Annotated in this window: 51 protein-coding genes (1 of these 51 running past the window's edge); 41 read left to right on the top strand and 10 right to left on the bottom strand. The window is 69.4% G+C overall.

Translation table 11 applies throughout. The features are described from left to right. A protein-coding gene (locus VF522_RS11240) for an MFS transporter (protein ID WP_330908365.1) crosses the window boundary here: on the bottom strand, positions 1–546 show its 5' end (the start). Its footprint begins 678 nt before the window's first position; 546 of the gene's 1,224 nt are visible here — the first part of the coding sequence; it begins with the start codon at positions 544–546; the stop codon falls past the left edge of the window. Positions 547–666: 120 nt separating this feature from the next. Then, positions 667–1,227 (bottom strand): hypothetical protein, encoded by a 561-nt coding sequence (locus tag VF522_RS11235; RefSeq protein WP_330908351.1) that lies wholly within the window; start codon positions 1,225–1,227, stop codon positions 667–669. Positions 1,228–1,424: 197 nt separating this feature from the next. Here VF522_RS11235 and uvrA point away from each other — a divergent pair, with 197 nt between their 5' ends. The 3 genes from uvrA (at position 1,425) to VF522_RS11220 (ending at position 4,983) form a co-directional block, all read left to right on the top strand. Beyond that, entirely contained in the window at positions 1,425–4,340 is a 2,916-nt protein-coding gene (uvrA, locus tag VF522_RS11230; RefSeq protein WP_330908350.1) for an excinuclease ABC subunit UvrA, read from the top strand. A gap of 91 nt (positions 4,341–4,431) precedes the next feature. Further along, positions 4,432–4,692, top strand: a complete 261-nt coding sequence (locus VF522_RS11225; RefSeq protein WP_330908349.1) for a GlsB/YeaQ/YmgE family stress response membrane protein — start codon at positions 4,432–4,434, stop codon at positions 4,690–4,692. Positions 4,693–4,779: 87 nt separating this feature from the next. Further along, the gene (locus VF522_RS11220; RefSeq protein ID WP_330908348.1) at positions 4,780–4,983 is read left to right on the top strand and encodes a hypothetical protein; all 204 of its coding nucleotides are present in this window, start codon (positions 4,780–4,782) and stop codon (positions 4,981–4,983) included. A 6-nt stretch (positions 4,984–4,989) separates the two neighbouring features. Here VF522_RS11220 and pyrF read toward each other — a convergent pair whose 3' ends face one another. After that, positions 4,990–5,814, bottom strand: a complete 825-nt coding sequence (pyrF, locus tag VF522_RS11215) for an orotidine-5'-phosphate decarboxylase (protein ID WP_330908347.1) — start codon at positions 5,812–5,814, stop codon at positions 4,990–4,992. Positions 5,815–5,877: 63 nt separating this feature from the next. Between pyrF and VF522_RS11210 the strand changes: the two genes are divergently transcribed. Next, the gene (locus VF522_RS11210) at positions 5,878–8,685 is read left to right on the top strand and encodes an ATP-binding protein (protein ID WP_330908346.1); all 2,808 of its coding nucleotides are present in this window, start codon (positions 5,878–5,880) and stop codon (positions 8,683–8,685) included. A 103-nt stretch (positions 8,686–8,788) separates the two neighbouring features. Continuing rightward, positions 8,789–10,699: a PAS domain S-box protein gene (locus tag VF522_RS11205; RefSeq protein WP_330908345.1), complete on the top strand. Its 1,911-nt coding sequence runs from the start codon at positions 8,789–8,791 to the stop codon at positions 10,697–10,699. A gap of 18 nt (positions 10,700–10,717) precedes the next feature. Here the strand turns inward: VF522_RS11205 and VF522_RS11200 are convergent, their stop codons facing one another. Together VF522_RS11200 and VF522_RS11195 are read right to left on the bottom strand one after the other, a co-directional pair. Beyond that, a complete protein-coding gene (locus tag VF522_RS11200) occupies positions 10,718–12,229 on the bottom strand; it encodes an ethanolamine ammonia-lyase reactivating factor EutA (RefSeq protein WP_330908344.1) in 1,512 nt (503 codons plus the stop codon). A gap of 17 nt (positions 12,230–12,246) precedes the next feature. Beyond that, entirely contained in the window at positions 12,247–13,461 is a 1,215-nt protein-coding gene (locus VF522_RS11195; protein WP_330908343.1) for a hypothetical protein, read from the bottom strand. Positions 13,462–13,748: 287 nt separating this feature from the next. Here VF522_RS11195 and VF522_RS11190 point away from each other — a divergent pair, with 287 nt between their 5' ends. Next, positions 13,749–14,762 (top strand): tripartite tricarboxylate transporter substrate binding protein, encoded by a 1,014-nt coding sequence (locus tag VF522_RS11190; protein ID WP_330908342.1) that lies wholly within the window; start codon positions 13,749–13,751, stop codon positions 14,760–14,762. 22 nt (positions 14,763–14,784) lie between these two features. Here VF522_RS11190 and VF522_RS11185 read toward each other — a convergent pair whose 3' ends face one another. After that, a complete protein-coding gene (locus VF522_RS11185) occupies positions 14,785–15,108 on the bottom strand; it encodes a non-heme iron oxygenase ferredoxin subunit (RefSeq protein WP_330908341.1) in 324 nt (107 codons plus the stop codon). Positions 15,109–15,237: 129 nt separating this feature from the next. Between VF522_RS11185 and VF522_RS11180 the strand changes: the two genes are divergently transcribed. The 30 genes from VF522_RS11180 (at position 15,238) to VF522_RS11035 (ending at position 45,210) form a co-directional block, all read left to right on the top strand. Continuing rightward, a complete protein-coding gene (locus tag VF522_RS11180; protein WP_330908340.1) occupies positions 15,238–16,524 on the top strand; it encodes an aromatic ring-hydroxylating dioxygenase subunit alpha in 1,287 nt (428 codons plus the stop codon). Between the two features lie 27 nt (positions 16,525–16,551). Continuing rightward, a complete protein-coding gene (locus VF522_RS11175; protein WP_330908339.1) occupies positions 16,552–16,851 on the top strand; it encodes a hypothetical protein in 300 nt (99 codons plus the stop codon). A 25-nt stretch (positions 16,852–16,876) separates the two neighbouring features. After that, positions 16,877–17,824, top strand: coding sequence for an ABC transporter substrate-binding protein (locus VF522_RS11170; protein WP_330908338.1), 948 nt, complete (start codon positions 16,877–16,879; stop codon positions 17,822–17,824). A gap of 23 nt (positions 17,825–17,847) precedes the next feature. Next, positions 17,848–18,684, top strand: a complete 837-nt coding sequence (locus VF522_RS11165; RefSeq protein ID WP_330908337.1) for a 3-methyl-2-oxobutanoate hydroxymethyltransferase — start codon at positions 17,848–17,850, stop codon at positions 18,682–18,684. A gap of 1 nt (position 18,685) precedes the next feature. Beyond that, complete coding sequence (locus VF522_RS11160) at positions 18,686–19,537, top strand: alpha/beta hydrolase (protein WP_330908336.1); 852 nt, start codon at positions 18,686–18,688, stop codon at positions 19,535–19,537. Beyond that, positions 19,534–20,565, top strand: coding sequence for an amidohydrolase family protein (locus VF522_RS11155; RefSeq protein ID WP_330908335.1), 1,032 nt, complete (start codon positions 19,534–19,536; stop codon positions 20,563–20,565). The genes VF522_RS11160 and VF522_RS11155 overlap by 4 nt, the downstream gene beginning before the upstream one ends. 12 nt (positions 20,566–20,577) lie before the next feature. Beyond that, positions 20,578–21,270, top strand: a complete 693-nt coding sequence (locus VF522_RS11150) for an RraA family protein (RefSeq protein ID WP_330908334.1) — start codon at positions 20,578–20,580, stop codon at positions 21,268–21,270. Between the two features lie 28 nt (positions 21,271–21,298). After that, entirely contained in the window at positions 21,299–22,405 is a 1,107-nt protein-coding gene (locus VF522_RS11145) for a zinc-dependent alcohol dehydrogenase (protein ID WP_330908333.1), read from the top strand. Position 22,406: 1 nt separating this feature from the next. Then, positions 22,407–23,441, top strand: coding sequence for a GTP-binding protein (locus VF522_RS11140; protein WP_330908332.1), 1,035 nt, complete (start codon positions 22,407–22,409; stop codon positions 23,439–23,441). A 124-nt stretch (positions 23,442–23,565) separates the two neighbouring features. Beyond that, complete coding sequence (locus VF522_RS11135) at positions 23,566–25,326, top strand: iron ABC transporter permease (RefSeq protein ID WP_330908331.1); 1,761 nt, start codon at positions 23,566–23,568, stop codon at positions 25,324–25,326. A 29-nt stretch (positions 25,327–25,355) separates the two neighbouring features. Beyond that, the gene (locus tag VF522_RS11130; RefSeq protein ID WP_330908330.1) at positions 25,356–26,483 is read left to right on the top strand and encodes an ABC transporter ATP-binding protein; all 1,128 of its coding nucleotides are present in this window, start codon (positions 25,356–25,358) and stop codon (positions 26,481–26,483) included. Position 26,484: 1 nt separating this feature from the next. After that, entirely contained in the window at positions 26,485–28,281 is a 1,797-nt protein-coding gene (locus VF522_RS11125) for a thiamine pyrophosphate-binding protein (RefSeq protein WP_330908329.1), read from the top strand. Then, a complete protein-coding gene (locus VF522_RS11120; RefSeq protein ID WP_330908328.1) occupies positions 28,278–29,105 on the top strand; it encodes an NAD(P)-dependent oxidoreductase in 828 nt (275 codons plus the stop codon). The genes VF522_RS11125 and VF522_RS11120 overlap by 4 nt, the downstream gene beginning before the upstream one ends. 10 nt (positions 29,106–29,115) lie before the next feature. Then, complete coding sequence (locus VF522_RS11115; RefSeq protein ID WP_330908327.1) at positions 29,116–29,703, top strand: cupin domain-containing protein; 588 nt, start codon at positions 29,116–29,118, stop codon at positions 29,701–29,703. Positions 29,704–29,715: 12 nt separating this feature from the next. Further along, positions 29,716–30,324, top strand: a complete 609-nt coding sequence (locus VF522_RS11110) for a cupin domain-containing protein (RefSeq protein ID WP_330908326.1) — start codon at positions 29,716–29,718, stop codon at positions 30,322–30,324. A 16-nt stretch (positions 30,325–30,340) separates the two neighbouring features. Further along, positions 30,341–31,468: a cupin domain-containing protein gene (locus tag VF522_RS11105; RefSeq protein WP_330908325.1), complete on the top strand. Its 1,128-nt coding sequence runs from the start codon at positions 30,341–30,343 to the stop codon at positions 31,466–31,468. A 198-nt stretch (positions 31,469–31,666) separates the two neighbouring features. Next, complete coding sequence (locus VF522_RS11100; RefSeq protein WP_330908324.1) at positions 31,667–32,884, top strand: porin; 1,218 nt, start codon at positions 31,667–31,669, stop codon at positions 32,882–32,884. A gap of 62 nt (positions 32,885–32,946) precedes the next feature. After that, on the top strand, positions 32,947–34,035 hold the full coding sequence (locus tag VF522_RS11095; protein WP_330908323.1) for an ABC transporter substrate-binding protein: 1,089 nt from the start codon (positions 32,947–32,949) through the stop codon (positions 34,033–34,035). 34 nt (positions 34,036–34,069) lie between these two features. Then, positions 34,070–35,164 carry an ABC transporter substrate-binding protein gene (locus tag VF522_RS11090; protein WP_330908322.1) on the top strand — a complete coding sequence of 365 codons (1,095 nt, stop codon included), beginning with the start codon at positions 34,070–34,072 and terminating at the stop codon, positions 35,162–35,164. Between the two features lie 17 nt (positions 35,165–35,181). Then, positions 35,182–36,216 carry an ABC transporter substrate-binding protein gene (locus VF522_RS11085; RefSeq protein WP_330908321.1) on the top strand — a complete coding sequence of 345 codons (1,035 nt, stop codon included), beginning with the start codon at positions 35,182–35,184 and terminating at the stop codon, positions 36,214–36,216. Further along, entirely contained in the window at positions 36,213–37,460 is a 1,248-nt protein-coding gene (locus VF522_RS11080) for an MFS transporter (RefSeq protein ID WP_330908320.1), read from the top strand. Before VF522_RS11085 ends, VF522_RS11080 begins: the two co-directional genes overlap by 4 nt. After that, a complete protein-coding gene (locus VF522_RS11075; RefSeq protein WP_330908319.1) occupies positions 37,457–37,930 on the top strand; it encodes an isoprenylcysteine carboxylmethyltransferase family protein in 474 nt (157 codons plus the stop codon). Before VF522_RS11080 ends, VF522_RS11075 begins: the two co-directional genes overlap by 4 nt. Positions 37,931–37,994: 64 nt before the next feature. After that, positions 37,995–38,816: an IclR family transcriptional regulator gene (locus tag VF522_RS11070; RefSeq protein ID WP_330908318.1), complete on the top strand. Its 822-nt coding sequence runs from the start codon at positions 37,995–37,997 to the stop codon at positions 38,814–38,816. Further along, positions 38,816–39,874: a 2Fe-2S iron-sulfur cluster-binding protein gene (locus VF522_RS11065; protein WP_330908317.1), complete on the top strand. Its 1,059-nt coding sequence runs from the start codon at positions 38,816–38,818 to the stop codon at positions 39,872–39,874. The genes VF522_RS11070 and VF522_RS11065 overlap by 1 nt, the downstream gene beginning before the upstream one ends. Next, complete coding sequence (locus VF522_RS11060) at positions 39,874–40,866, top strand: ABC transporter substrate-binding protein (RefSeq protein WP_330908316.1); 993 nt, start codon at positions 39,874–39,876, stop codon at positions 40,864–40,866. Before VF522_RS11065 ends, VF522_RS11060 begins: the two co-directional genes overlap by 1 nt. A gap of 7 nt (positions 40,867–40,873) precedes the next feature. Then, complete coding sequence (locus VF522_RS11055; protein WP_330908315.1) at positions 40,874–42,625, top strand: ethanolamine ammonia-lyase reactivating factor EutA; 1,752 nt, start codon at positions 40,874–40,876, stop codon at positions 42,623–42,625. Between the two features lies 1 nt (position 42,626). Then, the gene (locus tag VF522_RS11050; protein WP_330908314.1) at positions 42,627–43,331 is read left to right on the top strand and encodes a class II aldolase/adducin family protein; all 705 of its coding nucleotides are present in this window, start codon (positions 42,627–42,629) and stop codon (positions 43,329–43,331) included. Further along, positions 43,324–44,136: a hypothetical protein gene (locus tag VF522_RS11045; protein ID WP_330908313.1), complete on the top strand. Its 813-nt coding sequence runs from the start codon at positions 43,324–43,326 to the stop codon at positions 44,134–44,136. Before VF522_RS11050 ends, VF522_RS11045 begins: the two co-directional genes overlap by 8 nt. Next, complete coding sequence (locus VF522_RS11040; protein ID WP_330908312.1) at positions 44,114–44,686, top strand: chromate transporter; 573 nt, start codon at positions 44,114–44,116, stop codon at positions 44,684–44,686. The genes VF522_RS11045 and VF522_RS11040 overlap by 23 nt, the downstream gene beginning before the upstream one ends. Continuing rightward, positions 44,683–45,210: a chromate transporter gene (locus VF522_RS11035; RefSeq protein WP_330908311.1), complete on the top strand. Its 528-nt coding sequence runs from the start codon at positions 44,683–44,685 to the stop codon at positions 45,208–45,210. Before VF522_RS11040 ends, VF522_RS11035 begins: the two co-directional genes overlap by 4 nt. 4 nt (positions 45,211–45,214) lie before the next feature. On the opposite strand, the gene VF522_RS11030 is transcribed toward VF522_RS11035, so the two are convergent. Continuing rightward, positions 45,215–46,051: a M48 family metallopeptidase gene (locus VF522_RS11030; protein WP_330908310.1), complete on the bottom strand. Its 837-nt coding sequence runs from the start codon at positions 46,049–46,051 to the stop codon at positions 45,215–45,217. A gap of 31 nt (positions 46,052–46,082) precedes the next feature. Here VF522_RS11030 and VF522_RS11025 point away from each other — a divergent pair, with 31 nt between their 5' ends. Then, entirely contained in the window at positions 46,083–47,696 is a 1,614-nt protein-coding gene (locus tag VF522_RS11025; RefSeq protein ID WP_330908309.1) for an AmpG family muropeptide MFS transporter, read from the top strand. 101 nt (positions 47,697–47,797) lie between these two features. Further along, the gene (locus VF522_RS11020; RefSeq protein ID WP_330908308.1) at positions 47,798–50,179 is read left to right on the top strand and encodes an ATP-binding protein; all 2,382 of its coding nucleotides are present in this window, start codon (positions 47,798–47,800) and stop codon (positions 50,177–50,179) included. Positions 50,180–50,184: 5 nt separating this feature from the next. Here VF522_RS11020 and VF522_RS11015 read toward each other — a convergent pair whose 3' ends face one another. Beyond that, complete coding sequence (locus VF522_RS11015) at positions 50,185–51,639, bottom strand: class I adenylate-forming enzyme family protein (protein WP_330908307.1); 1,455 nt, start codon at positions 51,637–51,639, stop codon at positions 50,185–50,187. 101 nt (positions 51,640–51,740) lie between these two features. On the opposite strand from VF522_RS11015, the gene VF522_RS11010 reads away from it, so the two are divergent. Together VF522_RS11010 and VF522_RS11005 are read left to right on the top strand one after the other, a co-directional pair. Beyond that, positions 51,741–52,454: a response regulator transcription factor gene (locus VF522_RS11010; RefSeq protein ID WP_330908306.1), complete on the top strand. Its 714-nt coding sequence runs from the start codon at positions 51,741–51,743 to the stop codon at positions 52,452–52,454. Positions 52,455–52,466: 12 nt separating this feature from the next. Continuing rightward, positions 52,467–53,654 carry a sensor histidine kinase gene (locus VF522_RS11005; protein WP_330908305.1) on the top strand — a complete coding sequence of 396 codons (1,188 nt, stop codon included), beginning with the start codon at positions 52,467–52,469 and terminating at the stop codon, positions 53,652–53,654. A gap of 242 nt (positions 53,655–53,896) precedes the next feature. Here VF522_RS11005 and VF522_RS11000 read toward each other — a convergent pair whose 3' ends face one another. Beyond that, a complete protein-coding gene (locus tag VF522_RS11000; RefSeq protein ID WP_330908304.1) occupies positions 53,897–54,502 on the bottom strand; it encodes a carboxymuconolactone decarboxylase family protein in 606 nt (201 codons plus the stop codon). Continuing rightward, complete coding sequence (locus VF522_RS10995; RefSeq protein ID WP_330908303.1) at positions 54,495–55,685, bottom strand: YbfB/YjiJ family MFS transporter; 1,191 nt, start codon at positions 55,683–55,685, stop codon at positions 54,495–54,497. Before VF522_RS10995 ends, VF522_RS11000 begins: the two co-directional genes overlap by 8 nt. A gap of 66 nt (positions 55,686–55,751) precedes the next feature. Between VF522_RS10995 and VF522_RS10990 the strand changes: the two genes are divergently transcribed. Next, entirely contained in the window at positions 55,752–56,609 is an 858-nt protein-coding gene (locus tag VF522_RS10990) for a LysR family transcriptional regulator (protein WP_330908302.1), read from the top strand. The last annotated feature ends 63 nt before the right edge of the window (positions 56,610–56,672 follow it).

The raw sequence follows: 56,672 nt of genomic DNA, 5'->3' as shown, positions 1-56,672 counted from the left end.
CGTCCACCACAGGACGACGGCGATGCAGGCCAGCGCCAGCGACCCGGTCACGACGAACAGGCCGTGGAGGCCGATCTTCGCCACCAGCAGCGGCGCGGCGACCAGCGACAGCGCGAACATCAGGCCGATGCTGGCGCCCACCAGGGCCATGGCCTTGGTACGGACCGTGTCGCGGGTGAGGTCGGCCAGCAGCGCCGTCACGGCCGCCGAAACCGCGCCCGCGCCCTGCAGCGCGCGGCCGGCGATCAGCCAGGGGAGCGAGGTCGCGGCGGCCGCCACGAAGCTGCCGGCGGCGAACACGATGAGCCCCAGCACGATCACCCGCTTGCGGCCGAAACGGTCGGACGCCAGCCCGAAGGGGATCTGCAGGATGCCCTGCGTCAGCCCGTAGATCCCCATGGCCAGGCCGACCAGGGCGGGGTCGCTACCGCCCGGATAGCGGGCCGCCTCCAGCGCGAACACCGGCAGCACCAGGAACAGGCCCAGCATGCGGGCGGCGAAGATGGCGGCCAGCGAACCGCTGGCGCGGCGCTCGGCCGGGGTCATGCGGCCGGACGGGTCGGATGGGGAGGCGGTCACGGAGAAAAAGGCTGCGGTCGGCGCGCCGGGCGGACCCGGCAAACCCCGCATTCTCCGGCATCCGGCCCGCCAGGCCGGCGCGGGGGCTCAAGGAGCCTTCGGGGCCTTCGGCTTGAGGATGCCGGCGGCGAACCAGCGGTCCGCGGCCGGTGTCGCGCCAGCGTCGTTGAGGATCAGCAGGACCGGGTTCTCGCACACGGTCGGCGGGGGTGCCAGGGCCGGCGTCAGTGTTCCCTTGATGGTGAAGTCGCCGTCGGCTTCCAGCGGGAAGGGAGCCGAGGTGTGGGCGATGCCACCGCAGAACAGGCGCGCACGCACATTCTCGGTGCCGCCGCGCGTTCCGATGTTGTTCGTGCCGCCCAGCAGCAGGCCCTCGCCCTTGATCTGGACGCTGCCGTCCACGCGGATCAGGGCCTTCAGGTCCTCGATCACCCAGGGCACGCCGCCGGGCTGCACCCCGAAGACCCGGTTGGACGCCGAATCGTCGGGGGTAGCCCCGGCCCGCAGCGGCTGCGAGCCGATGCCGCCGTCGAAGCGGACGAGCACGGGCGGATCGACGGCGAATGCCGGCGCCGCGGCGCCGAAGGCGAGCAGGCAGGCGGCCACCACGCCGCCAAGGGAAGCGGAAAGCGAGCGATACGTTCGCATGGGATCCTCCAGAGGGATGAGGTGCAGGCCGGGAGCGGCTTGCCACGCATGAACGAACCGCCCCGGCGTTTATTCCCGCGGGATACAAATCGTCGGGGCCATTACGGGCGGACGCGAACTTGCCGACTTGGCCGGGGTTCGACCGGGCCGACGCCAGCGGCCTATCATGTCGGGTTTCCCTTGGCGCGCCGGACACCTTGAATCAAGACACCAGAGGCAAGTACCTGCACGAGGCGCTGGGCCAGCGGATCAGCATCCGCGGCGCGCGCACGCACAACCTGAAGAACATCGATCTCGACCTGCCGCGGTACCAGCTGGTCGTGATCACCGGCCTGTCGGGCTCCGGCAAGTCCTCGCTCGCCTTCGACACGCTCTATGCGGAGGGCCAGCGACGGTACGTGGAAAGCCTGTCCGCGTATGCGCGGCAGTTCCTGCAGCTGATGGACAAGCCCGACGTCGACATGATCGAGGGCCTGTCGCCGGCGATTTCGATCGAGCAGAAGGCCACCAGCCACAACCCGCGCTCGACGGTGGGCACCGTCACCGAGATCCACGACTACCTGCGCCTGCTGTTCGCCCGCGCCGGCACGCCCTACTGCCCCACGCACGACATCCCGCTGCAGGCGCAGACCGTGTCGCAGATGGTCGACGCCGTGCTGGCGCTGCCCGAGGACACGCGCCTGATGGTGCTGGCGCCGGTGGCGCGCGAGCGCAAGGGCGAGTTCACCGATCTGTTCGCCGAGATGCAGGGCCAGGGTTACGTGCGCTTCCGCGTCGGCGGCGAGGTGTTCGAGTTCGACAACCTGCCGAAGCTCAAGAAGTCGGAGAAGCACGACATCGACGTGGTGGTCGACCGGTTGAAGGTGCGGCCGGACCCCGGATCAAAGTCCGGGGCAGGCATGCAGCAGCGTCTCGCCGAAAGCTTCGAGGCCGCGCTGCGCCTGGCCGACAGCCGCGCCGTCGCGGTCGAAATGGAAACGGGAAAGGAACACCTGTTCAACGCCAGGTTCGCCTGCCCAATCTGCCACTACTCGATCGCGGAGCTCGAGCCGCGCCTGTTCTCCTTCAACTCGCCGGTGGGCGCCTGCCCCAGCTGCGACGGCATCGGCACCATGGAGTTCTTCGACGCCACCCGCGTCGTCGGCTTCCCGGAGCTGTCGATCGCCGGCGGCGCGATCAAGGGCTGGGACCGGCGCAATCCCTACTACTTCGGGCTGGTCGAAAGCCTGGCGCGCCACTACAAGTTCGACGTGGACGCGCCTTTCGAGGAACTGGCGCCGCACCTGCGCAAGGCGATCCTGCACGGCTCCGGCGAGGAGGAGATCCGCTTCACCTACGCGCTGGAATCGGGCGCGTCCGCCGGGCGCAGGGTGAACAAGAAGCACCCCTGGGAAGGGATCATCCCGAACATGGAGCGCCGCTACCGCGAGACCGATTCGGCCGCGGTGCGCGAGGAACTCGCCCGCTACCGCAGCCTGCAGCCCTGCCCCAGCTGCGACGGCACGCGCCTGCGCACCGAGGCGCGCCACGTGCGGCTGGGCGAAGGCACGCAATCCCGCGCCATCTTCGAGATCGGCCACATGACGCTGCGCGACAGCCAGGCCTGGTTCGAGGACCTCGAGCTGCGCGGAGCGAAGGCGGAGATCGCCGACAAGGTCGTGCGCGAGATCGGCAACCGCCTGCGCTTCCTCAACGACGTGGGCCTCAACTACCTGAGCCTGGACCGCAGCGCCGAGACGCTGTCGGGCGGCGAGGCGCAGCGCATCCGGCTCGCCTCGCAGATCGGCTCCGGCCTCACCGGCGTGATGTACGTGCTGGACGAACCGTCCATCGGCCTGCATCAGCGCGACAACGACCGCCTGATCGGCACGCTGCAGCACCTTCGCGACCTGGGCAACAGCGTGCTGGTGGTGGAACACGACGAGGACATGATCCGCGCCGCCGACTACGTGGTCGACATGGGGCCGGGCGCCGGCCTCCACGGCGGCGAGGTGGTGGCGCAGGGCACGCCCGCGGAAGTGCTGGCGCATCCCGGATCGCTCACCGGCCGCTACATGGTCGGCACGCTGAAGATCCCCGTGCCCGCCAAGCGCAATCGCCTGGGCGAGCAGCTCGATCCGCAGGTGATCCGGATCGCCGGCGCCACCGGCAACAACCTGAAGGACGTCACCGTGGAGATCCCGGTGGGCCTGCTCACCTGCGTCACGGGTGTCTCGGGCTCGGGCAAGTCCACGCTGGTCAACGACACGCTGTATGCGGCCGTCGCCCGCGAGCTCTACCGTGCGCACGAGGAGCCGGCGCCGCACGAGGCGATCGAGGGCATCGAGCACTTCGACAAGGTGATCAACGTCGACCAGTCGCCGATCGGCCGCACGCCGCGCAGCAACCCGGCGACCTACACCGGCCTGTTCACCCCGATCCGCGAGCTGATGGCGGAGACCGCCACCGCCAAGGAGCGCGGCTACGGGCCGGGGCGCTTCTCCTTCAACGTCGCCGGCGGCCGCTGCGAAGCCTGCCAGGGCGACGGCGTGGTGAAGGTGGAGATGCACTTCCTGCCCGACGTCTACGTGCCCTGCGACGTCTGCCGCGGCCAGCGCTACAACCGCGAGACGCTGGAAGTGCAGTGGAAGGGCCGCAACATCGCGCAGCTGCTCGACATGACGGTCGAGGACGCCTACGACTTCCTCAAGCCGGTGCCCGCCATCGCGCGCAAGCTGCACACGCTGATCGAAGTGGGCCTGTCGTACATCAAGCTCGGACAGTCGGCGACCACGCTGTCGGGCGGCGAGGCGCAGCGCGTGAAACTGGCGCTGGAGCTGTCCAAGCGCGACACCGGACGCACGCTCTACATCCTCGACGAACCGACGACCGGCCTGCACTTCGCCGACATCGACCTGCTGCTGAAGGTGCTGCACCAGCTGCGCGACGCGGGCAACACGATCGTGGTGATCGAGCACAACCTGGACGTGATCAAGACGGCCGACTGGGTGATCGACATGGGGCCGGAAGGCGGCGACGGCGGCGGCACGGTGGTGGTCGCCGGCACGCCGGAGGACGTCGCGGCGCACGCCGCGAGCCACACGGGACACTACCTGAAGCGTTTCCTGGCCTGATTCGTACCGGCCGCGTCAGCCCGCGCCTACAGCGCGCCCCCCGGCTCCTGCTTAGCATGGCGGCGGACCAACAGAGAGTTCGGAGCGCTACATGAGCATCATCGGAACCATCATCGTCGGCTTCGTCGTGGGCCTGCTCGCCCGCGCCCTCAAGCCGGGCAACGATCGCATGGGGATCATCCTGACCACGCTGCTGGGGATCGCCGGCGCCTTCCTCGCGAGCTTCGTCGGCCAGGCCATGGGCTGGTACCGCGCCAACGAGCCGGCCGGCTGGATCGCCTCGGTGATCGGCGCGATCGTGCTGCTGGTGATCGTCGCCATGTTCCGCAGGCCCCGCAATCGCATGTATTGAGTAGGCGGACGCGGCTTCCTCCTTTTGGACGAAGCCATCCACGCCCGGCGTGCTATCCATGGTGCATGAACCACGGAGGAGACCGCCATGGACAGCATCCTGCACATCGACGCATTCCAGCTTCGCTACCTGTCGCTGTTCGACAGCGGCCGCGGATTTTCCTTTCCCTGCGATGCGCAGGGGCACGTCGACCTGGACCACCTGAGCGAGCGCAGCCGGAACAACTACCTGTATGCGCGGGCGCTGGTGGGACGCGAATTCAGGATGCCGGCGGTGTTGCCGGTGCACTGAGCGCGATCAGGCCTTCGCGGCCTCCAGCAGGTCGCGCGTGCGCAGGGCCTCCCTGCGCGCCGCTTCCGCGAAATCGGCACCGCCCGACGCATACAGGATCGCCCGCGAGGAGTTGACCACGATCGGCGCGTCCGGCCGCCAGCCGGCCCGCACCGTCGCCACCGCATCGCCCCCCTGCGCGCCGACCCCGGGGATCAGCAGGGGCAGCGTCGGCGCGATCGCCCGCACCTTCTCGATCTCCGCCGGATAGGTCGCGCCGACCACCAGCCCCAGCTGCCCGTTCAGGTTCCACGGCCCCTGGGCCAGCCCCGCGATGTGCTCGTAGAGCAGCGGCTCGCCCGGCAGCCCCGCGAGGCGCTGGTTCTGCAGGTCGTCGCCGCCCGGGTTGGAGGTGCGGCACAGGAGGAAGGCGCCCTTGCCCGGGTGCTTCAGGTAAGGCTGCACCGAGTCGAAACCCATGAAAGGCGACAGCGTCACCGCATCGGCGCCATAGCGTTCGAAGGCCTCGCGCGCATACTGCTCCGCCGTGGAACCGATGTCGCCGCGCTTGGCATCGAGGATCACCGGCACCTGCGGGAAGCTGGCGCGCAGGTGGCGCATCAGCTTCTCCAGCTGGTCCTCCGCGCGGTGCGCGGCGAAATAGGCGATCTGCGGCTTGAAGGCGATCGCCAGGTCGCCGGTGGTGTCGGCGATGCGGGCGCAGAAATCGAAGATGCGGCCCGCGTCGTTCGCCAGGCCCGCCGGGAAGCGGGTCGGCTCCGGGTCGAAGCCCACGCACAGCATCGAACCATTGCGCGCCTGCGCGGCCTGCAGCATCTCTACGAAAGTCATGTGGAGATTCTAGGTCCGCCCCCGGCCTGGACCCGCCCCCCTATCATGGCGGCCGAGCAGCCGATGACGAACCCGCCCGCCTCCGCAGCCCTCCCGACCGACGAGACCGAACGCCGGCGGCTGGCGCGCCTGCGCATGCTGGCGGTGCTGGACACCGAGCCCGAGCCGGTGTTCGACGCCCTGGTGCGCATCGCCGCGGCGATCTGCGGCACGCCGATCGCGCTGATGTCGCTGGTCGACGAGGAGCGCCAGTGGTTCAAGGCCAACCGCGGACTGGAGGGCGTCACCGAGACCCGGCGCGACCTCGCCTTCTGCGACCACGCCATCCGCGACGACGCCGTGATGGAAGTGCCCGACGCCACCCGCGACGCGCGCTTCCGGGCCAACCCGCTGGTCACGGGCGAGCCGGGGATCCGCTTCTATGCGGGCGCGCCGATCTCCATGCCCTCGGGCGAGCGCATCGGCACCCTCTGCGTGATCGACCGCCAGCCCGGCTCGCTGACGCCGCAGCAGCAGGCGGCGCTGCGCGACCTCGCGGCGGTGGCGCAATGGGCGCTGCTGCAGCGCGAGCGCCTGCACGACCTGACGGTGGTGGGCGACGAGTCGCGCTTCCAGGCGATCTCCTTCGCTTCGCCGCTGGGCATCTTCCAGGCGGATGCGAACGGCGCGCTGTTCCACCTGAACGGCCGCGGCCAGGAGATCCTGGGCTTCAGCCAGGAGCGCGCGCTCGGCCTCGGCTGGCAGGACGCCGTCGTCCCCGCCGAGCGCGGGCAGGTCGCGTTCTCCTGGGACGAGACCGTGGCCGGCCGCGCCGACTTCGACCGCGAATTCGACATCGCGCGGCCGGACGGCAGCCGCGGCGCCGTCCACGTGCAGGCGCGTCCCGGCCGCTGGGGCGAACCCCCGCGTTCCGGCTTCATCGGCGTGATCGCCGACATCAGCGAACGCCGCGCCGCCGAGGAGCAGGCGGCGCGCACCGCGGCCATCGTGCGCGGCACGGTGGAAGCGACGACCGATGCCCTGCTGGTCGTCGGGCCCGACGGCGACATCCTGCTGACGAACCAGCGCTTCATGGACCTGTGGCGCATCCCGCCGGAGCTGGTCAAGCGCAGCAACCAGCACCTGATCCGGCACGTGCTCTCGCAGGTGAAGGACCCCGCCGCCTTCACCGGGCGGATCCGGGAACTGCTCGCCTCGTCCAGCCGGGAAAGCTTCGACATGCTGGACTTCCACGACGGCCGGGTGTTCGAGCGCTATTCGCGCCCGCTGCTGCTGGGCGACGCGCGCCCGGGCCGCGTCTGGAGCTTCCGCGACGTGACGCAGCGCCGCGCGGCGGAGGCCGAGGTGCGCCAGGCGCAGGCGGCCGCCGAGGCGGCGAGCGTGGCCAAGAGCGCCTTCCTCGACAACGTCAGCCACGAGATCCGCACGCCGCTCAATGGCGTGCTGGGACTCACGCGGCTGCTGCTGGCGGAGGAACTCACGCCGCAGCAGCGCCGCTACGTGGAACTCGCCGACGCCAGCGCGGGATCGCTGCTCGAACTGATCAACGACCTGCTGGACCTGGGCAAGATCGAATCCGGCCGGATGGAACTCGAGAACACGCCCTTCCGGCTCGACGAATTGCTGCAGCAGCTCGCCGAGCTGTACCGGCTGCGCGCCGGGGAAAAGGGCCTGCGCTTCATGCTGGACGTCGACGCTCGCGTGCCGCGGGCGGTGACCGGCGACGCCGGGCGCCTGCGGCAGGTGCTCAACAACCTGCTGACCAACGCGCTGAAGTTCACCACGCAGGGCGAGTTCGGCCTGGTCGTCGGGCGCGCCGCGCCGGGCCGCGGCGAGCACACGCTGATGTTCTCCGTGTGGGACACCGGCATCGGCATCCCGCACGAAGTGCAGCAGCGCCTGTTCCAGCGCTTCACGCAGGCCGACAGTTCCACCGCGCGCCGCTTCGGCGGCACCGGGCTGGGCCTGGCAATCGTGAAGCAGCTGTGCGAGATGATGGGCGGCAGCGTGCTGCTGCAAAGCGAACCGGGCCGCGGCGCCTCCTTCCGCTGCGAGATCCCGCTGCGGCCGGCCGCCGCGGCGCAGGTCGCCGGCGGCGCCCCGAAGCCGGCGCCGGCGACGGCCCGCCATGACACGCGGGTGCTCGTCGCCGAGGACAACGAAACCAACCAGGTCGTGATCCGCGGGCTGCTGGCGCAGGCCGGTTACCACGAGGTGACGGTGGTGGGCGACGGGCAGGAAGCGGTCGAGGCCGCCGAAGCCGAAGACTACGACCTGGTCCTGATGGATTGCCGGATGCCGCGCGTGGATGGCTACGAGGCTTCGCGCCGCCTGCGCGCGCAGGGCTTCACGCAGCCGATCGTGGCCCTGACCGCCAATGCCGCCGCCGGCGAACGCGAGCGCTGCCTGGCCTGGGGCATGAACGACTACCTGCCCAAGCCGGTGGACCCCGCGCGCCTGGCCCAGGTGCTGGCCGAGTGGACCGGCAATGCGGCCTCCACGACCGCCTCTCCGGCCAGCGCGGCGGCCGCGCCAACTCAGGACACGCTCTTCGACCGCGAGCTGGCCCTGCAGCGGCTGGGGGGCGACCCGGAGCTGTTCACGGTGGCCCTGGAATCCTTTCGCCAGCATGCGCCGCGGGTGCTCGCCTCGGCCACCGAAGCGCTCTCTCAAGCCCGGCAGGCCGACTTGCACCGGCACCTGCACTCGCTGGCCGGCTCCGCGGCCATGATCGGCGCCGATCCCGTTCAGGCGGTCGCGCGCGAACTGGAAACATCCGCGAGTGAAGGTGACCTCGTCGCCGTCGAGCGGGAACTTCCGCGCTTGTGCGGGCTGTTTGCCCGCTTCCTCGAAGAGAGTGCGGACTGGTGAACCCCAAAGAACTACACCACGACCGCCGGCATGTAGGACTGCGCCGCGTTCACCAAATTCAGCATCCGCGGGCGCAGGGATTGCTTTCGATAATCGTCAAGGCATGAACCCACTGGCGGCCGAACGTCCCGAGAACACCCTCGAGCAGCGCATGCAGCTGCTGATCGAGGCCGTGAGCGACTACGGCATCTTCCTGCTCGACCCGGACGGGCGCATCGTCTCCTGGAACACCGGCGCGCAGAAGCTCAAGGGCTGGACGCGCGAGGAGATCCTCGGGCAGCACTTCTCCATCTTCTATCCGAAGGCGTCAGTCGACTCCGGCTGGCCGCAGGAGGAGCTGCGCCTGGCCAAGCTGCGCGGCCGCTTCGAGGACGAAGGCTGGCGCGTGCGCAAGGACGGCACGCGCTTCTGGGCCAACGTCATCCTCACGGCGCTCTATGGGCCGATGGGCGAGCTCACCGGCTTCGCCAAGATCACGCGCGACCTCACCGAACGCCGCCACCACGAGGAGGAGCTGCGCGTCAGCGAGGAGCGCTTCCGCCTGCTGGTGGACAGCGTGCGCGACTATGCGATCTTCTTGCTGAGCCCGGAGGGCGTCGTCGAGAGCTGGAACGCCGGCGCGCAGGCGATCAACGGCTACCAGGCGCAGGAGATCATCGGCCGGCACTTCCGCTCGTTCTACACGCCCGAGGACGCCGCGGCACTCAAGCCCGAGCGCGAGTTGCAGGACGCGCGCGAACACGGCCGGGTGGAGGAAGAAGGCTGGCGGGTGCGCAAGGACGGCGCCATGTACTGGGCCAACGTCGTGGTCACCGCGGTCTACGGGCCCGACGGCGAACTGCGCGGCTACGCCAAGATCGTGCGCGACACGAGCGAGCGGCGGCGGCTGGAGGAACTGGAGCAGTCCAGCCGGCGCATGAACGAGTTCCTCGCGATGCTCGCCCACGAATTGCGCAATCCGCTGGCGCCGATCCGCAACGCGGTGACCATCATGCAGCTGGAGTCGCTCACGAGCCCGGTGCTGCGCAACTGCCGCGACGTGATCGACCGGCAGCTGACGCACATCACGCGGCTGGTCGACGACCTGCTCGACGTGGGCCGGCTCAGCACCGGCAAGATCACGCTGCGCAAGGAACTGCTGCGGGTGAGCGACATCGTGGCGCGCAGCGTCGAGATCGCCCGGCCGGTGATGGCCGCGCGGCGCCATTCCTTCGAGACGGAGCAGCCTGCCGAGGCGCTGTACGTGAACGGCGACTCCACGCGCCTGTCGCAGGTGCTGCAGAACGTGCTGGTGAACGCGGCGAAGTACACGCCCGACGGCGGCCGCATCCGCCTGCGGGTGGAGGCCAGCGGCAACCTGGTGAACCTGTGCGTCATCGACAACGGCCGCGGCATCGCGCCGGAGAACCTGCAGACGATCTTCCAGCTGTTCATGCAGGCCGACGGCGGCACCTCCGCCGCCGCCGAGAGCGGCCTGGGCATCGGGCTCACGCTGGCCCGCTCGCTCACCGAGATGCACGGCGGCTCCATCGAGGCGGCGAGTCCCGGCCTCGGGCAAGGCAGCACGTTCACCGTGCGCCTGCCGCTGGCCAGCCAGGTCGCGGCGGAAGAGGACGAAAAGGGCGTCCAGGATCCCGCCAGCGGCCTGCGCGTGCTGGTGATCGACGACAACCGCGATTCGGCCGACAGCGCCACCGACGTGCTGCGGCTGCTGGGCAACCAGGTCGAGTGCGCCTACGACGGCGAGACGGGCATCCGGCTCGCCGAGCGATTCCGCCCGCAGATGATCCTGCTGGACCTCGCCATGCCCGGCATGGACGGCTACGAGGCGCGCAAGCGCCTGCGCGCCCTGCCCGGAGGCGACTCCTTGCTGCTGGTGGCGATGACCGGCTTCGGCAACGAGGAGGACAAGCGCCGCACCCGCGAGGCGGGCTTCGACGGCCACCTCACCAAGCCGGTGGAGCTCGATGCGCTGGTGTCGCTGCTGAACGACGCGCGCACGCGCGGCAACTAGGAGTCCGCGCGCGGCGCGTCACGGCGCAGCGAACAACAGCGACTTGATGACGATGGGCACGACCCCCGGCGGGTCGAGCAGCTCGCCGACGTCGACGAAGTCGAGCGGGCGCAGCTGGATGCCGTCGACGGAAACCAGGTCGCCCCGCAGTCCCGCTTCCTCGCGCAGGATGCGCCCGAGCGAGGCGCCCACGTCGCCGTCGATCATCAGGAACAGCGGCTGCTCGCGCACGCCACCGGGCGCGGCGAATTGCCGGATGCCGCGGGCCATGGCCAGCAGCCGTGCGTGCTCGGGCTCGCCGTCCCAGGTGAACGACAGCGCCAGCACCGCGGACGGGGCGAGATCCTGCAAGCGGGCGGCGGCGGCGAACGCCTCCGCGATCTCCTGCGGCGATGCGCGCCCGGCGAGTCCGGGGGGCAGATGCAGCACGGGGATGTTGCGCACCGGCAGCACGCCGGGGTCGGGAAGGTGGATGGTCTTGCCGCTCACCTGCACCGTGAACTGCGAGGCGCCGATGACCGTCGCGCGGATGCGCTCCAGCGGCTCGACGACCTTCAGCCGCACGCGCTGGCGCAATTGCCGCACCACGGCGGCGGCCAGGGGAGCGGCGATGTCGCCGAAGTCGCCGGTTTCGCGGCCGAAGATGTATTCCGAGACGCCCCCCGAGAAGGTCACGTACGCGGGCGCGACCGTGCGCGGCAAGGGATCGGTGAGTTCGAGCGAGCGGCCCAGGTCGTCAAGGCCGGTGGCGGCGATCTGGTCGACGATCAGGGCCGCCAGCCGTTCGCAGACGGCCTCGCGAGCGGCGGCGTCGGCAAAGGTGCGAGGCACGGGATCCAGTCCGAGATCTTTCGCCACCCGTCTTGCGCTGTCGTCGATGCGCGACCACGCACCGGCGGCGTCGCGCGCCAGCAGGCGGCCGCCCACCGCGAAGGCGGCGACGCCGACCACTTCGCCGCGATCGATCAGCGCCAGCTTGGTGGTGCCGCCGCCGATGTCGACGTGCAAGCCGCACTCCTTGCGGCGGGCGGAGATCGCCGTGGCGCCGGAGCCGTGCGCGGCGAGCAGGCATTCCATCTGGTGGCCCGCGGTGGCGCAGACGAACTTGCCGGACTCGCCGGCGAAGAGCTCGTCGATCGCGCGGGCGTTCCTGCGCTTGATCGCCTCGCCGGTGAGGATCACCGCGCCGCTGTCGATGTCGCGGCGGTGCAGGCCCGCTGCGTGGTACGCGTCGTGGATGAAGTGGTCGAGCGCGTGGGCGTCGATCGTGCCGTCGGACAGGAAGGGCGTGAGGCAGATGGGCGATCGCCACAGCACCTCGCGGCCCACGACGACGAAGCGGCTGGAGAAGCCCTCGGACTGGCGCTGCAGCGTGATGCGCGCGAACAGCAGGTGCGAGGTGGAACTGCCGATGTCGATGCCCACGGTGCGCAGCTGCAGCGTCTCCTGCTCCCAGATCAGCTGGCCGATCGCGGCGGCGTCCTCGTCGTGCTCCTCGTGTTCGTGGTCGATGTCCAGCTCGTGCGCCATGCCCTGCCCTTTTCGCCCTACACCGCCGGCCCGATCGAGCGCGGCGTGCGGATCACGCCGGTCAGTGTCGCAGGATCCAGCGCGAGGATCGCCTTCTCGTCGATGAGTTCGCCCATCTCGGACGGCACGCCCGTCCGGCGCAGCGCGTCCAGCCACTTGCGGTGCACGCGCGGGTCCTGGTCCTCGTACTCGATCTGGCGGCCGCCCTGCGAGATCGAGATCGAGCCCGCGCCCTCGGAGCTCTTGCGGCGCAGCGAGATGAAGGGATAGCGCCGGCTGCCGAGGCTGCAGGCGAGGTAGCGCGCCGGCTGCGGCCCGGTGTTGAAGTGCTGGTGGAACATCCAGAAGGGCGGCGTGTACATGAAGCCGTGCTCCCAGGGGAACTCGCGGAACCCGGAATCCCCCTCGTACCAGAGCAGGGAATAGCCGGTGCCGTCCACCGCGTGCACGTGGGTTCCCGCGGCATGGCGATGGGCCTTCTTGTAGCGGCCCTTCGGGATCTGCGACACGTGCGAGTGCATCGTCCCGTCGGCGAGGATGAAGCTGATGTTCTTGGATCCCTTGCCGCGCTCCTCGAAGTCGTACAGCTTGAAGCTGGACAGGTCGGGGACGAAGTTGGTCTCCCACAGGTTGCGCTTGATGTCGTTCTTCGCCACCCAGGTGCTGTGCTCGCCTTCGCCCTCGAAGTGGCGCTGGCCGCCGGTGCGCTCGGGGAAGGTGCAGGGATTGTCGAAAACGAAATCGAGGTTGTGGTACAGGTTGATCGTGATCGGCGCGTCGTTGGTGCAGGAGATCCGCACGGCCTGCGAGCCGCTCGCGTTGAACACCTGGTACTGGCAGTTGAGGGGAATGGCGAACAGCGCCTTGGGTCCCCATTCGAAGGTGCGGGTCTCGCCGCCGGGCAGCCAGATCTTCGTGGATCCGTGGCCGGCCAGCACGTAGCAGAACATCTCGTAGAGATGCTTGACGGGGCGCGTCTTGCGGCCGGGGGCGACCTCCAGCACGTAGTTGGCCATGAAGTCGCCGGCGCCGTGGGTGTGCGCGAAGCAGCCGCGCGCGTCGTACCGGTCCCAGGGGCCGGTCTCCAGCTGCAGCAGGTTGTGGCCGAAATCGAGGTGGATCGGGATGCCTTCGCCCTCGGACCAGTCGCGGTAGGGATCGACGAGGACGCGGGCTTCCTGGTCGGCGGGGCTGGGCTGCTCGGAGGGGGTTCGATCGGTGGCGCTGGTCATCCGGTTCCGGGTCGGGTTGAAGAAAGGGAGCGAAACGGCGCGTGACCCGCCTCGCGTGGCGCAAGGGCAACGGCCGCGGTTCCCGTATACGGACCATCGGTCCGCATGAAGACGCGCCACTCCGCTCCGCCCTGAAATGTAGCGGCGTCCGGTCCGGACCGCAATGCCGCCGTCGGTCCGCATGAAAGAACGAGGGTCTTCTATGATTGACAGGCGTGCGGCACGGCCCCCATAGTGCCCCGCGGAGCCGCCCCTTCCGGGCCGGCCGCATTACCGCGAGAAGTCGATTGTCCGCACGCGCACGCCATCCATTTCCTCCTTCCGCCGCCCGACGCGGCTTCCTGCGGCAAGCCGCCGGCGCCACGCTGGGCGCGGTCGCCGCGCCGGTGCTGGCCGGTTCCGCGGCCGACTGGCCGCAGAAGCCGGTGAAGCTGGTCGTGCCGTATGCGGCCGGCGGCAGCGCCGACACGCTGGGGCGGGCGATCGCCAAGCACCTGTCCGATGCGCTGAAGCAGCCGGTGGTGGTGGAGAACAAGGCCGGGGCCGGCGGCATCATCGGCTCGCAGCAGGTGGCCTCCTCCGCGCCCGACGGCTACACGCTGGTCGTGTCCGGCATCGGCTCGCACGTCATCGCGCCGGCGGCGGGCCCGACCTTCAATCCGCTGAAGGACTTCACGCACATCGCGCTGCTCGGCGGCCCGCCGATCGCGCTGGTGGTGAACGGCACGCGGCCCTGGCGCAACTTCGAGGAGTTCGTGACCCAGGCGCGCGCGCCGGGTGAGGGCATCAGCTGGGCGTCGCCGGGCCGCGGAACGCACGGCCACCTCACCGGCGAGCTCCTGCGCTCGGCCCTCAAGCTGAACATGGTGCACGTCGCCTACAAGGGCGCCGGGCCGGCCGTCGCCGACCTGCTGGCCAACCAGGTGCCGGCGGCCTGCATGACGCTCAGTTCGGCCAACGCGCACTTCGCCTCCGGCAAGCTGCGCCTGCTGGCGCTGACCTCGCCCTCGCGCCTGCCCGAATACCCGGACGCGCCGACGTTCGCGGAACTGGGCTATCCGAACCTGACGGGCACCACCTGGTTCTCGCTGTCCGGGCCCGCGGGGATGCCGGCCGACATCGTGGAGCGCCTCAACGCGGAAGTGCGGCGCGGACTGAAGTCGGCGGCGATCCGCGCGCAGCTGCAGCAGGAAAGCATGGTCGCCGCGGACCTCGATCCGGCCGCGTTCCGGCGGTTCGTCGAAACGGAGATCGAGCGCTGGAGCCCGCCCGCGAAGGCGGTGCTCGCCGAGAAGAAGTAGGGGCTGACGCGCCGCGGCTGCGTCAGAGCTCGATGGAGACGAAACCCTCGTCGTCGACGACGGTGCGATAGGTGCGCAGCGGCACCATGCACGGCGGCGCGACGACCTCGCCGGTGCGGATGTTGAAGGCGCCGTTGTGGAAGTCGCATTCCACCACCTCGCCCGTGATGCAGCCCTCGGACAGCGAGCCCGGACCGTGGGTGCACATGTCGTCGGTGACGTGGAACTCGCCCTCGAGGTTGAACACGGCGAGCGTGAGGCCCTCCTTCTCGATGCGGATCGCCGTGCCAGGTTCGACCTCGGCGCGACTGCAGAGCGCAAGGTGGCGGCAGGTGGTCTGCGTCATGCCCAGGAATCTCCAATTGACGTTGATGGGACGCAATGATATCGTCGTTTTCCACAAAGGAACAGCGTTCCTTTATATGGAACTCGGACAACTACACCAACAGCCCGCGCCTCAGGAGCCCACACTCAAATGCTGAAGAAGGAACAGAACGACCTGCTCACCCAGACCGGCCCGGGGACGCCGATGGGCGAGCTTTTCCGCCGCTACTGGCTGCCGGCCCTGCTGTCGACGGAGCTGCCGCAGCCGGACTGCCCGCCGGTGCGGCTGAAACTGCTGTCGGAGCCGATGGTCGCCTTCCGCGATTCGGCCGGCCGCCTCGGCGTGATCGACGAGTTCTGTGCGCATCGCGGCGTTTCGCTGTGGTTCGGTCGCAACGAGGAAGGCGGCATCCGCTGCCCGTACCACGGCTGGAAGTACGACGTGAACGGCCAGTGCATCGACGTGCCGTCGGAGCCGGCGGAAAGCGGCTACTGCAACCGCATCAAGCTCAAGTCGTACAAGCTGGTGGAGCGCGGCGGCGTGATCTGGATCTACATGGGCCCGCCCGCCGAGGAGCCGCCGCTGCCCGAGTGGGAGTTCGCGACGGTGCCCGCGCCCCAGAGCTTCACCTCCAAGCGCCTGCAGGAATGCAACTGGCTGCAGGCCATGGAAGGCGGCATCGACTCCAGCCACGTGTCCTTCCTGCACAGCGGCGCGCTGAACCACGACCCGCTGTTCAAGGGCGCCAAGGGCAACCAGTACAACCTGAGCGACCTCAAGCCGGTGTTCGAGGTCGTTCCCTCCGAAGGCGGCCTCAACATCGGCGTGCGCCGCAACGCGGAAGAAGGCAGCTACTACTGGCGCATCACGCCCTGGGTCATGCCCTGCTTCACGATGGTGCCCCCGCGCGGCGACCACCCGGTGCACGGCCACTTCTGGGTGCCGATCGACGACGAGAACAACTGGGCCTGGAGCTTCGACTACCACCCCACGCGCGACCTCACGAAGTCGGAAGTGCAGGCGATGGAAGACGGCAAGGGCATCCACGTGCGCTACGTGCCGGGCACCTTCCGGCCGCTGCAGAACAAGGACAACGATTACCTGATGGACCGCGCCGCGCAGAAGGCGGGCGTCCACTACAGCGGCATCGAAGGCATCGCGATGCAGGACGCATCGCTGCAGGAAAGCATGGGCGCCATCCAGGACCGCACGCGCGAGAACCTGGTGAGCACCGACAACGGGATCATCATGGCGCGCCAGCGCCTGATGAAGGCGGCGAAGGCGCTGGCCGACAAGGGCCAGCTGCCGATCGGCCGCGAGCCGGACACGCAGCGCATCCGCTCGGTCGCCATCGTGCTGCCGAAGGAGCTGCCCTTCGCCGACGCGGCGAAGGAGGCGATGCGCGCCGAGCCCGGCAAGAAGCACGTCAGCGTCTGACGCCGGCCGCCGCAGCGATGGGATGCCGTGATCGGTTCGTTCAGCAAGGCCAGGGCACAGCCGCAAGCGCTGGAGCACATCCGCGCCTGGACGCGCGAGCGCTTCGGCCTGTCGCCGCGCGAGGCCGTGCTGGCGACCGAGGTGGCGTGCACCGTCCCGGGCTGTCCTCCCATCGAAACGGTGGTGGCGTTCTGGACGCTCGACGGCCAGCGGCACCACTTCAAGATCTTCAAGCCGGCCGCCGACATCGCGCCGGACGACCTGCCCTACGCGTGGATGAAGCGCGCGCTGGCCGTGCCTGAAGGCTACGGCTGCGACTGCTGCTGATCCCGTTCCTACTCCGCACGACACCATGGCCCGACGCAAGCTCAAGACCGTCACCCGCACGCAGGGGAACAACCAGGCGCTCAAGGACGGCAGCGTCCAGCCCGCCTCTTTCGAGTTCGACTTCGAGGACGTGCCGGTGCTGGTCGACGGCTTCCGCCGCATGGTGCGGGGCAACGAGTTCGACGTCTGCGAGATGGCGCTCACGACCTATCTGTGCGCGAAGGCGCATGGCAAGCGTTTCACCGCGCTGCCGATCTTCCTGGTGCGCGGCTTCCACCACGGCGCGATCCTGGTGAACCGGAACGCAGGCATTCGCCAACCCAAGGACATCGAGGGCCGCCGGCTGGGCGTCAACCGCGGCTACACCGTGACCACCGGCGTGTGGGCCCGTGGCGTGCTGCAGTCCGAGCACGACGTCGCCCTGGACCAGGTGACCTGGGTGCTCTCCGGCGACGAACACGTCGCGGAATACCGCCCGCCGGCCAACGTGGTGCCGCTGGAGAAGGGCCGCAAGATGGACGAGGTGGTCGCCGCCGGCGAGCTCGATGGCGTGATCAACCTGCAGATCGAGCATCCGGACGTCGTGCCGCTGATCCCCGACGCGGAAGAAGCCGGCTATCGCGCGCTGCGCGAGCGCGGCCACTACCCCGCCAACCACCTCGTCGTGGTGCGCGACGAACTGCTCGCCGGGGAACCGGGGCTCGCCGCGGAGGTGTTCGAGGCCTTCGCCGAATCCAAGCGGCGCTATGTGCGCCAGCTGCAGGCCGGCGCGATCGAGAAGCCGACCGCGGTGGACCGCATGCACCGCCGCGTCATCGAGATCACCGGCAGCGATCCCCTGCCCTACGGCATCGCGCCGAACCGCCCGATGCTCGAAGAGCTGATGGCGCATGCCGCGGCGCAGAAGATCATCGACCGCCCCATGCGCATCGAAGACCTGTTCGCGCCGGCCACGCACCGGCTGCAGGCCTGAGCGAAAGAAAAAGAGGAGACGACATGGACAGCAGCAGTGCAATGACGCTGCCCGCCCTGCACCGCATGAAGCGCGAGGGCCGCAAGATCGTGGGCGTGGTCGCCTGGGACTTCCAGATGGCGCAGATCGCCGACCGCGCCGGCGTCGACATCGTGTCCGTCGGCGACACGGTCGGCGTGAACGTCTGGGGGCACGCCAACCCGCTCGAAGTCACGATGGAAGAGATGCTGATCGTGACCAGGGCCGTGCGCCGCGGCGTCAAGCGCGCCCTGGTCAGCGTCGACTTTCCCTACGGTCCGCTGCAACAGGGCGCCGACGCGGCGCTCGCCGCCGCGATCCGCTTCGTCAAGGAAACCGGCGTCGACATGGTCAAGCTCGATGGCGCCGCGGAGTATCCCGAAGCCGTCGCGGCGATCGCGCGCGCGGGCATCCCGGTGTTCGCGCAGTTCGGCATCACGCCGCACACGGCCCTCAAGCACGGCGTCGACTACAAGAGCACGCTGCAGCCGGGCGTGCAGCTGCCGCCTTCGCTCACCGAGCAGCTGGTGGCGGAAGCCCAGCGCCTCGAAGCCGCCGGTGCCAGCCTGCTCGATTTCACGCACAGCGGCCCGGTCGCGGGACCCGCGGTGACGCAGGCCGTGCAGATCCCCGTGATCGGCGGACTGGGCGGCGGACCGTGGCTCGATGGCCGCATGCGGATGGCGAACGCCGCCATCGGCTACGCGGCGTCCACCATCGACAACCCGCCGGACACCTATGCGCTCGTCGCCCGCACGGCGCTCGATGCGCTTTCCTCGTATGCCGAGGACGTGCGCGCGGCCCGCCAGATCAAGGGCGGCATTCCGGTGAAAGGGCGCTGACATGTCCGTGGTCATGATCGATGGGATCGAAACCCGCTACGAAGTGCGCGGCCGCGGCGAGCCGCTGCTGATGTTCTCGCCGGGCGGTTTCGATGCCACGCTGGAGAAGTGGTCGTCGCTGGGGGTGTATGCGAAAACGGGGATGCTGGAACCGCTCGCGGAGCGGTTCCAGTGCATCCTCTTCGACCGCCGGGAAACCGGCGCCAGCGGCGGACGCGTCGAGCGCATCACCTGGCAACACTACGTCGCGCAGGGCAAGGGCCTGCTGGTGCATCTGGGCCACGCACGCGCCCACCTGATGGGCGGCTGCATGGGCTGCTCGCCCGTGGCCGCCTTCGCGGCGGCGCATCCGGAGATGGTGCGCAGCATGGTCCTGTACTGGCCGGTCGGCGGCGCGAAGTACCGCATCGGCGGCCACCAGCGTTTCATGCAGCACCTCGCCTTCGTGCAGCAGGAGGGCCTGGCCGCCGTGGTGACGCTGGCCCGCTCCGGCAGCAAGAGCTTCGGCGAGGACCCGCGCGGCGGACCCTGGGTGAGCGTGCTGCGGCGGGACTTCGCCTTCGCGGCCGCCTTCGAGAAGCAGGACGTCGAACGCTACAAGCTGGCGGTGCTCGCCACCCTGCGCGCGCTGCTCGATCGCGACACGGCGCCGGGCGCGGAGCCCGAGGAGCTGATGCGGCTGGACATCCCCACGCTCGTCGTGCCGGGCCAGGACGCATCGCATGCCACGTCGGCCGCGCGCTACTTCCAGGAGTGCCTGCCCCGCTCCGACTACTGGGACATCGCCCCCGCGGAGCAGACCGCGGCCAACGTGCCCGCGCGATTGCTCGAATTCCTCGCCGCCGCCGCATGATCATCGACATCCACTGCCACTACACGACCGAGCCGGCGGCGCTGCACACCTTCCGCGACAAGCAGCTGGCCGGCCTGGCCGATGCCGCGCGCCGTCCGGCCGCGAAGACGCTGGCCGACCTGAACATCGGCGACGAGACGATCGTCCAGAGCCTGCAGCCGCAGCTGAAGCTGCAGAAGGAGCGCGGCAGCGACCTCACCATCTTCAGCCCGCGCGCTGCCGGCATGGCGCACCACGTGGGCAACGCGCAGGTGAGCCGCCAGTGGACGACGATCAGCAACGACCTGATCCACCGCATCACGCAGCTGCTGCCGGACAACTTCGCCGGCGTCGGGCAATTGCCGCAGTTCCCGGGCGTCGCGCCCGCGGAATGCATCGATGAACTGCAGCGGCTGGCCGACCTCGGCTTCGTCGGCGTCAACCTCAACCCCGATCCCTCCGGCGGCTGGTGGAGCGGCCCGCCGCTGACCGACCGCCACTGGTATCCGCTGTACGAGAAGCTCGTCGCGCTGCGCATGCCGGCGATGATCCACGTCTCGTCCTGCTGCAACCCGAACTTCCACCACACGGGTGCGCACTACATCAACGCCGACACCACGGCGTTCATGCAGCTGATCCAGGGCGACCTGTTCCGCGACTTCCCGGAGCTGAAGTTCGTGATCCCGCACGGCGGCGGCGCGGTGCCCTTCCACTGGGGACGCTACCGCGGGCTGTGCCTGTCGATCCAGAAGAAGCCGCTGGCCGAGCACCTGCTGAAGAACGTGTTCTTCGACACCTGCGTGTACCACCAGCCGGGCCTGCGCCTCATGACGGAGGTGGTGCCGGTCTCCAACATCCTGTTCGCCTCCGAAATGCTCGGCGCGGTGCCGGGCATCGACCCCGACAACGGCTTCCATTTCGACGACACCAAGCGCTACATCGACGCGCTGTCCGGCCTGGAAGCCAGCGACCGCCACGCCCTGTTCGAGGGCAACGCCCGCCGCGTGTATCCCCGTCTCGACGAACTGCTCAAGCGGCGCGGCCGCTGAAAGGAACCCACCATGACCGATCCCCTCGCCGACATCCGCCGCGACTTCGAGCGCGTCGCCCCCGAGGTCGTCGCCGGCGCCGCGACCTTCGCCTCTTCCATCCTGGCCGACGTCGCCGGCCGCCGCGGCGCCCTGGACGGCCGCATCGGCGCGCTCGCGCCGACCATGCGCGCCTGCGGCCCCGCCTTCACGGTGGAAGTGCGTCCCGGCGACAACCTGATGATCCACGCGGCGATGGCGATGGCGCGACCCGGCGACGTGCTGGTGATCGACGGCAAGGCGGACCGCAGCGCGGCGCTGATGGGCGCGATCATGCTCACGGCCTGCAAGCGCCTCGGCTTCGCCGGCGTGGTGCTCGACGCCAGCCATCGCGACACCGAGGAACTGCTGGAGCTGGGCTTCCCCGTGTGGAGCGTCGGCGCCAATCCCAACGGCCCCACCAAGAACGTGCCGGGCCGCATCAACCACCCCGTGTCCTGCGGCGGCGTGACCATCCACCCCGGCGACCTGGTCGTGGCCGACGCCGACGGCGTCGTGGTCGTCGAGCGCGAGAAGGCGAAGTCGCTGCTGCCGCTGGCCGACAAGAAGGTGGCCGACGAGCGCAAGCGCATCGCCGACATCACCGGCGGCGGCGCGATCCGCCCGGGCTGGCTGGAGGGCGCCCTGCGCATCGCCGGCGTGCTGAAGGAAGGCGAGCGCCTGTAACGGCGCCCCGAGACCACAGGAGACAGAGATGGAAAAGGTAAAGGCCGCGGTGAAGACCGGCCCCAGCAAGATCGAGATCCGCGAATACGACATGCCCGAGGTGCCGCCCGACGCGGCGCTGCTGAAGATGGAAGTGGCCGGCATCTGCGGCACCGACGTCAAGATGTACAAGGAGCCGCTGAAGGGCGCCCCGGTGATCATGGGGCACGAGAACATCGGCACCATCGCCAAGGCGGGGCGCGACTTCACCAAGCGCAAGGGCTTCAAGGAAGGCGACCTGGTGTTCGTGGAGCACTACGTCGGCTGCATGAAGTGCGAGTGGTGCCACCGCGGCGAGTACCGCCACTGCGAGGCGACCGACTGGCGCGGCAATCCCGACGGCCTGCGCTTCGGCTACACGTCCACCGAGAAGGCGCCGCACCTCTGGGGCGGCTTCGCGCAGTACGTGTACCTGCCCTGGAACTCCATCATCCACAAGGTGCCCGCCGGCGTGGCGCCGGAGCTCGCCGGCCTGGTGACCCCCATGGCCAACGGCGTCGAATGGTCGCTGTTCGACGGCGGCGTCAAGTACGACGACATCGTGCTGATCCAGGGTCCGGGGCAGCAGGGCCTGTCGCAGACCGTGATCTGCAAGCAGGCGGGCGCCAGCAAGATCATCGTGACCGGCACGTCGAAGGACGCCGCGCGACTGGAAGTGGCCAAGCTGCTGGGCGCCGACCACGTGATCAACGTGCAGACCGAGGATCCGCTGGCGCGGATCCTGGAGTTGACCGGCGGCCGCGGAGTGGACGTCGTGCTCGATTGCACCGCGGGCGCCGGCACCTTCCCGATCCTGCTGGGCATCGAGGCGCTGAAGCGCAAGGGCGGGACGATGGTGGTGCAGGGCGAGATGGGCGACTTTCCCAACTGGCCGCTGTCGAAGATGACGCTCAAGTGGATCACGATCAAGAGCGCCCGCGGCCACAGCTACCGCGCCTGCGAGCTGGCACTGGCGCAGATCGCGTCCAAGCGCTTCCCGCTGGAGAAGATCACCACCCACAAGTTCGGCCTGAAGGACACCGACCTCGCGATCCGTTCCGTCGGCAACGCCGGCGTGCCCGATGTCATCCATGCATCCCTGATGCCCTGGATGTGATGTGGACACGCGCATCCCGGTCACCGTGCTCACGGGCTTCCTGGGCGCCGGCAAGACCACGCTGCTGAACCGCATCCTGTCGGAGGAACACGGGCGCCGCTACGCGGTGGTCGTCAACGAATTCGGCGAGATCGGCATCGACGGCGGACTGATCGTCGGCGCCGACGAGGAGTTGTTCGAGATGAACAACGGGTGCGTGTGCTGCACGGTGCGGGGAGACCTGATCCGCACGGTGCAGGGACTGCTCGAGCGGCACGCGGACCAGCCGGCACGCTTCGACGGGATCATCGTCGAGACCACGGGCCTCGCCGATCCCGGGCCGGTGGCGCAGACCTTCTTCGTCGACCCCGTGCTGCAGGCCGGCACGCGCCTCGATTCGGTGACGACGGTGGTCGATGCGCGGCACCTCCCGCTGCGGCTGGCCGACACCCGCGAGGCCGCCGAGCAGGTGGCCTTCGCCGACCAGATCGTGCTGAACAAGACCGACCTCGTGGACGAACCGGGGCTGGAGGAAGTGGAGCGCCGCTTGCGGCGGCTCAATCCGCTGGCGCCGATCCACCGCGCGAAGCGTTCGAAGGTGCCGCTCGCGGCGATCCTGGATCGCGGCGGCTTCGATCTCGATCGCATCCTCGCGCTGGAGCCGGAGTTCCTGCACGGCCACGACCACGAAGAGGAGCACGTCCACGACGAGCACTGCGGCCACGGGCACGTCCACGACCACGTCGCCGAGGCCGGCATCGCCAGCGTCTGCTTCGACCTCGACGAGCCGGTCGACGGCCAGGCCTTCGTGGCATGGCTGCGCGACGTGGTGGCGCGCGAGGGACCGCGCATCCTGCGGCTCAAGGGCATCGTCGACGTGCAGGGCGATCCGTGCCGCTGGGTCGTGCAGGGCGTGCACATGCTGCTCGAAGGCGAGCCGCAGCGGCCCTGGGGCGCGCGCGAGACCCGTTCCACGCGCCTGGTGTTCATCGGCCGCGACCTCGACGGCGAGGCGCTGCGCCAGGGCCTGTGGAGTTGCATCGCCGCGCGCGCCTGAGCTCGCGCGAAGGCACTGCGGGTTAGTACCGATCACCGTGCATTGACTTGGATCAAGCACGACCGCTACAGTCCGTTGTATCGCGCTGCGGACCGACGGTCCGCCTAAAGGAACACAGAACAAAATGAGCAATGCCTCCCTGAAGGCGTCGGACGGCCTGGAGCTGCCCGCGGCGCCCGCCGAGCGGCGACCCTTCCCCATCAGCTGGAAGATGGTCGTCATCGGCGCCTGCGTCGCGTTCACGCTGTACATCGCCGTCATCCCGCTCGGCTTCCTGCTGTGGCAGAGCTTCTTCACGCCGCAGACGGCGACGAAGGCGGCGGAGTTCACCCTCGGCAACTACGTCAGCGCCTACACCAACCCCGAGACGCTGCGGCTGTTCTGGAACTCCACGCAGTTCGCCATCGGCGTCGCCGGCTTCGCCTTCTTCGTGGGCACGACGCTCGCGTGGATGAACGAGCGCACCAACACGCCGTTCAAGTCGCTGTTCTACGCGCTGTCGCTGATCCCCCTGGTGATCCCCGGCATCCTGTTCACGGTGGCGTGGATCCTGCTGGGCAGCCCCAAGATCGGCATCCTGAACCTGGTGCTGGTGCAGTGGTTCGGCTTCGAGAAGCCGCTGTTCGACATCTATTCCATGTGGGGAATGATCTGGGTCGACGGCCTGCACTACTCGCCGATGGCCTTCCTGCTGATGACGGCCGCCTTCCGCGCGATGGACCCGTCGCTGGAGGAGTCGGCCACCATGAGCGGCGCCAACGTGTTCCAGGTGCTGTGGCACATCACGCTGAAGCTGTCGTGGCCGGCGATCTTCGCCACCTTCCTGATCCTGTTCGTGCGCGCCATCGAGTCCTTCGAGGTGCCCGCGCTGCTCGGGCTGCCGGTGGGCATCCACGTGTTCACCTCCTCGATCTACCAGGCGGTGCACCGCTACCCGAGCAACATCGGGCTGGCGTCCACCTACGCGATCACGCTGCTGGCGATCACCACCATCGGCATCTACTTCATCTCCAAGCTCTCCAGCAGCGGCTCGAAGTACTCGACGATGACGGGCAAGGGCTTCCGCCCGCGCCAGATCGACCTGGGCCGCTGGCGCTGGCTCGCCGCCAGCGTGTTCTTCCTGTACTTCGCGCTGATCGTGGTGCTGCCCTTCGCGGTGCTGGTGTGGTCCTCGTTCCAGAAGTTCTACTCGGTGCCCTCGATGCAGGCGCTGCAGAACCTCACGCTGGATCCGTACCGCTTCGTGCTCAGCTACCCGAACCTCACGCGCTCGGTGTGGAACAGCCTGTTGCTGTCCTTCGGCTGCGCCACGCTGATCATGCTGATCACCTCGGTGATCTGCTGGATCGTGGTGAAGACCAAGCTGCCGGGCCGCTGGCTCCTGGACAACCTCGCCTCGATGCCGATGGTGTTCCCGGGCCTGGTGCTGGGCCTGGCGCTGATGATCTTCTACCTAAACGTCGACGTCGGCGTCTACGGGACGATGTGGATCCTGTTCATCGCCTACATCACGCGCTTCATGCCCTACGGCCTGCGCTTCAACACCACGTCGATGCTGCAGATCCACAAGGAGCTCGAGGAGTCGGCCGCCATGAGCGGCGCCTCCTGGGGCACCACCTTCCGCCGCATCGTGCTGCCGCTGCTCAAGCCGGGCCTGGTCGCGGGGTGGATCTACATCATGATCGTCTCGATCCGCGAGCTCTCCAGCTCGATCCTCCTCTACAGCCCCGGCACGGAAGTGGTGTCCATCATCATCTGGGAGCTGTGGGAGAACGGCCAGTACGTGGAGCTCTCCGCGCTGGGCGTCCTCTTCATCCTGCTGCTGTTCGTGCTCGTGATGTTCGCGCAGTACGTCGGCAAGAAATTCGGCATCAAGGAACACTGAAACCGCGGACACAAGCGGGGGAGACACTCATGCTCAAAGTCGATTCGCTCCACACGGAATACACCAACGAACTGGGCCAGGCCGTCAAGGCCGCCCAGAACGTCAACATCGAGGTGCCCGAGGGCCACTTCTTCACCCTGCTGGGCCCCAGCGGCTGCGGCAAGACCACCACGCTGCGCTCCATCGCCGGCCTCGAGCGGCCGAAGTCGGGCGAGATCGGCGTCAACGGCGTCGCGGTCTACTCCGGCGCGCGCAACATCTTCGTGCCGCCCAACCAGCGCGGCTTCGGCATGGTGTTCCAGTCGTACGCGATCTGGCCGCACATGGACGTCTTCACCAACACCGCCTTCCCGCTGCAGGTCGGCGCGAAGAAATACAGCCGCGCCGACATCGAGGCCAAGGTGATGAAGGTGCTCACGGCGGTGCAGCTGGACCACCTGCGCGACCGGGAAGCGACGAAGCTGTCCGGCGGCCAGCAGCAGCGCCTGGCGCTGGCCCGCGCGCTGGTGATGGAGCCCAAGCTGCTGCTGCTCGACGAGCCGCTGTCCAACCTCGACGCCAAGCTGCGCGAGCTGATGCGCTTCGAGCTCAAGCGCCTGCAGCGCGAGCTGCGCATCACCACGGTGTACGTCACGCACGACCAGAGCGAGGCGCTGGCGCTGTCGCACCACATCGCGGTGATGAACCAGGGCCGCATCCAGCAGATCGGCACGCCGCGCGAGATCTACGAGCGGCCGGTGAACCAGTTCGTGGCGGACTTCGTGGGCACCACGAACTTCCTGCAAGGCACGGTGCTGGGCCCCGACAGCGGCACCGACTGGATGGTGATCGACACCGAGATCGGCCAGTTGCGTTCGCACGCGACGGAGCCGATGCGCGCCGGCGACAAGGTGAGCCTGTCGGTGCGGCCGGAGGACATCGAGCTGTTCGAGCAGAAGCCCGAGGGCGGCGTTCCCGCGCTGCAGGCGCTGGTCGACCAGAAGGTGTTCCTGGGCGAGGCCATGGACTTCCGCGTGAAGCTCGCTGGCCGCACCCTGCTGTCGCGCGTGCACCCGTCGGTGCGCACGTCGGTCGGCGATCCGATCTGGGCGCGCATCCAGCCGGGCAAGAGCGTCGCCATGCGCGCCGACGAAGCCGGCGCCCCCCAGCACCACTGACATGGCCGGCGAAGATTTCCGCAAGGTCACCCGGCCCGAGGTCACGCCCGAGGCCGAGTCCCCCGCCGAGCGCTGGGGCGCCGACGTCATCGTCGACCTGATGCACCGCTACGGGCTGCGCTTCGCGGCGCTCAACCCGGGCGCGAGCTACCGCGGCCTGCACGACTCCATCGTCAACTACGGCGGCAACGTCCCCGAGATGATGCTGTGCCAGCACGAGGAGACGGCGGTGCAGATCGCCCACGGCTACGCCAAGGCCAGCGGCAAGCCGATGATCGCGATCCTGCACAACCTCGTGGGCCTGCTGCACGCGAACATGGCGGTGTACTACGCGTACATCGACCGCGCGCCCATCTTCATCGTCGGCGCCACCGGCCCGATGGACGAGACCAAGCGCCGGCCCAGGATCGACTGGATCCACACGGCGCAAAGCCAGGGCGCCGCCATCCGCGACTACACCAAGTGGGACTACCAGCCCACCGTGGTCGACGGCGTGCCCGAGGCCTTCGCCCGCGCCTACTCGGTGATGATGACCGAGCCGCGCGGGCCGGTGTACATGTGCTACGACGCCTGGCTGCAGGAACAGAAGCTGGAACACGAGGTGCCGCTGCCGCCGGCCGGCTTCCAGACTGTGCCCAGCCGCATCGGCCCCGACCCGCAGGCGCTGGCGCGCGCGGCCGAGACGCTGCTCCAGGCGCAGCGGCCGGTGATCCTCACGGAGTACGCCGGACGCGAGGCGCAGGGCTTCCACGACCTGGTCGCGCTCGCGGAATCGCTGGGCGCGCCGGTGCACGACCTGAACGGCCGCCTCAACTTCCCGAGCTGCCATCCGCTGAACCTGAGCATGGACAAGTCCATGTTCAAGGACGCCGACGTCGTGCTGTGCATCGACGTGCGCGACTGGGAGAAGCCGACCACCACGCTCACCAGCACCACGCGCGAGCTGGTGTCGCTCACGCCCCAGGGCTGCCAGTGGATCGACATCGGCTTCGGCGACCTGAACATCTCCGCCTGGGCGATGGACTACCAGCGCCTGCTGTACGCGGACCAGCGCATCGTGGCCGACACGATGGTCGCCGTACCCGAGCTCACGCGCCAGCTGAAGCAGCGCGTCGCCGCCGATCCCGCGCTGGCCGAGCGCATCGCCAAACGCAGCGCCGCCGTCGGCCGCCGCCACGCCGACCTGCGCGCCACCTGGGCGCGCGAGGCGCTCGAAGACCGCAATGCCAGCCCGATCACGCTGCCGCGCCTCGCCTCCGAAGTGTGGGAGCAGATCCAGGACGAAGACTGGGTGCTGACCGCCGGCACGCTGCAGGACTGGACCCGCAAGCTGTGGAACTTCGACCAGCCGCACCGCCACGCCGGCAAGTCCCTGGGCACGGCGACGCAGTTCGGCATTTCGCTGGGCGTCGCCCTCGCCCACCGCGACCAGGGCCGCCTGGTGGTGGACATGCAGCCGGACGGCGACCTGATGTTCGACGCCGGCGCCATGTGGGTGGCGGCCAAGCACAAGATCCCGATGCTGGTGGTCATGTACAACAACCGCGCCTACTTCAACGACTGGGAACACCAGATCCGCATGGCGAAGAAGCGCGGCACGCCGTTGGACCGCGCCTACATCGGCATGGACCTCGACGACCCGCCGCCGGACTTCGCCTCGATGGCGCGCTCGATGGGCTGGCACGCCGAAGGCCCGATCGACAAGCCCGGGGACATCGCCGGCGCGCTCAAGCGCGCGATCGAAAAGGTCAAGGCCGGCCAGCCGGCGCTGATCGACACCCTGACGCAGAAACGATGAACACCGCCACCTCCTCCCTCCCGAGCGTCGGCGTCGTCGGCGCGGGCCGCATGGGCACGCCCATCATCGGCCACCTGGCCCGCAAGGGCTTCGCCACCGCGGCCTGCGACGTCAATCCCGCGCGCGAGCAGTCGGTCACCGCCGCCGGCGCGCGCTGGGTCGCCGACGCTGCGGGCCTGTCGCAGAGCGACGTGATCCTGGTGTGCGTCGGCTTCGACGCCGAAGTGCGCGCGCTGCTGGGCGCCGACGGCCCGCTGGCCGACACGCGGCCCGGCAGCATCGTCGCCATCCTCAGCACCATCCACCCCGACACCGTGCGCGCGCTGGCCGAAGCGGCCGAGCCCCGCGGCGTGCACGTGATCGACTCCACCGTCTGCCGTGGCGGCGACGCCGCCGACAAGGGCACGCTGCTGTCCTTCGTGGGCGGCGACGCGCAGGTCGTCGGGAAGATCAAGCGGGTGCTGCAAGCCTATTCCGCGGACGTCGTGCACACCGGCGGCGTGGGCACGGCGCAGGTCGCCAAGGCCGTCAACAACCTGATCCTCTGGGCCTGCCTGGTGGCCGACCACGAGGCGCTGGCGCTCGCGCAGCACCAGGGCGTGGACGTCGAGGCGCTGCGCCAGGCGCTGATGATCTCCAGCTGCACCAACGGCCCGCTGGGCAAGTGGGGCTCCCAGACCATGGCCTGGGCCGAGGACGACATGGCCATCGTGGCGGAGATGGCGGCGCAGGCCGGCATCGGCCTGCCGCAGGCGGCGGTCACGCGCGAGATCTGCCGCACCCTGAAACCGAAACGCTACCAACTGGAACTCTATGGACGCTAAGAAGACCCCCGTGGCCGGAGCCACGACGGAAGGCGAGATTCGCAACGAATCCCACTACCACAGCAAGAAGGACCGCGTCTTCGTGCGCGGCATCCAGGGCGCCTACAGCCTGAAGGACGAACTGGCGCGCCTGCGCGCCATGCCGCGCGTGCGCAAGGGGTCCCAGATCAAGTTCAACGACGGCCCGCAGGCCTTCAGCCGCCACTACGTGGAGCCCAAGGACGGCATCACGCAGACCTTCCACATCCACCTGGAGGAGTACGGCCCGGGCGGCCACTCGCAGAAGCACGGCCACGTGAACGAGGCCGCCTTCTACATCCTGGACGGCGAAGGCTACGAGATCCACGACGGCATCCGCTACGACTGGAAGGCCGGCGACGTCGCCATCGTCCACAACAACTGCGTGCACCAGCACTTCAACGCCAGCAACACCAAGCCGGCGCGCGCGCTCGTGATCAAGACCAAGCCCATGTACATGTTCATGAACATGCTGTTCCAGCACCAGGTGGAACCCCGGCCGACCACCCCGGCGCCGGGCGGCGAGGGCTTCAAGGTGCGCGAGCTGGAAGACGACTACAACCATCCCAAGCAGGACTGAGGAGAACACGACATGGCATGGATGGAAACCTACGCCTGGCTGAAGGGCAACGAGAACCAGGACCTGTACCAGCAGCTGCTGGACGACGCCGCGACGATGCCGGCGCGCAACGCCAAGCGCAAGAAGGTCGTGCATCCCGAGGACATGCCCTGGGAGATGTCTCGCCAGGGGATCCTGAAGCACCTGTTCAACGAGGGCATGAACACGCGCATCGAGACGGTGGACGCGTACATGCAGATCATCCCGGGCGGCAGCCGCTCGGGCAAGCACCGCCACCTGGCCGAGGAATGCGTCTACGTGCTCGAAGGCCGCGGCTACGACCTGCACCAGGACTGCGACGTCGAGATCACCGACACCTACCACTGGAAGCCGCAGGACAAGGTGCAGCGCTTCGACTGGGAAGCGGGCGACGTGATCTACATCCCGCCGAACACCATCCACCAGCACTTCAACGCCGACCCGGACCGCCCGGTGCGCCTGATCTCGGCGATCAACCGCATCTTCAAGCACTGCGGGCTGAACGACCTCGAGCAGCTGGAAGACGCGCCCGAGTACCGCCCGAACACGAAGCTGACGGCCGAGAAGGTCGCCGAGTACCTGCGCGCCAAGGTCGCAGCCTGAGGAGCACGAAGCAAGCATGACGACCGCCAACGCCAAGAACGCCATCGTCTCCGAGGGGATGGCCAGCAAGTTCGCGACCGAGAAGGAGACGCCCTACACGCGCTGGATCGCGCAGGAAGGCCTCGAGATCCTCGACGCGATGTACGTGCGCAACCTGCACACCGTGGAACTCAAGCCCTGGGCCCGCCGCGGCGGCCGGGGCGTGTACCTGAACCACGACGCCTCGCGCACCTCCAACGACTGCTACGTGTGCGAGATCCCGCCCGGCAAGGAACTCGCGCCGCAGCGCCAGCTGTACGAGGAGATGATCTACGTCCTCGACGGCCACGGCTCCACCACGGTGTGGAACGGCTCGGGCCAGAAGGTCAGCTTCGAGTGGAAGGCCGGCGCGATCTTCGCGATCCCGCTGAACACCTTCCACCAGCACTTCAACGGCTCCGGCAAGGCGCCCGCGCGCTTCGTCTCGGTGACCAACGGCCCGCCGATCATCAATGCCTTCGGCGACGTCGACTTCGTCTTCAACTGCGACCGCGACTTCAGCAACCGCTTCGCCGGCGAAAGCGACTACTTCGCCAACAAGGGCGAGCAGAAGGGGCTGCTGCTGGACACGAACTTCGTGGCCGACGCGATCAACCTGCCGCTGGTCTCCGCCAAGGAGCGCGGGGCCGGCGGCGGGCACATCCGCTTCAGCATGGCCAAGGGCAGCATGAACAGCCACATCTCGCAGTTCCCGGTGGGCACCTACAAGAAGGCCCACATGCACGGACCCGGCGCGCACGTGATCGTGCTGAGCGGCGAGGGGTACAGCCTGATGCATCCCGAGGGCGAGGAGCCCCGGCGCTACGACTGGCAGGAGGGCTCGATGATCGTGCCGCCGAACATGTGGTTCCACCAGCACTTCAACACCGGCAGCACGCCGGCGCGCTACCTGGCGTTCAAGGCGGAAGGCGTGTCGATCCGCAATGCCCAGGGCGTGCCCAAGGCCTGGATCAGCCGCCGCATCGGCGGCCACCAGGTGGACTACGCCGACGAATCGCCGCTGGTGCGCGAGACCTTCGCGCAGGCCCTGGCCAAGGTGGGCCTGAAGCCCCGGATGGACGAGGCCTACCAGGCCGAACTCGCCGACCTTCCGCCCAAACCCTAGTACCGCAGACGCAACACCCGAGGGGCCGCCCGCATTGACATGCGGTGCGGCTTCTCTACGATGCGTTACACGTTCTGGTATGCGATACGCTGTCCCGCATGAAAGAACGGAAAGGATGACAGGAGAAGTGCGGGACAACCAGAGACGGTGCCCTTCCAGTCCCGGGAAGCCAAGGGTGCCAGCACCACCGGAGAGACAATGAGACTGAAGAAACTGACCGTGGCCGCGTCCATCGCGGCGGGTTTCGCCGCACCAGCCCTCGCGCAGAACGTGCAGATCTACGGAAAGCTGTATCCGTACCTGCTGCAGGAGAGGGGATCGGGCCCGACGGCCGCCGGCACGCCGGTCGCCACCTTCGCGGGCACGCCCACCGGCACCAGCGGCGTCGGCAAGGTGGTCGGCATGCAGGCGGGCAACTCGCGCCTGGGCTTCCGCGGCTCCGAGGATCTCGGCGGCGGCATGAAGGCGCTGTTCCAGCTCGAGGGTGTGGCCTCCGTGGACGACGGCACCGGCAACGGCGACGGCGCGTTCCAGTTCAACCGCAACACCTTCGTGGGCCTCAAGGGCGGCTTCGGCACGGTGAAGCTGGGCAACCTGGACACGATCTTCAAGGAGTACGGCGACGCCCTGGGCATCCTGGGCATCAGCAGCGGCACCTTCCTTTCCAGCAGCGACGTGCTGCGCAAGACCGGCTTCGGCACCAGCTCCGCCTCCAGCTTCCACCTGCGCCGGGCCAACTCCATCCAGTACGAGAGCCCCGAGGTCGCGGACTTCACCTTCGGCCTGCAGTATTCGACCGACGAGGCGCCGAGCGCCGAGAACAAGGAGCCGAAGCTCTGGTCGGCCGGCGTGCGTTACGAGAACGGCCCGTGGTACGTCAGCCTGGCGCACGAGCGCCACCGCGATTTCTTCGGCGGCTCGCGCAACGTGCGCTCCGGCCTGCGCAACAACGGCGCCACCACCAACTCGCACTCCACCGACTCGGCCACCCAGCTGGCGGTGGTCTACGAGGTGCTGAAAGGCCACAAGCTCGAGTTCGACATCATCCGCAAGAGCTACAGCGAGGAGCAGGCGCTGGCCGGACGCTTCTCGAGCTACCGCAACATGGCCTACATGTTCGCCTTCGAGAACCGCTGGACCCCGCAGTGGACGACCGCAGGCCACATCGTGCGCGCCAGCCGCGGCACCTGCTCGCTGAACAGCGCCGCCCCGTGCAGCACCGACGGCCTGGAGGCGACGAAGTACACGCTCGCGGCCGGCTACAACCTGAGCAAGCGCACCATGCTGTTCGGGGCCTTCAGCCTGATCAAGAACGGCAAGTCGGCCCGCTTCAGCAACGCGGAGTTCAACAGCAGCGAGCCGGCGCCGGGCGAAGACATCCGCCAGCTGGCGATCGGCATCTCGCACAGCTTCTGACGTGCCCCCGGGGCCGGCGGCGGAAGGCACGTCCGCCGCCGGCCCCTCTCCAAGGAGAACCCATGTCCCGCTCTTCCAGGGTCGACCCCCTCCGCCGCAGTCTCCTGGCTGCCTCCCTCGGCACGGCCGTCGTCGGCCCGGTGTGGTCGCAGGACCGCAGCGCCGAGAACCTCAAGCTGTACATGTATTCCGGGCCCGACCGGGAGCAGAAGCTGGTCGAGGGCGCGCGCAAGGAAGGCCGCGTCAACATCTACACCTCGCTGAACACGCGCGACTCGGGCCCCATCACCGACGCCTTCGAGAAGAAGTACGGCATCAAGACCGCCCTGTGGCGCTCGAGCTCGGAGAAGGTGCTGCAGCGCGCCGTGACCGAGGCCCGCTCCGGCCGCTTCGCCTTCGACGTCCTCGAGACCAACGGCCCCGAGATGGAGGCCCTCTATCGCGAGAAGCTGCTGGCGCCGTTCCACAGCCCGCACTTCAAGGACCTGCCGCCCGCGGCCTTCCCGAAGCACCGCCACTACGTGGCCGACCGCTTCAACTTCTTCGTCATCGGCTACAACACCAACCTGGTCAAGCCGGACGAAGTCCCGAATTCCTACCAGGACCTGGTGCATCCCCGCTGGTCCGGCCGCGTCGGCATCGAGTCCGGCGACACCGACTGGTTCGCCGCGATCGTCAAGGCGATGGGCGAGGAGAAGGGCGTCGCCTTCTTCAAGCAGCTGGCCCAGAACAAGCCGCAGATGCGCACCGGCCACACGCTGCTGGCGGAACTGCTGTCGTCCGGCGAGATCCCGCTGGCCGCCACCATCTACAACCACAACGTCGAGAAGATGGCCCAGCGCGGCGCGCCGGTGAAGTGGAAGGCGCTCAACCCCACCTTCGGCCGGCCCAACGCGATCGGCGTCACGCCGCGCGCGCCCAACCCGCACGCCGCCCTGCTGTTCGCCGACTTCATGCTGTCGAAGGACGGCCAGAACCTGCTGAAGGAGCGCAACCGCGTGCCCGCCAGCCAGGCGGTGGAGACCAACCTGAACAAGTTCCCCTTCCAGATGATCGACCCCGTCATCTCGCTCGACGAAAGCGAGAAGTGGGAAAAGCTCTGGTCGCAACTGTTCCTGGGCGGCCAGAAAGTCCAGAAGGAAAACGAGTAAGCGTTCCCGCGCCCATCGATGCGAAGGTAGTCCCATGCAAGTCCCCTCCCCCCAAGCGGCCGCCGACCGCATCACCAAGCGGCAGTTCCACCGGATGCTGCTGGCCGCCGGCGGCATGCTGGCCTTTCCCGCCGTGCGCGCGCAGGCGCCGCGCGGCAACATGGCCGAACTCTCCCAGTACGCCGGCGCCGACCGCGAGCAGCGGCTGCTGGAAGGCGCGCGCAAGGAAGGCCCGCTGAGCATCTACACCTCCGCGCAGACCGACGACATCGGCGCGCTGGTGGCCGGCTTCGAGAAGCGCTATGGGCTCAAGTCCACCGTGTGGCGCGCCGGCTCCGAGAAGGTGCTGCAGCGTGCGGTGACCGAGGCCCGCGGCAACCGCTTCACGGTCGACGTGATCGAGACCAACGGCCCCGAACTCGAATCCATGCACCGCGAGAAGGTGCTGCAGGCGGTGCGCTCGCCGCACCTGGCCAACATCCTGCCGCAGGCGATCCGCCCGCACGGCGAGTGGGTGGGCACGCGCCTGAACGTCTTCGTGCAGGCCTACAACACCAAGCTGGTGAAGAAGGAGGAGCTGCCCAAGACCTGGGACGACCTGCTGAACCCGCGCTGGAAGGGCCGCCTCGGCATCGAGGCGGAGGACCAGGACTGGCTGGCCGGCGTGATCGGCGACCTCGGCGAGGCCCGCGGCATCAAGCTGTTCAAGGACATCGTGGCCGCCAACGGCATCTCGGTGCGCAAGGGACACACGCTGCTGACGCAGCTGGTCGTCTCCGGCGAGATCCCCTTCGCGCTCACGGTCTACAACTACAAGGCGCAGCAGCTGAAGGAAAAGGGCGCGCCCATCGACTGGTTCTCGGTCGGCACGCCCATCGCCCGGCCCAACGGCGTCGGCGTGGCGAAGCAGGCGCCCAACCCGCACACCGCGCTGCTGTTCTACGACTACGAGATCAGCGAAGAGGGCCAGCGCATCCTCGCCGGCCGCGACTTCGTGCCGACCAACACCAAGGTCGAAACGCCGTTCAGCAAGACGCCGATGAAGTTCGTCGACGCCCGCATGATGCTCGACGAGTACCAGAAGTGGACCAGGCTGTACGAGGAACTGTTCGCGGCCAAGCCGCGCTGATCCCCCGGGAGGACGCCATGAACAACCGACGCAAGTTCCTCGCGGCGGGCCTGGCCCTGGCCGCGGCCGCCGGCGCGGCGGCGCAGAACCTCGCCACCTACGAGGGCGCCGACCGCCTGGAGCGCATCGCCGCCGCGGCCCGCAAGGAAGGCACGCTCACGCTGTACACGACGATTGCCGAGAAGGACCTGCCGGTCCTTCTCAAGCCTTTCGAGGCGAAGTACGGCGTGAAGGTGAACGTCTGGCGCGCGGGCACCGACAAGGTGCTGCAGCGCACGCTCGCGGAAACGGCCGCGAAGCGCTACGACGTCGACGCCGTGCACATGGGATCGCCGGAGCTCGAAGCGCTGTCGCGCGAGAAGGTGCTGCAGCCGGTGAACTCCCCGGCCTACCAGCACCTGCTGCCCGGTTCGGTGCCGGCGCACAAGCAGTGGGCCGCGACGCTGCTGTCGGTCTGGGTCCAGGCGTACAACACCAACCTGGTCAGGAAGGAAGACCTGCCGAAGACCTACCAGGACCTGCTCGATCCCAAGTGGAAGGGCAAGCTGGGGCTGGAAGCCAAGAACCAGGACTGGTTCTCCACCGTCGTGGGCATCACGGGCGGCGGCGACAAGGGCCTGCAGTTCTTCCGCGACCTGGTCGCGCGCAACGGCATCTCGCTGCGCAAGGGCCACACCCTGCTGACCAACATGGTGGTCTCGGGCGAGGTGCCGCTGGCGCTGACGGTCTACAACTACATGCCGGAGCAGGCGAAGAAGAAGGGCGCCCCGATCGACTGGTTCGCGCTGGAGCCGGCGGTGGCGCGCTCCAACGCCATCGGCGTCGCCCGCAACGCGCCGCATCCGGCCGCCGCCCTGCTGTTCCACGAGTACATGCTGACCGAGGCGCAGCAGTACATGACGCAGATCGACTACGTGCCCACCAGCACCCGCGTCGCCTCGCCGCTGAAGGGCATCAGGATCCTGCAGACCAACCCGATCGAGTCGCTCGACGAGGCCGACAAGTGGACCAAGGTGTTCGAGGACACCGTGGTGAACCGGGTGGGCAAGTGAGCGGCGCCGCTGCCGTCGCCGACGCCGCGGCCGCGCCGCGGTCCTTCCGCGAGGTCTGGCTGATCACGCTCGGCCACGCCCTCACGCACTGGTACCCGGCGACCTTCTACCTGCTGCTGCCCATCATCGGCAACGAACTGGGCCTGAGCTTCAGCCAGATCGGCCTGGTCATGACCTGCCAGTACATCGCCGCGGCCGTGGCCAACGTGCCCGGCGGCGTGCTGGTCGACACCGTGGGCCGCAAAGGCCTGCTGATGGCGGTGTCGCTGTTCTGGGTGGGCTTCCCGTACTTCGTGATGGGCTTCGTGCACAGCTACTGGCTGCTGCTGGCGTGCATCGCCATGGTGGGCGCGGGCAACAGCCTCTGGCATCCCACGGCCATCCCGACGCTCGCCAACAACTTCCCGCAGCGCAAGGGCCTGGTGCTGTCCCTGCACGGCATGGGCGGCAACGCCGGCGACGCCATCGCGCCGCTGGTGGTGGGCAGCTTGCTGACGATCTTCACCTGGCGCGAAGTGGTGGTGCTCAACGTGGTGCCCGGCGTGGTGATGTCGCTGTTGCTGCTGGTGTTCCTCGGCAGCCTGCAGCTGGCCGGCAAGGGCGGGAAGAAATCCGCCGCGCAGCCGGGTGGCGGCCAGACGCAGAGCCTGGCCGAATACGGCCGCGGCCTGCGCGACCTGTTCCGCAACCGCAACCTGGTGCTGCTGTCCACCAGCGGCGCGTTCCGCTCGATGACGCAGAACGCCCTCCTCGTGTTCCTGCCGCTGTTCCTCGCGCGCGAGCTCGGTTATTCGCCGGTGGTGATTGGCGCCTGCATGTTCGCCCTGCAGGCCGCGGGCTTCACCGCCGCGCCGGTGGCCGGGCACCTGTCGGACCGCATGGGCCGCCGCTCGGTGGTCACCGCCAGCATGCTGATGACGGCGGTCGTCCTGCTGGCGATGGCGCTGGCGGGACGCTCGCCCGCGTTCGTCGCGCTGGTCGCCGTGCTCGGCTTCTTCCTGTACGCGCTGCGGCCGGTGCTGCAGGCCTGGCTGCTGGAATCGACGCCCAGGAACATGGGCGGCAGCAGCATCGGCGTGCTGTTCGCCACGCAATCGCTGGGCGCCTCGATCGCGCCGCTGCTGGGAGGCCTGATCGCCGACCGCTACGGCCTGCAGGCCACCTTCTACTTCCTCGCCGGCACCATCGTCTGCGCCAACCTGCTGGTGCTGCTGATGCCCAGGACCGAACCGGAACGCGCATGACGGCGGGATCGCGGCCGCTGCGGCGCTGGCTGAAAGGCACGTCCAACCGCACTTTCGTGCTGTGGCCGCTGCTGCTGCTGGCATTGCAAGCGGTGATCGACCGCGGGTGGCCGCAGGTGAATCTGTGGGCGCTGCCCCTGCTGGCCTGGGGCTACGGGCAGTACAAGCTGGTGGGCATCCTGCGGACCGACCGCGGCGGCGGCGGCCCCGGCATGTCGAATCCGCCGGAGCGCCTGGTCATGACGGGCCCGTACCGCTTCACCCGCAACCCCATGTACCTGGGGCACCTGATCTTCTTCCTCGGGCTGGCCATCGCGTTCTCGGGCGTCGCGTGGCTGGTGTTCGCGGCGCACCTGGCCTGGTTCGACCGCCGCGCCCGCGCCGACGAACCGCACCTGCTGGAGCTGTTCGGTCCGGCCTACGCGGACTACCGCAACCGCGTGAAGCGCTGGGTCCCCGGCGTGTACTGAGACCAGCGGTACGCATAAAAGAACGAGGTTCCGTATGGAGGAATTTTCCGGTATCATGGGCCGCATGCCCACGAAACCCGCGACCAAGCCGGCCGCCCCCGCGCCACGCACCAAGCGTGAGACGCCCGCCGGCTCCCTGTCCTCCGTCACCTCCGCCCTCCAGCTCATGAAGGTCTACTCGGTCGAGGAGACCGAGCTCGGGATCAGCGCCCTCGCCAAGGAGCTCGGCGTCGCCAAGAGTACCGCGCACCGCCTGGCCGTGACGCTCGCCGCCGAGGGCTTCCTGGAGCAGAACCCGGACAACGGCCGCTACCGCCTCGGCCTCGCGCTGTTCGAACTCGGCACCCTGGTGCGCCGCCGGATGGACGTGTCCACCCTGGGCCTGCCGCTGCTCGGCGCGCTGCGCGACACCACGCAGGAAGCGATCCACCTGGCGATGCTCGCACAGAGCGACATCGTCTACCTCTACAACCTCGAGAGCTCGCAGGCCGTCGGCACCCGTTCCTACCTGGGCATGCGCAAGCCGGCGTTCTGCACCAGCGAGGGCCGCGTGCTGCTCGCCTTCGGCCCGCCGGAACAGGCCGCGGCCGTGGTGAAGGAAAGCGGCGCCGCGCGCACCCCCAACACGATCACGGACTCCAAGGCGCTCGCGCGCCTGCTCGACGAAGTCCGCCAGAACGGCTACGCGGTGGACGACGAGGAGAGCGAGATCGGCATGCGCGGACTGGCCGCGCCGGTGCGCGACGCCACGGGCCGCGTGATCGCCGCCGTGGGCCTCAGCGCGCCGATGCAGCGCCTGACGAAGAAGGACCTGCGCAAGCTCGTGCCGCAGGTGGTGGGCACCGCGGACGGCATCTCCGCCCGCATGGGATACCGGGTGCGGTGATGCGGCTGGTGCAGGAACACGGCGAAGGCGCCACGGCGGCGGACGCGCCATCGCACACGGTGCGCATTGCCGGCGGGGAACAGCGGTTCTCCTGCGCCGGCGGCGACGTGCTGCTGCGCGCGGCACACCGGGCGGGCCTGGCCTTCCCGTACGAATGCAACGTCGGTTCCTGCGGCAACTGCAAGTTCGAGCTGGTCGAGGGCGAAGTCGCCATGCTGTGGCCCGAAGCCCCCGGCTGGACCGACAAGGACCGCCAGCGCCGCCGCTACCTCGCCTGCCAGTCGCGCCCGGTCGGCGACTGCACGATCAAGGTGCGCTTCGACGCGCGCTATGCCTCGCAGCACCGGCCGCTGCGCACGCAGGCCGTGCTCGCCGCCCGCCGGCCCGTGACCCACGACATCGAGGAGTTCCAGTTCGTGCTGGACGAGGCGCAAGCCTTCGAGCCGGGCCAGTACGCATTGCTGCAGCTGCCGGGCGTGGAAGGCCCGCGCGCCTATTCCATGAGCAATACCGCGGGCGACGGCCGCGTGTGGGAATTCCAGGTCCGGCGCGTGCCCGGCGGCCGTGGCAGCGCCGCCCTGTTCGACCAGGTGGCTCCCGGCACGCGGGTCGGCATCGACGGCCCCTACGGCATGGCCTGGCTGCGCCGCGACGCGCCGCGCGACATCCTCTGCATCGCCGGCGGCTCCGGCCTCGCGCCGATGGTCTCGATCGTGCGCGGCGCCAGCACCGAACCCGCGCTCGCGCAGCGGCGCATCCACTTCCTGTACGGCGCGCGCACGCCCGCCGACGTCGCCGGCAAGGACCTGCTGCAGGCCCTCCCCGGCTGGGGCACGCGCATCCACTACGAGGCGGCCGTCTCGACGCCGCCCGCCGCCGGCGAGTGGACGGGGCCGGTCGGCTTCGTGCACGACCTCGCCGGCGAGCGCTTCGGGGAGCGGCTGGCCGACATGGAAATCTATTTCGCCGGCCCGCCCGCCATGGCCGCCGCGGTGCAGCAGATGCTGCTCGCCCGCAAGGTGCCCCTGGGCCAAGTCCATTTCGACCAGTTCTATTGATGTCCAAACTCAGGCTCACCCTCGGCTGCTGGAACTACGACCGCACGCGCGCGCTGGCGGACGGCTCGGTGCGCCCCGACGGCATCGACCTCAACTACCTCGACATGCCGGTGGAGGAGACCTTCTTCCGCATGCTGCGGCATCGCGAGTTCGACGTCGCGGAACTGTCGCTGTCGTCGTACTCGGTGTCGCTCTCGCGTCCCGAGAAGCCGTTCGTGGCGATCCCGGTGTTCCCCTCGCGCTTCTTCCGCCACTCCTGCATCTACGTCAACGCGAAGTCGGGCATCCGCGAGCCCCGCGACCTGATCGGCAAGCGCGTGGGCACGCCCGAATACCAGATGACGGCGCCGGTGTGGATCCGCGGCATCCTCTCCGAACACTACGGCGTGCCGGTGGACAGCGTCACGTACCTCACCGGCGGCGAGGAGGAGCCGGGGCGCTCGGAGAAGATCCGCCTGAACCTGCCGCCGAACCTCCGCGTCGAACCGATCGGCCCCACGCAGACCCTCGCCCGGATGCTCCTCGAAGGCGAGATCGACGCGCTCTACACCGCGCGCATGCCGTCCACCTACCGCACCGGCGGCGGCCGCGTGAAGCGCCTGTTCGAGGACTACCCGGACGTCGAGCGCCGCTATTTCCGCGAGACCGGCATCTTCCCGATCATGCACACCGTGGCGATCCGCCGCGAGGTGTACGAGCAGAACCGCTGGGTCGCGCAGTCGCTGACCAAGGCCTTCGTCGAGTCCCAGCGGCGCTGCTACGAGGACCTGCAGGAGACCGCGGCGCTGAAGGCCATGCTGCCCTGGCTCACCGCGCACCTGGAAGAAGCGCGCCGCGAGATGGGCGACGACTACTGGCCCTACGGCCTGGAGCGCAACCGCAAGACGCTCGAGACCTTCCTGCGCTACCACCACGAACAGGGCCTGTCGCCGCGCCTGCTGACGCCCGACGAACTGTTCGCGCCGGAAGCGCTCGAGTCCTTCAAGATCTGAGAGAGCGATGACGAAGTCCCGCAAGCCGCCGGAGGCGGAAGACGCACCCCGCCCGGCCCACAGCATCGCCGACCACCAGTGGGGCACCGGCGTCGGGCACGAGCACGTGCACGGCGACGACAGCGACCACGACCACGATCACGACCATGACCACGACGCGCCCGTGGGTCCCGGCGACGACCCGGCCCTCTGGATGCAGGACAACGTGGTGCTCAACACGGTCGGCATCGACATCGGCTCCGCCGGCACGCAGGTGGGCTTCTCGCGCATCCACCTGCAGCGCATCTCCGACCAGCTGTCCACCCGCTACGTGGTGATCTCGCGCGAGCCGCTGCACCACTCGCCCAGCATCCTCACGCCCTACCGCAGCGACACCGAGATCGACGCCGAGGCGCTCGGCGGCATCATCGAGTCGTGCTACCAGGCCGCGGGACTGCATCCCGACGACATCGACGCCGGCGCGGTGATCCTCACCGGCGAGGCCCTGCGCCGCGAGAACGCCCACGCGATCGCGGAAGTGCTGGCCGAACAGGGCGGCGAATTCGTCTGCGCCACCGCCGGCCACCACATGGAATGCATGCTGGCGGTCTTCGGTTCCGGAGCGGCGCGCCGCTCCTTCGACGCCGGCTCGCGCATCCTGAACGTCGACATCGGCGGCGGCACCACCAAGCTGGGGCTGGTCCACGCCGGCGAACTGGAGTCGACCGCGGCGATCCACCTCGGTGGCCGCCTGCTGGTGGTGGACGAGCAGGACCGCATCATCCGCCTCGACCCCGCGGGCCGCGCCCATGCGCTGCGCGCGGGCTTCGACTGGCAGATCGGCAGCATCGCCCGCCGCGCCGACCTCGCCAAGGTGGCCGGCATGATGGCCGACGCACTGGTGCGCGTGCTGACGCGCCGCTTCTCGCTCGACGACCTGCAGCACCTGCTGCTGACCGAGGCGCTGCAGGACACCGGCCCCATCGAAGGCGTGATGTTCTCCGGCGGCGTCGGCGAATACGTCTACGACCGCGAACAGCGCGACTTCGGCGACCTCGGCAAGCTGTTCGGCCGCGCGATCCACGAACGCATCGCCGCCGGCGCCCTGCCCTGGCCGCTGCTGCCCGCGGGCGAGTGCTTGCGCGCCACGGTGCTCGGCGCCTCCGAATACAGCGTGCAGCTGAGCGGCAACACCACCTACATCTCCAATCCCTCCGTGCTCCTGCCGCGCAAGAACCTGCAGGTGGTGCCGCTCGGGATCGAACTGGAAGAGGCCATCGCCCCGCAGGACGTGAAGCGCGCACTGCAGCGGGCGCTGATGCGCCACGACCTCACCGAAGGCGAGCAGGACATCGCGGTGTCGATCCGCTGGAGCGGCGCCCCGCAGTTCCGCCGCCTCGCGGCGCTCGCCGACGGCCTGCTGCTGGCGCTGCCGCGCACCTTGCGCGCGGGCCGGCCGCTGTACGTCGTCACCGACGGCGACATCGCCCACTCGCTCGGCCACCTGCTGCAGGACGACGCGCGCGTCACCGGCGAGGTGCTGGTGATCGACGGCATCACGCTGTGGGGCTTCGACTTCGTCGACCTGGGCCGCATCCGCGTGCCTTCGCTGACGGTGCCGGTCACCGTCAAGTCGCTGGTGTTCAGCGAGGACCCGCGGGCCCACGGCAAGCAGGAGGTGGACGACTGGCACGACCACGGCGACGGCGTCATGCACAGCCACGGCCATTCGCACGGGCACGGGCACCACCATCACCACCACGGCGGGAAGGACCACTGACATGACGATCGCCGCCCTGCGCGAACAGCTGGCGCTTGCGCTCCGCATGCTCGAACGCCAGGGCATCATCGACTTCAACGGCCACTTCAGCGCGCGCCTGCCGGACGGCCGCGCCGGGTTGCTGATCAACGCCGCCGACTCGGTGCGCAGCGCGATCCGGCCGGCGGACTTCATCGCCATCGACTTCGACGGCCGCGCGCTGGAGGGCGAGCGCACGCCGCCGATGGAATTCCACCTGCATGCGCAGATCTACCTGCGCCGCCCCGACGTGCACGCCGTGGTCCACACGCATCCGCGCTGGTCCACCGTGCTGACCACGGTGGGACAGGCCTGGCAGCCGGTGACGATGCAGGCCGCGGTGCTGGGTGAAGTCAGGACGTTCGCGAAGACCGCATCGATCAACTCGGTCCCGCTCGGCGCCGAGCTGGCCGACTTCCTGGGCGGCGCCAAGGCCGCCCTGATGCGCCGCCACGGCGCGGTGAGCGTCGCCGGCTCGGTGGAAGACGCCTTCGTGCAGGCGGTCTACCTCGAAGAAAACGCGCAGCGCCAGCACTTCGCGCTGCAGGTCGGCACGCCCGAGCCGCTGACACCCGAGGAGTGCGCCGTGATCGGCCGCAACCTCTCGCGGCCCGCGCTGCTGCGCAAGGTCTGGGATTACCACGCGGCCAAGGCGGCCGACGCAAGGACGGAGACGCAAGATGACTGAAGGACTGGACGCGAGCCTCGCGGCCTCCCTGCTGCTGGTGGGCATGCTCGGCTTCCGCCACGGCTTCGACGCCGACCACATCGCGGTGGTCGACGGCATGACGCGCGCCCGCCAGCTGCAAGGCTTCTGGACGTCGCGCCTGGTCGGCGCGCAGTTCGCGCTGGGCCACAGCGGCGTCATCCTGCTCGCGTCGCTGCTGCTGCACGGCCAGAGCGCCGCCCTGCCCCAGTGGCTGGACGGCATGGGCATGGCGATCTCCACCTGCTTCCTGCTCGCGATCGCCGCTTCCAACCTGGCCCACGCGCTGCGCGCGCCGTCCGGCGAGCCGCGCCCGCTCGGACCGCTGGCTTCGCTGATGCTGCGCGTGAGCGGCCGCCAGCTGCATCCCGCGCTGGTCGGCATGGCCTTCGCGTTCTCGTTCGACTCGATGGCGCAGGCTGCCTTCTTCGCCAGCCGCGGCAGCCAGTTCACCGGCATGAGCGCCGTGGCCCTGCTGGCGGCGGCCTTCGGCTGCGGCATGATGATCGCGGACGCGGCCAACGGTGCGCTGCTGAACTGGTTCGCCGCGCGCAGCGACCGCCTCGCGCGCCATGCGAGCCGCTTCTCCAGCGGCTTCATCGCGCTGGTGGCGCTCGCCACCGTGACGGCGGGCCTGCTGCGCGAATTCAGCCACGGTTTCGAGGCGCGCTGGGAGGCGCTGGGCATCTGGACGGGCCTGGGCCTGGTGGCGCTCACGTCGCTGGTGTATTCGGTGCGCATCCTGCTGCAGAAAGCGCGCGCCCATGACGCCGCAGCCCCCCACTGAAGACGCAGGGACGGTCGCGCCGCGCTCGCCGGGCGAGCTGTTCCTCGCGTTCACCTGGGTCTCGCTGCAGGCCTTCGGCGGCGCCGTCGCCCACATCGAACGCACCGTGGTGCGGCGCAAGCGCTGGCTGACCGGAGAAGAGTTCCTCGGCCTCTACGGCATCTCGCAGGTACTGCCCGGCCCCACCGGCATCTCCTTCTGCGTGCTGTTCGGCGACCGCATGTTCGGCCTGCGCGGCGCCTTTGCCGCCGCGGCGGGATTCGTGCTGCTGCCGGCGGTGATCGTGCTGGGCATCGCCTCGCTGTTCCAGCAGTACCACCACCTGGCGCAGGTGCAGGGCGCGCTGCACGGCATGGGCGCGGCAGCGGTGGGCGTGATCGCGTCGGCGGTGCTGCGCCTCACGCGCAACCTGCGCGGCAACCGCACCGGGATCGTCGTGGCGTCGCTCGCCTTCCTGGCAGTCGCCATCGGGCGCGTGCCTGTGGCCTGGGTGGTGCTCACGCTCGGTGTCGCCTCCGTCGCCTGGGCGTGGCGGAGGCTCGGGCGATGAGCGCAAGCGACCTGTTCGCGCTGTTCCTGCACTTCCTGTCGCTTTCGGTGTTCGCCACCGGCGGCGCCATCGCGCTGGCGTCGGACATGCACCGCTACGTCGTCGACCGGCACGGCTACATCACGCACACGCAGTTCGTCGATTCGATCGCGCTCGCGCAGGCGGCGCCCGGCCCCAACATCCTGTTCGTGACGGTGATGGGCTGGCAGATCGCGCAACTGCCCGGCGCGCTCGCCACCACGCTGGGCCTGTCGCTGCCCGCCCTGGTGTTCCCGGTAGTGGTGTCCCGCCTGAGCCGGCTGCCGCAGTTCGACCGCCTGCTGCGGGCGCTGCAACGCGGGCTCGGGCCGATCGCCCTGGGCCTGATGACGGCCACCGTCTACCTCTTGTTGCGCGGACTTCCCGGCAGCTGGCAAGGCCCGGTGATCGCCGCCGGCACGCTGCTGCTGCTCATGACCACCAGCATCCCGCCGGTGGTGCCCATCCTCGCGGCGGGCGCGATCGGCGCGGTGCTGGCCTGGTGAACGGTCAGCGGCGCGCCAGCGCCTGCCGGTAGAGCCCCTCCACGCGCGGGATGTTGTCGGCCAGGCGGCGCAGGCGATCCGGGCCGGTCGGGTGGGTGGACAGGAAGGCGGGGCCGCCGCCACCGCCGGAGGCTTGCGCCATCTTTTCCCACAGCGACACCGAGGCCTGCGGGTTGAAGCCGGAACGCGCGCCCATTTCCAGGCCCACGAGGTCGGCCTCGATCTCGTCGTCGCGGCTGAACTTCAGCGTGAGCAGCTGCGTGCCGATGTTGGCCGCGACGTCGCCGAGCTGGCCGAGGCCGAACAGCTGGGCGCCCAGCGACAGCAGCGCGCCGGTGCCCTGGCTCTTGGCGATGCGCTCGCGCGCGTGTTCGCGCAAGGCGTGCGCCATCTCGTGGCCGATCACCATCGCCAGCTCGTCGTCGGTGAGCTTCAGCTTGTCGATCAGGCCGGTGAACACGGCGATCTTGCCGCCGGGCATGCAGAAGGCGTTGATCGACTGGCTGCCGATCAGGTTCACCTCCCAGCGCCACTGCCGCGCGCGGTCGTTCCAGCGCGGCGCGTCGGCGATCAGGCGCGAAGAGATGCTGCGCAGGCGCTGCAGCTGCGGGTGGCTTTCAGGCGCCAGCGCGCCCTTGGCCCTGGCCTCCTGCAGCAGTTCGCCGTACTGCTGCGCAGCGGCGACCTCCAGTTCGTTGGCGGGCACGAGGGTGCGCAGGCGCGAGCTCTGGCCGATGTCGACCTGGCTCAGCGCCGGACCGCCGGCGACGGCGCCCGCCGCCACCAGGAAGGCGCGCCTGCTGACCCACGAGGATGACTTGGCAGCACAGATTCGGCACATGCGCAAATAATACTGACGAAGCACCTCCACCATGTCAGACCCTACCGCGATCACGGCTCAGAACCCGCCTGCCAAACCGACCTGGGGCGAAACGCTCAGGGTCTACACGGAGCCCGCCACCCTGAGGATGCTGTTCCTCGGATTCTCGGCGGGCCTGCCCTTGCTGCTGGTGCTGGGCACCCTGAGCTTCCGCCTGCGCGAGGCGGGCATCGACCGCACCACCATCGGCTTCCTGTCCTGGGTGGGCCTCGCCTATGGCGTGAAGTGGATCTGGGCGCCGCTCGTCGACCGGCTGCGGCTGCCGCTGCTCACGCGCTGGCTGGGGCAACGGCGCAGCTGGCTGCTGCTCGCGCAGGGCGGCGTCATCGCCGGCCTGATCGGCATGGCCCTGTCCGACCCGAAGGCCGCGCTGCAACCCGTGATCTGGTGCGCGGTGGCGGTGGCATTCGCCTCCGCCACGCAGGACATCGCGCTCGACGCCTTCCGCATCGAATCCTCCGGTACCGAGCGGCAGGGCGCCCTGGCCGCCGCCTACCAGACGGGTTACCGGCTCGCCATGATCTGGGCCGGTGCCGGCGTGCTGTGGATCGCCGCGCGCTCCGAGGTCGACACCGCGGCCGTCTACGAGCACGTCGCCTGGCAGACCGCCTACCTGTGGATGGCCGCGTCGATGCTGGTGGGCGTGATCACGGTGCTGGTGTCGCCCGAGCCCAAGCCGCGCGACGCCAAGGCCGACATCGCCAACCGCAAGGCGGTCGCCGAAACCTTCGTGCGCGAAGGCCTGACCTTCGCCTGGCCGCAGCTGCTGATGTTCCTGGTGCTGATCGCGCTGCTGGCGGCGATGGTGCGGGCCTCCTTCGGCGCGATCGCGCTGCCCGAGGTGCTGCTGTACCTGGTGCTCGGCGCGGTGGCGGTCCTCGGCCTGCGCAACGGCTGGGGCGTGCAGCGGCCGATGCACATGAACGTGTCGCAGGGGGCGTCTCCCTTCGTGGCCTGGCTGGACGTCGTGATCGTCGAACCCTTCGCCGATTTCTTTCGCCGCTACGGCTGGCATGCCGCGCTGATCCTCGCGCTGATCGCCGTGTACCGCATCAGCGACGTGGTCATGGGCATCATGGCCAACCCCTTCTACGTCGACATGGGCTTCACCAAGGACGAGGTCGCCGCGGTGAGCAAGGTGTTCGGCGTAATCATGACGCTGGTGGGCGCCTTCGTCGGCGGCGTCCTGGCCCTGCGCCTGGGCGTGATGCGCACGCTGATGCTGGGCGCGGTGCTGAGCGCCGCCAGCAACCTGCTGTTCGCCTGGCTGGCCGGCATCGGCCACGACGTGCGCCTGCTGGTGCTGGTCGTGTCCGCCGACAACCTGTCCAGCGGCATCGCCTCCGCGGCCTTCGTCGCCTACCTTTCCAGCCTCACCAACATCCAGTACTCGGCCACGCAGTACGCGCTGTTCAGTTCGCTGATGCTGCTGCTGCCCAAATGGCTGGCGGGCTTCTCGGGCAAGTACGTCGACTCCTTCGGCTACGCCAACTTCTTCGTCGGCACCGCGATCCTGGGCGTGCCCGTGCTGGTGCTGGTGTGGCTGGCCACGCGCAACATCAAGACCAAGCCGACCCAGCGGCCCGGCGTGCTGGACGACGACTAAAGGCTGAGCGGACTTTCCCCGAGCAACACGAGTTTGTCGGACGCGTCCTACGCGGCGCGATGTGTGTCCTGCACATACTGGCAGCCAATCCAGAAGCTCCCGTGCCCTCCGTCCTGCCCCCGATTGCGCATCTCGTTTCGGTCATCCTGACCTGCTTCGCGACGGCAGCGCTTGCCCTCAATGCCTTCGGCCCGGTCGCCCCGGTCTGGTACGGCAACGCGATCCTTCTCGTCGCGCTGCTGCTGCATCCCCCGAAGACGTGGCCGGCGTTCCTGCTGCCCTTCTGGGCGGCCTCCACGCTTGCTTACTCGCTGTGGGGCAACACCCCGTCGCCGGGGCTGCTGGCGCTGGCGGACGCACTGGAGGCAACGGTCGCCGCGACGCTGGTGCTCCTGACCGGCGGCCTGCGGCTGCCGATCTTCCAGGGCCTGCAGGTCGTGCGCCTCGGCGCCGCCTGCCTGCTAACCCCGGCGTTCACCGCCGCGTTCGCCGCGTCGGTGTTGCAGGCCCAGCGCAACGTCTCCTTCGCCAGCACCTGGAGCAGCTGGTATTCGGCGTCCGTCCTCGGCATGGTCGTCATGGGTCCCTTCCTGCTGGCCTGGGCCGACCCCGACAACCGGCGCCGGGCCTTCCAGGGCCTCACGCCCATCCGGACCCTGTTCCTCCTGGGGGCTGCGGCGCTGATGGTCTACTTCGTCGCCGACGACGAGGCGCTGATCTTCCTCAGCTTTCCCCTGGTGTTCGCCCTCACCTGGTCCTTCGGGCTGCTCGGCGCGACCGTGGGCGTGATCGCTGCCAGCGCCGCCATCCTGTGGGTGACGACCGAGGGCCACGGCGCGATCGTGCGCATGATGACGGACACCACGCTCGACGAGCGGCTCGAGGCCCTGCAGATCTACCTGGCCGCCATCCTGCTGTCGAGCCTGCCGCTGAACGTGCTGCAGGCGCGACTCACGACCCTGGCGGAGAACCTGCGGCGCGCCGGCGAGGCGCGCACCGAATTCCTCGCCGCCATGAGCCACGAGATCCGCACGCCGATGACCGGCGTGCTCGGCATGGTCGACCTGCTGGCGGCCGAACACCTCACCACGCCGCAGCAAGGCTACGTGGACGCGATGCGGTCCTCCGGCCGCCACCTCCTGAGCATCATCAACGACATCCTGGACTTCTCGCGCATCGAGAGCGGCAAGCTGGAACTCGAGGACGTGGACTTCTCGCTGCCGGAGGTGATCGAGCGGCTGCGTTCGCTCACCCATCCGCTGGCCGTCGAACGCGGGCTGATGCTGCTGTTCGACAACCCGGACGAAGGCGCGCAGGTGCTGCGGGGCGATCCGCTGCGCATCCGGCAGGTGCTGCTCAACCTGGTGAGCAATGCGATCAAGTTCACCGAACAGGGCAGCGTCACCGTCACGGTGATGCAGCGACCGCGGGAGGACGGCGAGGGACTCTGGGTGCGCTTCGCGGTGCACGACACCGGCGTCGGCATCGAGACGGAAAAGCTGCGGCAGCTGTTCACGCCCTTCACCCAGGCCGACCGCTCGATCTCGCGCCAGTACGGCGGCAGCGGCCTCGGGCTGGCGATCTGCAAGCGCCTGGTGGAGGCGATGGGCGGGTCCATCTCGGCGACCAGCACGCCCGGCGTGGGCAGCGTGTTCCGCTTCGAGATCCCCCTGCACCGGGGCGACCCGGCCCAGCTGGCCGAGGGCCAGCGCCGGCAGCAGGTGGCCGTATCGCCGCAGCGCATCCTGGTGGCCGAGGACGTGCAGATCAACCGCGAGATCCTGCGCACCGCGCTCGGCAAGCAGGGGCATGCGCTGGTCTTCGCCCACGATGGCGCCGAGGCGCTGGCCCTGGTGCAGCAGCAGGCCTTCGACCTCGTGCTCATGGACGTGCAGATGCCGGTGATGGATGGGGTCGAAGCCACGCGCCGCATCCGCAAGCTGCCCGGGCCGGTTGCCTCGATCCCGATCGTCGGGCTCACGGCCAACGTGATGGCGCGCGAACGCGAAGGCTATCTCGGCGCCGGCATGAGCAGCTGCCTGGCCAAGCCGATCGACTGGGACGAGCTGCACGCGACCATCGCGGGTTATGCCAACCGGCCGCCGCCACCCGCCATCGCCCCCGCGCCTGAGCCCTCGACCGAGCCGCCGGCCGTCCTGGTGGACGACGGCGTGCTCGCCAGCCTGCGAAACATGGCGGGCGACGAATTGCCGGGACTCCTCCGTGGCGGCATGCAGGGCTACGATGCGTCGGTGCGGCGCATGACGGCGGCCGACGCCACCGGCGAGCAGCTGCAACGCGAGGCCCACAAGCTGCGGGGCTCCTCCGGAACGCTCGGCCTGGCAGCACTCAGCCAGCTGGCGGAACGCATCGAGGACGCCGCCGGCAAGGGCCAGCTCACGCGGGACCTCGTGGCCCAGCTGGGCGACACGCTGCTCGCCACGCGGCAGGAGCTCGAACGGCGGGGACTGCTGCCGGAGTAGCCGGCCTAGCGCGTGGCCGCCTCGCGGGCCAGCACGCTGCGCTGCACCTTGCCCAAGGCGGTCCTGGGCAGCGCGTCGCGCCACAACCATCTCCGCGGCAGCTTGAAGCGCGCGAGCCGCTGCCGCAGGAAGGCGGCCAGTTCCGCTTCGTCGGCGCGCGCGCCGGCGTGCAGGACGACGGCCACCGCGACGATCTCGCCCCAGCGCGCATCCGGCAGGCCGAAGGCGGCGCACTCCGCCACCGCCGGATGCGAGGCCAGCGCCTGTTCGATCTCGGCCGGATGGATGTTCTCGCCGCCGGAGATGATCAGCTCCTTCGCGCGGCCGACGATCCGCCAGCTGCCGTCGCTCGCCTGCTGCGCGAGATCGCCGGTGGCGAACCAGCCCTCGGCGTCGCAGGCCGGCAGGTCGGGCCAGTAGTGGCGCACGACGTTCGGCCCACGCAGCAGCACCTCGGCGGCGTCGCCGTGCGCCATGCCCAGGCGCGCCTCAACGCCGGGCGCGGGCCAGCCGCAGGAGCCCGCGTGGTCCATCGCGTGTCCGGGCGGCAGCGCGATCGAGAACGGTCCGGTTTCGGTGGCGCCGTAGACATTGCAGACCGGCACGCCGCGCGCATGGAAGGCTTCGAGCAGCGGCGCCGGAATCAGGCTGGAGCCGGCCCAGACGGCGCGCAGCGAAGACAGGTCCGTCGCGCTCCAGCGCGGATGGTCGACCAGCGCCTTCAGGGTCGCGGGCACCAGGAGCGTCAATGTCGGCCGCTGCCGCGCGATGGCTTGCAGCGTCGCGTCGGGATTGAAGCGCGGATGCAGCAGCACGCGCGCGCCCGCATGCAGTGCCGGCAGCGTCTGGATGCACAGGCCGCCGACGTGGAACAGCGGCAGCACCGTCAGCACGGTGTCCGCGGGCGTGAGGCCTTGCACCTGCGCGGCGATGCGCATGTTGGCCAGCAGGTTGGCTTGGGTGTGCACCGCCGCCTTGGGGCCGCCGGTCGTGCCGGAGGTGTGCACGAGCAGCACGGGAGCCTGCGCGTCGGCGTGCGAGGGCGCTTCGGGAGCATCGCGGTCCAGCTCCGCCGCGTCATGCGCCTCGATCCCGCATTGCGCGGCCAGTGCGCGCGCCGCCTCGGCCCACTCGCTGTCGAGTACCAGGTGCGCCGGCGTGCAGTCGGCGACGAGCCGCTGCCACTCGGCCGACGCCAGCCGGAAATTGAGCGGCTGCAGGATGGCGCCGATGCGGGCCAGGCCGAACAGCAGCGCGAGCTGGCCGGGATGATTGGCGCCGAGCCACGCCACGCGGTCCCCGGGCCGCACGCCCCAGCGATGCCAGGCGACGCCGGCGGCGCGCACGGCCGCGGTTCGCAGCTCGCCGTAAGTCCACCGGCGATCGCCGAACTGCAGAGCTTGCAGCGCCGCTTCATGGCGTTGCAGCACTTCATCCAGCGTGGGATTGGAGACCTGCATTTACTTTACTTTACGGGTGCTTCAAGACCGGGCGATGGGCGGAACGGACCATGGCCGTGCAGGGCGCCACAAGGGTGCGCCCCCAACAGTAACATTCACCCATGCAGCAACTCCTGATGATCGAAGACGACGCCCGCCTGGCCCAGATGGTCGGCGAGTATCTGGAACGATCGGGTTTCGGCGTCACCCACGCCATCGACGCCAAGGCCGGCCTGCACCTGCTGGAAGAGCCGCCGTCCGGTTCGACGCCGGACCTCGTGGTGCTCGACCTGATGCTGCCGGACATCGACGGACTGGAAGTCTGCCGCCGCGTGCGCGCGATGCCCGGCGACACCGGCCGGGTGCCCGTGCTGATGCTCACCGCCAAGGGCGACCCCATGGACCGCATCGTCGGCCTGGAACTGGGCGCCGACGACTACCTGCCCAAGCCCTTCGAGCCGCGCGAGCTGCTGGCGCGCATCCGCGCCATCCTGCGCCGCCGCACCGACGGCACGCCGGTGCCGGCCAAGACGATGCGCTTCGGCTCGATGGAGATCGACCGCGACGCCCGCACGGTGACGGTGGCCGGCAAGCTGGCCGAGCTCACCTCCTACCAGTTCGACCTGCTGGTGGTGCTGGCCGAACGCGCCGGGCGCGTGCTCACCCGCGACCAGATCATGGAAGCCGTGCGCGGCCGCGAGCTGGAAGCCTTCGACCGTTCGATCGACGTGCACATGGGCCGCATCCGCGCGGCGATCGAGGCCGATCCCAAGAACCCCAAGCGCATCGTCACGGTGCGAGGCGTGGGCTACGTGTTCGCCAAGCAGCAGGACTGACCCCCTTCCCGCATGACTTCCTGGAACGCGCACTGGCGCTTCCCCCTGTACCTGCGCATCTGGATCGCCGTGATCGTCGCGGTGGGCCTGCTCACGATCGCCTTCGGCTGGCTGTGGCGGGTGAACGCCGAGCAGCAGCCCATGCGGCAGGTGATCATCCGCAACGAGGCCGACCAGATCATCGGCCAGAGCATGGTGCGGCCGAACCGCACGCCCGGCCAGGGCGTCGAGTTCGACGTGACGATGAACGACGGCCGCACGGTCACCGTGCAGCTGCCGCCGCGGCCGCGCCCGCCGGGCGACGGCGGCCGGCCCTTCCTGCCGCGGGGGCCGACCGGCTTCTTCTGGATGCTGGGCATCGTGGCGCTGGCCGTCGCCCTGGGCAGCTATCCCATCGTGCGGCGGCTCACCCTGCGGCTGGAAGACCTGCGCCGCGGCGTCGAGCGCTGGGGCGAGGGCGACCTGAGCGTGCGGGTGCCGGAAAAGGGCAACGACGAAGTCGGCTTCCTCGCGCGCCGCTTCAACCACGCCGCCGAGCGGGTCGAGGCCCTGATGAAGTCGCACAAGTCGCTGCTGGCCAATGCCTCCCACGAATTGCGCTCGCCGCTGGCGCGCATCCGCATGGGGCTGGAGCTGATGGATCCGGCGCCGTCGCCGCGCACCCGCGACGAGATCACCCGCAACATCGCCGAACTCGACCAGCTGGTCGACGAGATCCTGCTGGCAAGCCGCCTCGACTCGCGCGAGACCGACATCGGCACGGTGGAAAGCATCGACCTCACCGGGCTGGCGGCGGAGGAAAGCGCTCGCGCCGGCGCGGAACTGGACACCGACGGTTCGGCGCAGACGCTGGTGGTGAACGGCGTGCCGAAGCTGCTTCGGCGGGCGATCCGCAACCTGCTGGAGAACGCGCGCCGTTACAGCGACGGGCCGGTACTGGTACGTATCGCGCGCGCGGAGGCCGGCGGCGCGGAAGTGCGCGTCTGCGACCGCGGCCCGGGCGTGCCGGAGCTGGAACGCGAGCGGATCTTCGAACCCTTCTATCGCTTGCGCGGCGCAACCGAGCGCGAAGGCGGCGTCGGCCTCGGGCTCGCCCTCGTCCGCTCGATCGCGCAACGGCACCATGGAAGTGCGCGCTGCGAATCGAATCCGGGCGGTGGCGCCTGCTTCGTCCTCACGCTGCCCTGCGAGCAAATGTAAGTGCCCGTAAAAAAACGCGGAGCCCTCTCGCCAAATCCGGGGAAACGCACGAAGATAATTTCGTGGTCGGCGCGGGGCGCGTCCCAGGCATCACCCGAAAGGAGGATGGACGCAGCAGCCGCAGCCGATAGAGTTCAAGCAACTGTCACGCATCGCCGGACTCACCAGATTCAAGTCTCCCAACGACGTCCTTCCAAGGACTTGATACAGCCACCGAAAGGTGGCTGTTTTTTTTGTGCGCTTCAGGCGGGAAACGCCGCGATACCGGCGCCGGTGGCGCTCGCTTGCGCCGGCGTGCGCGCCACGTTCATCACCCACGACACCATCGCGAAGTAGCCGATCAGGCTGGCGAGCTCGACGGTGCCCTGCTCGCCGAAGGCCTGCAGCGCGTCCGCATAGGTCGGATCGCTCACGCCGTGCGTCTGCAGCAGCTCGCGCGTGAAGTCGAGCGCCGCTTCGTCCTCGCGCGGCAGGTTCTTCGGCCGCGCGCCGAGGCGCAGCGCTTCGATGCTTGCTTCGCTCACGCCCGCCTTGACGGCAAGCGGCGCGTGCATGGTCCATTCGAACTGGTTGCTCACGTGGCGCGCCACCGCGCAGATGACGAGTTCGCGCACGCGCGCCTCGAGCACGCTCTCGAAGCGCAGGTACTCGCCCATCTTCGCCACGCGATCGAGCAGCGCGGGACTGCGCAGCAGCGGCAGGAAGGGGCCGTAGACCCCTTTGCGCGGTCCGGCGATCAGCGCCTGCGCGGCCTCGCGCTGCGCGGGCGTCATCGCGCCTTCTTGCGGGATGGGCAGGCGCTCGGTGGCGCGATGGGCATAGCCTTGCGGCAGCGGGGAGTCAGGCATGGACGGTCTCCTGGTCGGGGGTTCGAAGCGAAGTTTGGCGCCACAGCCAGGCGGCGCTCGCGATGAGGCCCAGGGCCGCGATCTGCAGCGCGAGGGCCAGGCCGTGCGCGCGCAATGCGGGCACTTGCAGCAGCACGGCGGAGACGATCGGGCCGGCGATCTGGCCGAAGGCGAAGGCGGCGGTGATGCGTCCTACCAGGCGCGCGGCCTGCGCGGGTGCGCGCGCGCGCATCTCCTGCACGCCGGCGAGCGTGATCACCATGAAGGTCCAGCCGACCAGCAGCGCGGACGCGGCGATCGTGAAGCCGTTCAACCAGAGGCTGGGAAGCAGCGCGCCGACGCCCATGAGGAACTGGCTCGCGGACCACACCTGCAGGCGCGTCGCGCGGCGCAACAGCCGGCCGGCGAGGATCGTGGAGAGGGCGGCGGTCGCGCCGAACACGGGCCACGCGAGGCCGAACCAGAACGGGTCGTCGGCAACGCCGCGCGCCATCGACGGCAGGAAGGTGGCGGGCAGGATGTAGCCGAAGCCCATGAGGCCATAGCAGGCGACGAGGCCGGTGGTGCCGCCATCGCCGCTCGCGCTTGCCGTCGTCGCAGCGGCGGCCGTCGCGCGCGATGCACCGAGACGCGAGAGCACCCACCCGACCGGCAGCGAGAGCAGCAACACCAGCGCTCCGAGGTGCAGCCACAGCGCCGTCGCCCCGAGCCCCGCCGCCGAAGCCGCCCAGCAGTACAGGCCGGTGAGCGCGATGCCGGCGCCCACGCCGGCGTAGACCCAGCCGCCGAGGTCGGCGCGGTCCGCGCGCGCAAGGGCGCCGAGGCACCAGACGCTGGTCGCGACGAACACCCAGGCCGACGACACGCCGGCGGCGAAACGCAATGCGAGCCAGAGCGGGAGCGAGGGCCACGCCATCGCCGCGGTGGACAGCGCCGTGAGCGCGAGTGCGAGCAGCGCGAGCTTGCGTGCATCGAGCGGCAGGCGTGCGGCCGTGAGCGCCCCGGCGAAGTAGCCGGCGTAGTTGGCCGCCGCGATCCAGCCGCCCCAGGCGGGATCGAGCTGGCCCTCGCGCGCCATCAGCGGCAGCAGCGGGGTGAAGGCGAAGCGGCCGATGCCCATCGCCGCCGCCAGCGCGAGCCCGCCCGCGATCACGATGGTCTTCGGTGCCGGTGCGTTTGTCATGGACTCCGATTGGAGCCAGAATGGGCCGCGTCCACAAATGAATAATTCTGGAGCTTCGTTCTTTCCATGAGAAGCATCGATCTCGACAGCCTGGACATCTTCCGCACCGTCGTGCAGGAAGGCGGGGTGATCCGCGCCGCGGAGAAACTCAACCGCGTGCAGTCGAACGTGACCACGCGCATCAAGCAGCTGGAGCAGCGGCTCGGCCGCGTGCTGTTCCGCAAGCAGGGGCGCGGGCTGGTGCTGTCGCCCGAAGGCGAGCTGCTGCTGTCGTATGCGCAGCGGCTGTTCCGGCTCGCCGACGAAGCCGAGAACGAGCTGAAGAGCGGTCGCGCGATGGGCGTGTTCCGCATCGGCTCGCTGGAGAGCACCGCAGGCAGCCGGCTGGCGCCTGTCCTGTCGCGCTTCCACCGGCAGCATCCGGGCGTGGTGGTGGAGCTGGTGACGGGCACGACCGCGGCGCTGCTGCAGCGCGTGGCGAACTTCGAGATCGAGGCGGCCTTCGTCTCGGAGCCGTTCACGCCGGGCGTGCTGGCTTCGCGCAAGGTGTTCGAGGAGGAACTGGTGCTGGTCACGGGCAAGGACGTGCCCGCGGTGCGGCGCGCCTCCGACCTCGCCGGCATGACGCTGATCGCGTTCGCGAACGGTTGCTCGTATCGCAAGCGGCTGGAAGACTGGCTGGGCGCTTCCGCGGTGCTGCCGGCACGGTCCATGGAGTTCGCGTCGTACCAGGCGATGATCGCCTGCGTGGCGGCGGGGACGGGGTTCGCCGTGGTGCCGAGGTCGCTGCTGGCGACGCTCAAGGCGGCGCAGGATGTGCGGCAGCATGAGTTGCCGGTGCGGATCCGGAAGAACCGGACGCACCTGGTATGGAACGGGATGCCGTCGACGAGTTTGCAGCGGCTCCTGGAATTGGTCGCGTGAGCTTGCGTCGGGGTTCGGCTATCGCGCTCACCCCGACCTACAAGAAGTCGGGTATTCGTAGGT

Source organism: Ramlibacter sp., assembly GCF_036383835.1.
Classification (GTDB): Bacteria; Pseudomonadota; Gammaproteobacteria; order Burkholderiales; family Burkholderiaceae_C; genus Ramlibacter.
This window is presented reverse-complemented; position numbering and strand designations above follow the sequence as displayed.

What these genes read in the sequence shown, in the direction of transcription:
- VF522_RS11220 (WP_330908348.1), top strand. Translation starts at nt 4,780, where the DNA reads ATGGACAGCATCCTGCACATCGACGCATTCCAGCTTCGCTACCTGTCG.
- VF522_RS11095 (WP_330908323.1), top strand. Translation starts at nt 32,947, where the DNA reads ATGTCCCGCTCTTCCAGGGTCGACCCCCTCCGCCGCAGTCTCCTGGCT.
- VF522_RS11110 (WP_330908326.1), top strand. Translation starts at nt 29,716, where the DNA reads ATGGCATGGATGGAAACCTACGCCTGGCTGAAGGGCAACGAGAACCAG.
- VF522_RS11180 (WP_330908340.1), top strand. Translation starts at nt 15,238, where the DNA reads ATGCTGAAGAAGGAACAGAACGACCTGCTCACCCAGACCGGCCCGGGG.
- VF522_RS11145 (WP_330908333.1), top strand. Translation starts at nt 21,299, where the DNA reads ATGGAAAAGGTAAAGGCCGCGGTGAAGACCGGCCCCAGCAAGATCGAG.
- VF522_RS11195 (WP_330908343.1), bottom strand. Translation starts at nt 13,461, where the DNA reads ATGACCAGCGCCACCGATCGAACCCCCTCCGAGCAGCCCAGCCCCGCC.
- VF522_RS11235 (WP_330908351.1), bottom strand. Translation starts at nt 1,227, where the DNA reads ATGCGAACGTATCGCTCGCTTTCCGCTTCCCTTGGCGGCGTGGTGGCC.
- VF522_RS11065 (WP_330908317.1), top strand. Translation starts at nt 38,816, where the DNA reads ATGCGGCTGGTGCAGGAACACGGCGAAGGCGCCACGGCGGCGGACGCG.
- VF522_RS10995 (WP_330908303.1), bottom strand. Translation starts at nt 55,685, where the DNA reads ATGACAAACGCACCGGCACCGAAGACCATCGTGATCGCGGGCGGGCTC.
- VF522_RS11085 (WP_330908321.1), top strand. Translation starts at nt 35,182, where the DNA reads ATGAACAACCGACGCAAGTTCCTCGCGGCGGGCCTGGCCCTGGCCGCG.
- VF522_RS11040 (WP_330908312.1), top strand. Translation starts at nt 44,114, where the DNA reads ATGACGCCGCAGCCCCCCACTGAAGACGCAGGGACGGTCGCGCCGCGC.
- VF522_RS11090 (WP_330908322.1), top strand. Translation starts at nt 34,070, where the DNA reads ATGCAAGTCCCCTCCCCCCAAGCGGCCGCCGACCGCATCACCAAGCGG.
- VF522_RS11205 (WP_330908345.1), top strand. Translation starts at nt 8,789, where the DNA reads ATGAACCCACTGGCGGCCGAACGTCCCGAGAACACCCTCGAGCAGCGC.
- VF522_RS11170 (WP_330908338.1), top strand. Translation starts at nt 16,877, where the DNA reads ATGGCCCGACGCAAGCTCAAGACCGTCACCCGCACGCAGGGGAACAAC.
- VF522_RS11060 (WP_330908316.1), top strand. Translation starts at nt 39,874, where the DNA reads ATGTCCAAACTCAGGCTCACCCTCGGCTGCTGGAACTACGACCGCACG.
- VF522_RS11005 (WP_330908305.1), top strand. Translation starts at nt 52,467, where the DNA reads ATGACTTCCTGGAACGCGCACTGGCGCTTCCCCCTGTACCTGCGCATC.
- VF522_RS11045 (WP_330908313.1), top strand. Translation starts at nt 43,324, where the DNA reads ATGACTGAAGGACTGGACGCGAGCCTCGCGGCCTCCCTGCTGCTGGTG.
- VF522_RS11070 (WP_330908318.1), top strand. Translation starts at nt 37,995, where the DNA reads ATGCCCACGAAACCCGCGACCAAGCCGGCCGCCCCCGCGCCACGCACC.
- VF522_RS11030 (WP_330908310.1), bottom strand. Translation starts at nt 46,051, where the DNA reads ATGTGCCGAATCTGTGCTGCCAAGTCATCCTCGTGGGTCAGCAGGCGC.
- VF522_RS11125 (WP_330908329.1), top strand. Translation starts at nt 26,485, where the DNA reads ATGGCCGGCGAAGATTTCCGCAAGGTCACCCGGCCCGAGGTCACGCCC.
- VF522_RS11130 (WP_330908330.1), top strand. Translation starts at nt 25,356, where the DNA reads ATGCTCAAAGTCGATTCGCTCCACACGGAATACACCAACGAACTGGGC.
- VF522_RS11000 (WP_330908304.1), bottom strand. Translation starts at nt 54,502, where the DNA reads ATGCCTGACTCCCCGCTGCCGCAAGGCTATGCCCATCGCGCCACCGAG.
- VF522_RS11135 (WP_330908331.1), top strand. Translation starts at nt 23,566, where the DNA reads ATGAGCAATGCCTCCCTGAAGGCGTCGGACGGCCTGGAGCTGCCCGCG.
- VF522_RS11015 (WP_330908307.1), bottom strand. Translation starts at nt 51,639, where the DNA reads ATGCAGGTCTCCAATCCCACGCTGGATGAAGTGCTGCAACGCCATGAA.
- VF522_RS11105 (WP_330908325.1), top strand. Translation starts at nt 30,341, where the DNA reads ATGACGACCGCCAACGCCAAGAACGCCATCGTCTCCGAGGGGATGGCC.
- VF522_RS11055 (WP_330908315.1), top strand. Translation starts at nt 40,874, where the DNA reads ATGACGAAGTCCCGCAAGCCGCCGGAGGCGGAAGACGCACCCCGCCCG.
- VF522_RS11035 (WP_330908311.1), top strand. Translation starts at nt 44,683, where the DNA reads ATGAGCGCAAGCGACCTGTTCGCGCTGTTCCTGCACTTCCTGTCGCTT.
- VF522_RS11185 (WP_330908341.1), bottom strand. Translation starts at nt 15,108, where the DNA reads ATGACGCAGACCACCTGCCGCCACCTTGCGCTCTGCAGTCGCGCCGAG.
- VF522_RS11075 (WP_330908319.1), top strand. Translation starts at nt 37,457, where the DNA reads ATGACGGCGGGATCGCGGCCGCTGCGGCGCTGGCTGAAAGGCACGTCC.
- VF522_RS11200 (WP_330908344.1), bottom strand. Translation starts at nt 12,229, where the DNA reads ATGGCGCACGAGCTGGACATCGACCACGAACACGAGGAGCACGACGAG.
- VF522_RS11025 (WP_330908309.1), top strand. Translation starts at nt 46,083, where the DNA reads ATGTCAGACCCTACCGCGATCACGGCTCAGAACCCGCCTGCCAAACCG.
- VF522_RS10990 (WP_330908302.1), top strand. Translation starts at nt 55,752, where the DNA reads ATGAGAAGCATCGATCTCGACAGCCTGGACATCTTCCGCACCGTCGTG.
- VF522_RS11120 (WP_330908328.1), top strand. Translation starts at nt 28,278, where the DNA reads ATGAACACCGCCACCTCCTCCCTCCCGAGCGTCGGCGTCGTCGGCGCG.
- VF522_RS11210 (WP_330908346.1), top strand. Translation starts at nt 5,878, where the DNA reads ATGACGAACCCGCCCGCCTCCGCAGCCCTCCCGACCGACGAGACCGAA.
- pyrF (WP_330908347.1), bottom strand. Translation starts at nt 5,814, where the DNA reads ATGACTTTCGTAGAGATGCTGCAGGCCGCGCAGGCGCGCAATGGTTCG.
- VF522_RS11100 (WP_330908324.1), top strand. Translation starts at nt 31,667, where the DNA reads ATGAGACTGAAGAAACTGACCGTGGCCGCGTCCATCGCGGCGGGTTTC.
- VF522_RS11165 (WP_330908337.1), top strand. Translation starts at nt 17,848, where the DNA reads ATGGACAGCAGCAGTGCAATGACGCTGCCCGCCCTGCACCGCATGAAG.
- VF522_RS11150 (WP_330908334.1), top strand. Translation starts at nt 20,578, where the DNA reads ATGACCGATCCCCTCGCCGACATCCGCCGCGACTTCGAGCGCGTCGCC.
- VF522_RS11010 (WP_330908306.1), top strand. Translation starts at nt 51,741, where the DNA reads ATGCAGCAACTCCTGATGATCGAAGACGACGCCCGCCTGGCCCAGATG.
- VF522_RS11160 (WP_330908336.1), top strand. Translation starts at nt 18,686, where the DNA reads ATGTCCGTGGTCATGATCGATGGGATCGAAACCCGCTACGAAGTGCGC.
- VF522_RS11225 (WP_330908349.1), top strand. Translation starts at nt 4,432, where the DNA reads ATGAGCATCATCGGAACCATCATCGTCGGCTTCGTCGTGGGCCTGCTC.
- VF522_RS11155 (WP_330908335.1), top strand. Translation starts at nt 19,534, where the DNA reads ATGATCATCGACATCCACTGCCACTACACGACCGAGCCGGCGGCGCTG.
- VF522_RS11050 (WP_330908314.1), top strand. Translation starts at nt 42,627, where the DNA reads ATGACGATCGCCGCCCTGCGCGAACAGCTGGCGCTTGCGCTCCGCATG.